46 protein-coding genes, 2 tRNA genes and 1 pseudogene (1 of these 49 cut by a window edge) are annotated in these 57,671 nt (G+C 71.7%); 20 read left to right on the top strand and 29 right to left on the bottom strand.

Annotated elements, in window-relative coordinates:
* The 3 genes from aroA to ACIQM0_RS05605 all read left to right on the top strand — a co-directional run.
* Window positions 1-1,134, top strand: partial view of a 3-phosphoshikimate 1-carboxyvinyltransferase gene (aroA, locus tag ACIQM0_RS05615; RefSeq protein WP_401283786.1) — the 3' portion only. It extends 207 nt beyond the left edge of the window; 1,134 of the gene's 1,341 nt are visible here — the last part of the coding sequence; the start codon falls outside the window, past its left edge; its stop codon occupies window positions 1,132-1,134.
* Between the two features lie 3 nt (window positions 1,135-1,137).
* Window positions 1,138-2,154 carry a ribosome small subunit-dependent GTPase A gene (rsgA, locus tag ACIQM0_RS05610; RefSeq protein WP_363025776.1) on the top strand — a complete coding sequence of 339 codons (1,017 nt, stop codon included), beginning with the start codon at window positions 1,138-1,140 and terminating at the stop codon, window positions 2,152-2,154.
* A 98-nt stretch (window positions 2,155-2,252) separates the two neighbouring features.
* Complete coding sequence (locus ACIQM0_RS05605; protein ID WP_362957358.1) at window positions 2,253-2,576, top strand: multidrug efflux SMR transporter; 324 nt, start codon at window positions 2,253-2,255, stop codon at window positions 2,574-2,576.
* Between the two features lie 11 nt (window positions 2,577-2,587).
* Here ACIQM0_RS05605 and ACIQM0_RS05600 read toward each other — a convergent pair whose 3' ends face one another.
* Window positions 2,588-3,208, bottom strand: a complete 621-nt coding sequence (locus ACIQM0_RS05600) for a TetR/AcrR family transcriptional regulator (protein WP_401283784.1) — start codon at window positions 3,206-3,208, stop codon at window positions 2,588-2,590.
* Between the two features lie 136 nt (window positions 3,209-3,344).
* Between ACIQM0_RS05600 and hisN the strand changes: the two genes are divergently transcribed.
* Window positions 3,345-4,145: a histidinol-phosphatase gene (gene hisN / locus ACIQM0_RS05595; RefSeq protein WP_401283782.1), complete on the top strand. Its 801-nt coding sequence runs from the start codon at window positions 3,345-3,347 to the stop codon at window positions 4,143-4,145.
* Between the two features lie 263 nt (window positions 4,146-4,408).
* On the top strand, window positions 4,409-4,810 hold the full coding sequence (locus ACIQM0_RS05590; protein WP_401283780.1) for a cyclic nucleotide-binding/CBS domain-containing protein: 402 nt from the start codon (window positions 4,409-4,411) through the stop codon (window positions 4,808-4,810).
* Between the two features lie 62 nt (window positions 4,811-4,872).
* Here ACIQM0_RS05590 and ACIQM0_RS05585 read toward each other — a convergent pair whose 3' ends face one another.
* Window positions 4,873-6,342: a catalase gene (locus ACIQM0_RS05585; RefSeq protein ID WP_362957369.1), complete on the bottom strand. Its 1,470-nt coding sequence runs from the start codon at window positions 6,340-6,342 to the stop codon at window positions 4,873-4,875.
* Window positions 6,343-6,493: 151 nt separating this feature from the next.
* Here ACIQM0_RS05585 and ACIQM0_RS05580 point away from each other — a divergent pair, with 151 nt between their 5' ends.
* From ACIQM0_RS05580 to ACIQM0_RS05565, 4 genes are all read left to right on the top strand, one after another.
* Window positions 6,494-6,913, top strand: coding sequence for a Fur family transcriptional regulator (locus ACIQM0_RS05580; protein WP_363025767.1), 420 nt, complete (start codon window positions 6,494-6,496; stop codon window positions 6,911-6,913).
* 197 nt (window positions 6,914-7,110) lie between these two features.
* Window positions 7,111-7,935 (top strand): ABC transporter ATP-binding protein, encoded by an 825-nt coding sequence (locus ACIQM0_RS05575; RefSeq protein WP_401283778.1) that lies wholly within the window; start codon window positions 7,111-7,113, stop codon window positions 7,933-7,935.
* Window positions 7,932-8,801, top strand: a complete 870-nt coding sequence (locus ACIQM0_RS05570; protein WP_401283776.1) for an ABC transporter permease — start codon at window positions 7,932-7,934, stop codon at window positions 8,799-8,801. Before ACIQM0_RS05575 ends, ACIQM0_RS05570 begins: the two co-directional genes overlap by 4 nt.
* A 32-nt stretch (window positions 8,802-8,833) precedes the next feature.
* Entirely contained in the window at window positions 8,834-9,979 is a 1,146-nt protein-coding gene (locus ACIQM0_RS05565) for an ABC transporter substrate-binding protein (protein ID WP_401283775.1), read from the top strand.
* Between the two features lie 88 nt (window positions 9,980-10,067).
* Here the strand turns inward: ACIQM0_RS05565 and ACIQM0_RS05560 are convergent.
* The 4 genes from ACIQM0_RS05560 to ACIQM0_RS05545 all read right to left on the bottom strand — a co-directional run bounded on the left by ACIQM0_RS05560 (window position 10,068) and on the right by ACIQM0_RS05545 (window position 15,689).
* A tRNA-Met gene (locus ACIQM0_RS05560) sits at window positions 10,068-10,141 on the bottom strand.
* A gap of 223 nt (window positions 10,142-10,364) precedes the next feature.
* Window positions 10,365-12,419: a sel1 repeat family protein gene (locus ACIQM0_RS05555; RefSeq protein WP_401283773.1), complete on the bottom strand. Its 2,055-nt coding sequence runs from the start codon at window positions 12,417-12,419 to the stop codon at window positions 10,365-10,367.
* 213 nt (window positions 12,420-12,632) lie between these two features.
* A tRNA-Met gene (locus ACIQM0_RS05550) sits at window positions 12,633-12,706 on the bottom strand.
* Between the two features lie 52 nt (window positions 12,707-12,758).
* Complete coding sequence (locus tag ACIQM0_RS05545) at window positions 12,759-15,689, bottom strand: UPF0182 family protein (RefSeq protein ID WP_401284163.1); 2,931 nt, start codon at window positions 15,687-15,689, stop codon at window positions 12,759-12,761.
* A 127-nt stretch (window positions 15,690-15,816) separates the two neighbouring features.
* Between ACIQM0_RS05545 and ACIQM0_RS05540 the strand changes: the two genes are divergently transcribed.
* A complete protein-coding gene (locus ACIQM0_RS05540; protein WP_363025760.1) occupies window positions 15,817-16,386 on the top strand; it encodes a PPA1309 family protein in 570 nt (189 codons plus the stop codon).
* Between the two features lie 22 nt (window positions 16,387-16,408).
* Here the strand turns inward: ACIQM0_RS05540 and ACIQM0_RS05535 are convergent, their stop codons facing one another.
* The 4 genes from ACIQM0_RS05535 to ACIQM0_RS05520 all read right to left on the bottom strand — a co-directional run bounded on the left by ACIQM0_RS05535 (window position 16,409) and on the right by ACIQM0_RS05520 (window position 19,700).
* Window positions 16,409-17,497, bottom strand: a complete 1,089-nt coding sequence (locus tag ACIQM0_RS05535) for a PDZ domain-containing protein (RefSeq protein ID WP_401283771.1) — start codon at window positions 17,495-17,497, stop codon at window positions 16,409-16,411.
* 145 nt (window positions 17,498-17,642) lie between these two features.
* Window positions 17,643-17,831 carry a hypothetical protein gene (locus tag ACIQM0_RS05530; RefSeq protein WP_362957393.1) on the bottom strand — a complete coding sequence of 63 codons (189 nt, stop codon included), beginning with the start codon at window positions 17,829-17,831 and terminating at the stop codon, window positions 17,643-17,645.
* Between the two features lie 128 nt (window positions 17,832-17,959).
* On the bottom strand, window positions 17,960-18,421 hold the full coding sequence (locus ACIQM0_RS05525) for a molybdenum cofactor biosynthesis protein MoaE (RefSeq protein ID WP_385025315.1): 462 nt from the start codon (window positions 18,419-18,421) through the stop codon (window positions 17,960-17,962).
* Window positions 18,422-18,509: 88 nt separating this feature from the next.
* Window positions 18,510-19,700, bottom strand: coding sequence for an SDR family oxidoreductase (locus ACIQM0_RS05520; RefSeq protein WP_401283769.1), 1,191 nt, complete (start codon window positions 19,698-19,700; stop codon window positions 18,510-18,512).
* 190 nt (window positions 19,701-19,890) lie between these two features.
* On the opposite strand from ACIQM0_RS05520, the gene ACIQM0_RS05515 reads away from it, so the two are divergent.
* Both ACIQM0_RS05515 and ACIQM0_RS05510 read left to right on the top strand, forming a co-directional pair.
* Complete coding sequence (locus ACIQM0_RS05515; protein ID WP_401283768.1) at window positions 19,891-21,396, top strand: zinc-dependent metalloprotease; 1,506 nt, start codon at window positions 19,891-19,893, stop codon at window positions 21,394-21,396.
* A complete protein-coding gene (locus ACIQM0_RS05510; RefSeq protein ID WP_401283766.1) occupies window positions 21,393-21,941 on the top strand; it encodes an NUDIX hydrolase in 549 nt (182 codons plus the stop codon). The genes ACIQM0_RS05515 and ACIQM0_RS05510 overlap by 4 nt, the downstream gene beginning before the upstream one ends.
* 66 nt (window positions 21,942-22,007) lie before the next feature.
* Here ACIQM0_RS05510 and ACIQM0_RS05505 read toward each other — a convergent pair whose 3' ends face one another.
* From ACIQM0_RS05505 to ACIQM0_RS05490, 4 genes are all read right to left on the bottom strand, one after another.
* On the bottom strand, window positions 22,008-22,763 hold the full coding sequence (locus ACIQM0_RS05505) for an AIM24 family protein (protein ID WP_363025750.1): 756 nt from the start codon (window positions 22,761-22,763) through the stop codon (window positions 22,008-22,010).
* A 19-nt stretch (window positions 22,764-22,782) separates the two neighbouring features.
* Window positions 22,783-23,463, bottom strand: a complete 681-nt coding sequence (locus tag ACIQM0_RS05500; RefSeq protein ID WP_401283764.1) for an AIM24 family protein — start codon at window positions 23,461-23,463, stop codon at window positions 22,783-22,785.
* Window positions 23,464-23,474: 11 nt separating this feature from the next.
* The gene (locus ACIQM0_RS05495; RefSeq protein WP_401283763.1) at window positions 23,475-25,097 is read right to left on the bottom strand and encodes a TerD family protein; all 1,623 of its coding nucleotides are present in this window, start codon (window positions 25,095-25,097) and stop codon (window positions 23,475-23,477) included.
* A 107-nt stretch (window positions 25,098-25,204) separates the two neighbouring features.
* Window positions 25,205-25,828, bottom strand: coding sequence for a M48 family metallopeptidase (locus ACIQM0_RS05490; RefSeq protein ID WP_401283761.1), 624 nt, complete (start codon window positions 25,826-25,828; stop codon window positions 25,205-25,207).
* 187 nt (window positions 25,829-26,015) lie between these two features.
* Here ACIQM0_RS05490 and ACIQM0_RS05485 point away from each other — a divergent pair, with 187 nt between their 5' ends.
* Window positions 26,016-27,161 (top strand): ThiF family adenylyltransferase, encoded by a 1,146-nt coding sequence (locus ACIQM0_RS05485; RefSeq protein ID WP_401283759.1) that lies wholly within the window; start codon window positions 26,016-26,018, stop codon window positions 27,159-27,161.
* Window positions 27,162-27,202: 41 nt separating this feature from the next.
* On the top strand, window positions 27,203-28,723 hold the full coding sequence (locus ACIQM0_RS05480) for an ABC1 kinase family protein (protein WP_401283757.1): 1,521 nt from the start codon (window positions 27,203-27,205) through the stop codon (window positions 28,721-28,723).
* A gap of 12 nt (window positions 28,724-28,735) precedes the next feature.
* On the opposite strand, the gene ACIQM0_RS05475 is transcribed toward ACIQM0_RS05480, so the two are convergent.
* The 5 genes from ACIQM0_RS05475 to ACIQM0_RS05455 form a co-directional block, all read right to left on the bottom strand.
* Window positions 28,736-28,939, bottom strand: coding sequence for a hypothetical protein (locus ACIQM0_RS05475; RefSeq protein WP_401283755.1), 204 nt, complete (start codon window positions 28,937-28,939; stop codon window positions 28,736-28,738).
* 216 nt (window positions 28,940-29,155) lie between these two features.
* The gene (locus ACIQM0_RS05470) at window positions 29,156-29,479 is read right to left on the bottom strand and encodes a hypothetical protein (RefSeq protein ID WP_363025936.1); all 324 of its coding nucleotides are present in this window, start codon (window positions 29,477-29,479) and stop codon (window positions 29,156-29,158) included.
* A 32-nt stretch (window positions 29,480-29,511) separates the two neighbouring features.
* On the bottom strand, window positions 29,512-29,880 hold the full coding sequence (locus ACIQM0_RS05465; RefSeq protein ID WP_123461519.1) for a WhiB family transcriptional regulator: 369 nt from the start codon (window positions 29,878-29,880) through the stop codon (window positions 29,512-29,514).
* A 172-nt stretch (window positions 29,881-30,052) separates the two neighbouring features.
* Window positions 30,053-30,388, bottom strand: a complete 336-nt coding sequence (locus ACIQM0_RS05460) for a hypothetical protein (protein WP_401283753.1) — start codon at window positions 30,386-30,388, stop codon at window positions 30,053-30,055.
* Between the two features lie 167 nt (window positions 30,389-30,555).
* Window positions 30,556-32,745, bottom strand: coding sequence for an ATP-dependent DNA helicase UvrD2 (locus tag ACIQM0_RS05455; protein ID WP_401283751.1), 2,190 nt, complete (start codon window positions 32,743-32,745; stop codon window positions 30,556-30,558).
* A 242-nt stretch (window positions 32,746-32,987) separates the two neighbouring features.
* On the opposite strand from ACIQM0_RS05455, the gene ACIQM0_RS05450 reads away from it, so the two are divergent.
* Together ACIQM0_RS05450 and ACIQM0_RS05445 are read left to right on the top strand one after the other, a co-directional pair.
* Complete coding sequence (locus ACIQM0_RS05450) at window positions 32,988-33,245, top strand: mycoredoxin (protein ID WP_363025734.1); 258 nt, start codon at window positions 32,988-32,990, stop codon at window positions 33,243-33,245.
* A gap of 114 nt (window positions 33,246-33,359) precedes the next feature.
* Window positions 33,360-33,443 (top strand): annotated as a pseudogene (locus ACIQM0_RS05445) (aminoglycoside phosphotransferase family protein); the annotation flags it as partial.
* Window positions 33,444-33,547: 104 nt separating this feature from the next.
* Here the strand turns inward: ACIQM0_RS05445 and nudC are convergent.
* Genes nudC through ACIQM0_RS05430 form a run of 3 tightly spaced genes read right to left on the bottom strand, consistent with a single transcriptional unit; the run spans window position 33,548 to window position 39,415 of the window.
* Window positions 33,548-34,492 (bottom strand): NAD(+) diphosphatase, encoded by a 945-nt coding sequence (gene nudC / locus ACIQM0_RS05440; RefSeq protein WP_401283749.1) that lies wholly within the window; start codon window positions 34,490-34,492, stop codon window positions 33,548-33,550.
* Between the two features lie 44 nt (window positions 34,493-34,536).
* Window positions 34,537-35,931 carry a dipeptidase gene (locus ACIQM0_RS05435; RefSeq protein ID WP_401283747.1) on the bottom strand — a complete coding sequence of 465 codons (1,395 nt, stop codon included), beginning with the start codon at window positions 35,929-35,931 and terminating at the stop codon, window positions 34,537-34,539.
* A 10-nt stretch (window positions 35,932-35,941) separates the two neighbouring features.
* On the bottom strand, window positions 35,942-39,415 hold the full coding sequence (locus ACIQM0_RS05430; RefSeq protein WP_401283746.1) for a UvrD-helicase domain-containing protein: 3,474 nt from the start codon (window positions 39,413-39,415) through the stop codon (window positions 35,942-35,944).
* A gap of 153 nt (window positions 39,416-39,568) precedes the next feature.
* On the opposite strand from ACIQM0_RS05430, the gene ACIQM0_RS05425 reads away from it, so the two are divergent.
* On the top strand, window positions 39,569-40,528 hold the full coding sequence (locus ACIQM0_RS05425; RefSeq protein WP_401283744.1) for an SAM-dependent methyltransferase: 960 nt from the start codon (window positions 39,569-39,571) through the stop codon (window positions 40,526-40,528).
* 27 nt (window positions 40,529-40,555) lie between these two features.
* Here the strand turns inward: ACIQM0_RS05425 and ACIQM0_RS05420 are convergent, their stop codons facing one another.
* Both ACIQM0_RS05420 and ACIQM0_RS05415 read right to left on the bottom strand, forming a co-directional pair.
* A complete protein-coding gene (locus ACIQM0_RS05420) occupies window positions 40,556-44,008 on the bottom strand; it encodes an ATP-dependent helicase (RefSeq protein WP_401283742.1) in 3,453 nt (1,150 codons plus the stop codon).
* 263 nt (window positions 44,009-44,271) lie between these two features.
* Window positions 44,272-44,667: an MGMT family protein gene (locus ACIQM0_RS05415; protein ID WP_401283740.1), complete on the bottom strand. Its 396-nt coding sequence runs from the start codon at window positions 44,665-44,667 to the stop codon at window positions 44,272-44,274.
* A gap of 221 nt (window positions 44,668-44,888) precedes the next feature.
* Between ACIQM0_RS05415 and ACIQM0_RS05410 the strand changes: the two genes are divergently transcribed.
* From ACIQM0_RS05410 to ACIQM0_RS05400, 3 genes are all read left to right on the top strand, one after another.
* Complete coding sequence (locus ACIQM0_RS05410) at window positions 44,889-47,618, top strand: lysylphosphatidylglycerol synthase domain-containing protein (protein WP_401283738.1); 2,730 nt, start codon at window positions 44,889-44,891, stop codon at window positions 47,616-47,618.
* A gap of 85 nt (window positions 47,619-47,703) precedes the next feature.
* Window positions 47,704-49,308 (top strand): alpha/beta hydrolase, encoded by a 1,605-nt coding sequence (locus tag ACIQM0_RS05405; protein WP_401283736.1) that lies wholly within the window; start codon window positions 47,704-47,706, stop codon window positions 49,306-49,308.
* 70 nt (window positions 49,309-49,378) lie between these two features.
* Window positions 49,379-50,950, top strand: a complete 1,572-nt coding sequence (locus ACIQM0_RS05400) for an alpha/beta hydrolase (RefSeq protein ID WP_401283734.1) — start codon at window positions 49,379-49,381, stop codon at window positions 50,948-50,950.
* Window positions 50,951-51,020: 70 nt separating this feature from the next.
* Here ACIQM0_RS05400 and moeZ read toward each other — a convergent pair whose 3' ends face one another.
* From moeZ to ACIQM0_RS05375, 5 genes are all read right to left on the bottom strand, one after another.
* Complete coding sequence (gene moeZ, locus ACIQM0_RS05395; RefSeq protein WP_363031061.1) at window positions 51,021-52,199, bottom strand: adenylyltransferase/sulfurtransferase MoeZ; 1,179 nt, start codon at window positions 52,197-52,199, stop codon at window positions 51,021-51,023.
* 85 nt (window positions 52,200-52,284) lie between these two features.
* Window positions 52,285-53,127, bottom strand: a complete 843-nt coding sequence (locus ACIQM0_RS05390; RefSeq protein ID WP_401283732.1) for a spherulation-specific family 4 protein — start codon at window positions 53,125-53,127, stop codon at window positions 52,285-52,287.
* Window positions 53,115-54,080, bottom strand: coding sequence for an NAD-dependent epimerase/dehydratase family protein (locus ACIQM0_RS05385; RefSeq protein ID WP_363031063.1), 966 nt, complete (start codon window positions 54,078-54,080; stop codon window positions 53,115-53,117). Before ACIQM0_RS05385 ends, ACIQM0_RS05390 begins: the two co-directional genes overlap by 13 nt.
* Window positions 54,081-54,216: 136 nt before the next feature.
* On the bottom strand, window positions 54,217-55,566 hold the full coding sequence (locus ACIQM0_RS05380; RefSeq protein WP_401283730.1) for a hypothetical protein: 1,350 nt from the start codon (window positions 55,564-55,566) through the stop codon (window positions 54,217-54,219).
* 82 nt (window positions 55,567-55,648) lie between these two features.
* Complete coding sequence (locus ACIQM0_RS05375) at window positions 55,649-57,478, bottom strand: glycosyltransferase (RefSeq protein WP_401284161.1); 1,830 nt, start codon at window positions 57,476-57,478, stop codon at window positions 55,649-55,651.
* Window positions 57,479-57,671 lie beyond the last annotated feature (193 nt).

The raw sequence follows: 57,671 nt of genomic DNA, 5'->3' as shown, positions 1-57,671 counted from the left end.
GTCGGCATCGAGGAGACGGTGTCCTCCAGCTCCTCGGTCGCGGGCGGCCCGGACGGCTCCGGCGAGGCCTGGCGGGTCATCCCGGCCGGTCTGCACGGTCCGGTCACCATCGACGTCGGCAACGCCGGCACGGTCATGCGCTTCCTGCCCCCGGTGGCGACGCTCGCCGACGGCCCGGTCCACTTCGACGGCGACCCGCGCTCCTACGAGCGCCCGCTGACCGGGGTGATCGACGCCCTGCGGGTGCTCGGCGCCCGGATCGACGACGACGGCCGCGGCTCGCTGCCGACGACCGTGCACGGCGTCGGCGCGCTGGACGGCGGCCCGGTCGCGATCGACGCGTCCTCGTCCTCCCAGTTCGTCTCGGCGCTGCTGCTGTCGGCGCCGCGCTTCAACCAGGGCGTGGAGGTGCGTCACACCGGCACCCGGCTCCCGTCCATGCCGCACATCCGGATGACCGTCGACATGCTGCGGGCCGTCGGCGCCCAGGTCGACGAGCCGGAGACGGGCGGCGAACCGAACGTCTGGCGGGTCTCCCCCTCGGCACTGCTCGGCCGGGACCTGACCATCGAACCGGACCTCTCCAACGCCCAGCCGTTCCTGGCCGCGGCGCTGGTCACCGGCGGCCGGGTCACCGTGCCGGACTGGCCGCTGCACACCACTCAGCCGGGTGACGCGCTGCGCGACATCTTCACCGCCATGGGCGGCAGCTGCGAGCTGACCGAGCACGGGCTCACCTTCACCGGCTCCGGCCGGATCCACGGCATCGACGTCGACCTCGGCGAGGTGGGCGAGCTGACCCCGGGCATCGCGGCGGTCGCGGCCCTGGCCGACTCCCCCTCCACCCTGAGCGGCGTGGCCCATCTGCGGCTGCACGAGACGGACCGGCTGGCCGCACTCACCAAGGAGATCAACGAGCTGGGCGGCGAGGTCACCGAGACCGCCGACGGTCTCCACATCCGGCCTCGACCGCTGCACGGCGGTACCTTCCATACATACGACGACCACCGGATGGCCACCGCCGGGTCCGTCATCGGCCTTGCCGTCCCCGGAGTGGAGATCGAGAACGTGGCGACCACCGCCAAGACCCTGCCTGACTTCCCGCAGATGTGGACCCGAATGCTCGGGGCCTGAGACATGCGCCGCTACGGCAAGAACCCCGACGAGGACGACATCCGGGTCCGCCCCAACCGCAAGGGCAACCGGCCTCGTACGCATACCCGCCCCAAGCACGAGGACGCCGAGGACGGCATGGTCCTCACCGTGGACCGCGGCCGCCTCACCTGTCTCGTCGAGGGCCGCACGGTCGTCGCGATGAAGGCCCGTGAGCTGGGCCGCAAGGCCGCGGTGGTGGGCGACACCGTCTCCATCGTCGGTGACCTGTCCGGCGACAAGGACACCCTCGCCCGGATCGTCCGGATCGGTGAACGCCGCTCGGTACTGCGCCGGACGGCGGACGACGACGATCCGTTCGAGCGGGTGGTCGTCGCCAACGCCGACCAGCTCGCGATCGTCACCGCACTGGCCGATCCGGAACCCCGTCCGCGCATGATCGACCGCTGTCTGGTCGCCGCGTACGACGGCGGGCTCTCGCCCCTCCTGGTGCTGACCAAGTCGGATCTGGCGTCCCCGGACAAACTCCTGGAGGCGTACATCCCGCTGGGCGTGCCCTACATCGTCACCAACCGCGAGGAGCTGGAGAACGGCGACGCGGCGGAGCGGGTCCGCGAGCAGCTGCACGACCGGGTCACGGCCTTCGTCGGGCACTCCGGCGTCGGGAAGACCACGCTGGTCAACGCGCTGGTGCCGAAGGACCGGCGGCGTACGACCGGAGTGGTCAACGCGGTCACCGGACGCGGCCGCCACACCACCACGTCGGCCCTGGCGCTCCCGCTGCCGGACTACCGGGGCTGGGTGATCGACACCCCCGGCATCCGCTCCTTCGGCCTGCACCACATCGACCCGTCCCGGGTCATCAACGCCTTCCCCGACCTCCAGCCCGGCACCGAGGGCTGCCCGCGCGGCTGCACCCACGACAGCCGGCAACCGGAATGCGCGCTGGACGCCTGGGTGGCGGAGGGCCACGCCGATCCGGCCCGGCTGGACTCACTGCGCCGGCTGCTCTCCACGCGGGAGCGACGCGAAGGCGACTGACCCGGGCACGTTTGCGATCACTCGCCACCGGTAAGTGCATAATCACGAATCAAGCCCAGCGGTACGAGGCGGTCACCGATGCGGGAGGGGCACTGACGATGGCGTGGCTGCTGGTCGTGGTCGCGGGACTGCTGGAGACGGGCTTCGCCGTCTGTCTGAAGCTCTCGCACGGCTTCTCCCGGCTCTGGCCGACCATCGCGTTCTGCGTCTTCGCACTCGGCAGCTTCGGCCTCCTGACCATGTCGCTGAAGAAGCTCGACGTCGGTCCGGCCTACGCGGTGTGGACCGGCATCGGCGCGGCGGGCACCGCCATCTACGGCATGATCTTCCTCGACGACGTGGTCTCCACGCTCAAGCTGATCTCGATCTCGCTGGTGATCCTCGGCGTGATCGGGCTCCAGCTCTCGGGCTCCTCGCACTGAGACCGGCCGGCTCACGTCACGGAGTCCGGCGCCCGCTCGGCCACGACCCGCACCAGCGGCGCCCCGTCCCCCGCCACCTGGGGGTGCGGGGGCACCAGTGCGTACGACAGGGCGAGCCGCAGCGCGAGTTCGCAGGTCACGGCCAGGGCCGCCGGGTCGCGCGGCGGGCGTCCCCCGTCCAGGGCGGCCACCGCACGGTCCCTGACCTGGCCGAGCAGTTCGGCGGGCGTCGGCGCTCCGGCATCGGCCCGGCGCTGCGCCGGTACGAGCGAGCCGGGCGGCCGGACCGGGTGGGCGGGGTGCGGTAACCGGTCCTCCCAGCAACCGGTGAGCAGCCCTCTGACCAGTGCGTTCGTCCGGGTGGAGCGGACCGTCCAGGCGGCGGTGGCAGCCAGCCTGTCGCCGGTGCCGCCGGCCGTTCCCAGCGCCTGTTCGACGCCGGCCAGATAGCCGTCGGCGGCCCGCCGGACCAGGGCGCGGGCCAGTCCGTCCTTGCTGCCGAACTCGTTGTAGAGGGTCTGCCGGGAGATCCCGGCGGCGGCTGCCACATCGACCATCCGCACGGTCGGCCAGGGCCGGGTGGTGAGGGCCGCGTGGGCGGCGTCCAGCAGTGCTTCTCGCGCTGTCGGCATCGTTGCCTCCCACGCCGGGGCCTGCGTTTCAGAGTTGACGCGCTCCCCCGCACTGTCAAGGGTTCGAACGGGCGGGAGTTCAGCGGCGTCCGGGGCCATGTGGCTCTGTTCACCGGCGGTCGATACTGTGACGGTCATGCCCGATTACCACGATGATCTGCGCCTCGCCCACGTGCTGGCGGACGCCGCCGACGCGACGACGATGGACCGGTTCAAGGCTCTGGACCTCAAGGTCGAGACGAAGCCGGACATGACGCCGGTGACCGAGGCCGACAAGGCCGCCGAGGAGCTGATCCGCGGCCACCTCCATCGGGCCCGCCCGCGCGACGCGATCCTGGGCGAGGAGTTCGGGATCGAGGGGACCGGCCCCCGCCGCTGGGTGATCGACCCGATCGACGGGACCAAGAACTACGTACGCGGTGTGCCGGTCTGGGCGACGCTGATCTCGCTGATGGAGGCCGGTGAGGACGGTTTCCGGCCGGTCGTCGGACTGGTGTCCGCGCCCGCGCTGAATCGGCGCTGGTGGGCGGCGAAGGGCGCGGGCGCGTTCTCCGGCCGCAGCCTGACCTCGGCGTCCCGGCTGCACGTGTCGAAGGTGGAGCGGATCGCCGACGCGTCGCTCGCGTACTCCTCCCTGACCGGCTGGGAGGAGCAGGGCCGGCTCGACGGCTTCATGGATCTGACCCGGGCCTGCTGGCGTACCCGCGGGTACGGGGACTTCTGGCCGTACATGATGGTCGCCGAGGGGTCGGTCGACATCTGCGCCGAGCCGGAGCTCTCGCTCTGGGACATGGCGGCGAACGCGATCATCGTGGAGGAGGCGGGCGGCCGCTTCACCAGCCTGGACGGGGTCTCCGGACCGGGCGGCGGCAACGCGGCGGCCTCGAACGGGACCCTCCACCACGAGCTGCTGGGATATCTGAATCAGCGCTACTGACGCAGGCTGGAGCGCGCCCCGGACACCACCCGTCTGAGGGGACCCCGCCGATACCGGGCCCCGCCCGGACGGCGACAGCCGTGCCGGATGCTTCAGAGGGCGTACGGAAACCACGAGGGGCGTGCCGCACCACCGCACGCCCCTCGAACGATCTTCACCACCCCTTGTTGGGGCTCCCCAACAGTGCGACTCTGAGAGTGCCCTCACTTGTGAACTTGTGAATCGGCTCACGCGGTCGCTTCACGTAGGAGGTGACTCCCTTCATGCTCGTCCGTGACGCCATGAGCACGGTGGTCCTCACCATCGGCCCGACCCACACCCTCCGCCAGGCAGCCCGGCTGATGTCGGCCCGCCGTATCGGAGCAGCCGTCGTCCACGACCCGGACATCTGCGGTCTCGGGATTCTCACCGAGCGCGACATCCTCAACGCGGTCGGATCGGGCCAGAACCCCGACCTCGAGACCGCCGCCGCCCACACCACCACCGACGTGGTCTTCGCCGCGCCGGCCTGGACCCTGGAGGAGGCGGCCGAGGCCATGACGCACGGCGGCTTCCGGCATCTGATCGTGCTGGACGGCCACGGCCCGGTCGGCGTCGTGTCGGTGCGCGACATCATCCGCTGCTGGTCACCGGCCGGACGTCATCCCGCGGAGCTGGTCGGCTGACCGGCCCACGAAAGGCCGGCCGGCCCCACACGTGGGACCGGCCGGCCGGGCAGAGCGAACCGTCAGCCGCGCAGGGCCTGGACCGCCGCTTCCAGCCGCTTGCCGAAGTCGCCGTCGGCCTGGCGGAAGTTGTTGATCGCGCGCTCGGCTATGTCGTCGCGCGAGACCTTCGAGATGAACCCGGCGAGGTTGTCGATCAGCCGGGCCTTCTCGTCCTCTGAGTAGAGCCGGTAGAGGTTGCCGGCCTGGACGAAGTCGTTGTCCTCGGCGTGCGAAGCGGCCTCGTGGGTGCCGGTGTCGCCGGTGACCGGGACGGGCTGCCACAGCGGCCTGTCCGTCTGCACCGGACCGCCGAAGCTGTTCGGCTCGTAGTTCTTCGCACCCTTGTGACGGCCGTCGTACAGGTAGCCGTCCCGGCCGTGCGTCCGCGCCTCGGCGGCGTGCGGGCGGTTCACCGGCAGGTGGTCGGCGTTGATGCCGACGCGGTAGCGGTGCGCGTCGCCGTACGCGAAGAGGCGGCCCTGGAGCATCTTGTCCGGGGACGGGCCGATGCCGGGCACGAAGTGCGCGGGGCTGAAGATCGACTGCTCGGTCTCCGCGAAGACGTTCTCCGGGTTCCGGTTGAGCTCCAGCCTGCCGATCTCGACCGGCGGGTAGTCCTCGTGCGGCCACACCTTGGTGAGGTCGAACGGGTTGAAGCGGTACGTGGCCGCCTCGGCCGCCGGCATGATCTGGACCTGCACGGTCCAGGACGGGAACTCGCCGCGCTCGATGGACTCGCGCAGATCGCGCTGGTGGCTGTCCGGGTCCTCTCCGGCGAGCTTGTTGGCGTCGTCCTGGGTGAGGTTCTTGATGCCCTGGTCGGTCTTGAAGTGGTACTTGACCCAGAAGACCTCGCCGGCCTCGTTGTTCCACTGGTAGGTGTGCGAGCCGTAGCCGTTCATGTGGCGCAGCGTGGCCGGGATGCCGCGGTCACCGAAGAGCCAGGTCACCTGGTGGGTGGACTCGGGCGACAGACCCCAGAAGTCCCAGACGTTGTCCGCCTCCTGCGAGCCGGTGTACGGGTCGCGCTTCTGGGTGTGGATGAAGTCGGGGAACTTGATGGCGTCCTTGATGAAGAACACCGGGGTGTTGTTGCCGACGAGGTCGTAGTTGCCGTCCTCGGTGTAGAACTTCAGCGCGAAGCCGCGGGGGTCACGCACCGCGTCGGCGGAGCCGAGGTTGCCCGCGACGGTCGAGAAGCGCAGGAAGGTCTCGGTCTGCTTGCCGACCTCCGAGAGGAACTTCGCACGCGTCCACTGCGATACATCGCGGGTCAGCGTGAACGTGCCGTACGCACCGGCGCCCCGGGCGTGCACGATGCGCTCCGGAATGCGCTCGCGGTTGAAGTGCGCGAGCTTCTCCATCAGCGACTGGTCCTGCACCAGCACCGGACCGCCGACGCCAGCGGTCTGGCTGTTCTGGTTGTCGGCGACCGGTGCTCCGGCCTCCGTGGTGAGCGGTCCCTGCGTCACGTGCGCCTCCTGCGTCATTCCTGCGTCTTCGTCATGTCGTCCCGGCGTGCACAGCCTGTCCCTCGGCCTACGCCGTTCCCGATCCTACAATGGACTTAGTCCAAGTCAAGCAGCCATCCAAAGTCACACGAGTTCGGAACAGGGCCCCTCCACTGTTAGGCTTGCCCTCATGAGTGACCTGCTGGAACGACTCCGTGGACGCGGCTGGCGCATGACTGCGCAGCGGCGCGTCGTGGCCGAGGTGCTCGACGGGGAGCACGTGCACCTGACGGCCGACGAGGTCCACGCGCGGGCCGTCGCCAAGCTGCCCGAGATCTCCCGCGCCACCGTCTACAACACGCTGGGCGAGATGGTGACGCTCGGCGAGGTCATCGAGGTCTCCACCGACCGCCGGGCCAAGCGGTACGACCCGAACGCGCACCACCCCCACCACCACCTGGTCTGCGCGAACTGCGGCGCCATCCGCGACGTGCACCCGGCGGGCGACCCGCTGGCGGACCTGCCGGCCGGCGAGCGCTTCGGCTTCATGATCTCCGGCGTCGAGATGACCTACCGCGGCATCTGCCCGAACTGCGCCGCGGCCGCCTGACCCCGCTTCCCCGAGAGGCTGTCGGCCGACCCCTGAGCCCCGCACCGGAGATTCCCGACGCGGGGCCTCTTCGTGCCGTGCCGGGCACTGACCCCCGCGCACCCCCTTCCCGAATCTGACGGGTCGTCATATCGTCATCGGCGATCACCGCCGCCCCGCGGCGGCTCCGCACCTCGATTGCGTACGAGGAGAGACCCGTGGGAGATCCGCACCCGAACCCACCCCCCGCACCACCGGCACCGCTGTCCACCGACGCCCCCAAACTCCGCGCCCGCTCCCTCGCCCGCTCCTTCGGACGGGGAGCCAAGGCCCTGGCCGCCCTCGGGCCGGTCGATCTCGACATCGTGCCGGGCGAGTTCGCCTGCATCGTGGGCCCCTCCGGCTGCGGCAAGTCCACCCTGCTCAGGATCGCGGCCGGACTGCTGCGCCCCAGCGCCGGCGAGCTGTCCATCCGTACGTCAGCGGCCCGGCCCGCCGCGATGATCTTCCAGGACTACGGGATCTACGACTGGAAGACCGTCCTCGCCAATGTCCGCTTCGGCCTCGACATCCAGCGCGTGCCGCGCGGGGAGGCCGACGCGCGGGCGCACGACTGGCTGTCCCGGATCGGGCTCGCCGAATTCGCCGGGGCCTACCCCGCCGCCCTGTCGGGCGGGATGCGCCAGCGGGTGGCGATCGCCCGCGCACTGGCCGTCGAACCCGAGATCCTGCTGATGGACGAGCCGTTCGCGGCGCTCGACGCCCAGTTGCGCACGATCCTCCAGGACGAGCTGCTGGAGCTCACCCAGACCACCCGCACCACCACACTCTTCATCACCCACAGCCTGGAGGAGGCGATCGTGCTCGGGGACCGGGTCCTCGTGATGTCCGCCCGCCCCGGCCGGATCATCGCCGAACACCGCCCTCCGTTCGAGCGCCCGCGCACCGGTGACATCCGTTCGACGCCGGAGTTCACCGCGCTGAAGAGCGAGTTGTGGGATCTGCTGCGCGGCGAGGTCCGCGGAGAGGCGGCCCTGGCATGAGCACCGCCGTGAAGTCCGTGAGCCGCGACGAGCAGGTACTGGTCCGCAGGCCGGGCCCGCAGGAACTGCATCCCGTACGCACCCACCGCAGACGCCGCACCCTCGAAATCGCCCTCGCCGTCGCCGTACCACTGCTCCTGGTGCTGCTCTGGCAGCTCGCCGCGGCCAGGTCCTGGATCGACGACCGCGTCTACCCCGCGCCCTCCACGATCTTCGCGGACGGCTGGGACCGGGCCGCCGACGGCGAGCTGTGGCCGGACGTGTGGGCGACGCTCAAACGGGTCCTCGGCGGCTACGCGATCGGCACGGTCGCGGGCTACGCGCTCGGCCTGCTGATGGGTTCGCTCGCCCTGGTGCGGGCAGCGCTGGAACCACTGCTCGACGCCCTGTACGTCGTACCGAAACTGGCCCTGCTGCCGGTCTTCCTCAATATGTTCGGCCTCGGCGAGGGGCCGCAGATCGCCCTGGTCGCCGCCACCGTCTTCTTCTTCGTCTGGATCTCGACCATGGCGGCCGTACTCGCCGTGCCGGTCGGCCACCGCGACGCGGGGCAGGTCTTCGGCGCCTCGCCCTGGCAGATGTTCCGGCACGTGCTCCTGCCGGCCTCGCTGCCGGCGGTACTGGTCGGCGCGCGGATCGCGGCCGGAGTAGCGGTCCTGGTCATCGTCGCGTCGGAGCAGATCGCGGCGGCCGACGGACTGGGCCACCTCATCTTCGACTCCCGGGCCCTGTTCCAGAACGATGTGATGTTCGTCGGCATCGTCTGTGTGGCGGTGCTCGGTGTCGTCTTCTCCGAGGTGGTGCGGATCGCCGGCCGGCTGCTCACCCCCTGGGCCCCGCGCGACCGCGGCCGCAGCCAGTCGTGAACGGCCCACCTCGCTCTTCGTACGGAGGCACTGTGCGCACACGTACCCCCTTCACCCGCACCGTCGTACTGGTGGCGGTATCCCTGCTCGGTGCGGCGGGCTGCGCCGGGAACGACACCTCGGACGGCGGCGGCGCCGACGCCGCGCCCCGCACCGTCAAACCCGTCGCGGGCTGCGGCACCGGAAGCTGGACCGACCCCGCGGACCTGGCGCCCGCCCGCAAGCCCGCCCGCTGCGACAAAGGGGCGCCCGCCGCCCGGCCACTGGCCAAGAAGCGGAAGATCATCCTGGCCACCGGCACCCTGAGCGCGGAGTACGTCGCACCGCTCCAGGTCGCCGTGGCCAAGGGCGAGTTCGCGAAGGAGGGCCTGGACGTCCAGCTGAAGGTGCTCCCCACCCCGGACGCCCTGCCCCTGCTCGCCAAGGGGGACGTCGACGCCCAGTGGGCGGCGCCGGAGGTCGCGGTGATGAACGGCATCAACGGCGGCTTCGACATCAAATGGGTCGCGGGCAACTTCTCTCCCGACCCGACCTCCAAGAGCGGCCTGTGGGTGCGCCTCAAGGACGGCGAGAGCGCCGACCACGTCGACATGGCCGGCCGGAAACTCGGCACGATGATCGGCAAGGGCTCGGTGATCGCCTATCCGATGGACACCTCGCTGAAGAAGCACGGCGGCGGCCTCGACAAGATCAGCTTCCAGCAGCTCGGGTCGGCAGACGTACTGACCGCCCTGCAGAACGGGGGCGTGGACTCCGCCTGGCTGCTCGACCCGATCTGGCGCAAGGTGGACGGCGACAAGAAGTACGCGTTCCTCGGCGGCCAGCCGCTCGGCGAACCGCTCGGCGGGCTTTTGTTCGGTCCGACGCTGCTGAACAAGGACCCGGACGCGGGCGTCGCCTTCCTCCGGGCCTACATCCGTACGGTGAACACCTACTTCGCCGGCGACTACAAGTCCGACCCCGCCTTCGTCACCGAACTGGCCGGGCTGATGAAGACCGACGAGGCCACCCTGCGGTCGACGCCGTCGATGCGGATGGACTGGGAGATCCGGAAGGGCACCACGGACCGGGTGCAGAAGGCGTACGCCGACTCGGGCGTCTCCTCGGGTACGCCGGTACCGGAGGAGAAGGCCGTGGACCGCGCGATGTACGGCGAAGCCGTGGGCCACAAACCCTGAACCGGACAGCCGCGTGACGGGCATGCACACTTGTGACAGGCATGCACAGAGGGCCGGATCCTTGAAGGATCCGGCCCTCTGTCTTAAGTAGCGGGGACAGGATTTGAACCTGCGACCTCTGGGTTATGAGCCCAGCGAGCTACCGAGCTGCTCCACCCCGCGTCGTTGTGATCCCCACACTACGTCACCCCTCCGGACCAGCGCAAATCACTTCCCAGCCCGCCTCCGGGGACGTCAGCCACCGCATCAGGCCCGTCGGCGACCGAGGACGGGAGCCACTTCGGGACGAGCAGCCGCATCAAGCCCGTCCGGCGATTGAGGGCGAGGCGGGGCCGAGGGCTCCGCGCCCCCGAACACCCGCCCCGGCATCGACCCCCGCACCCGCCTACGCGGTCAGCTCCTGGTGCAGCGCCTCGCGCAGCCGCGCGGCCCGCTCCGAGACCTCCGCCGGCCCCAGCTCGACCGCCCGCGCACACCACCGCTGCCCCTCGGTGAGCTCACCGCGGCGCGCGGCCAGCAGGGCGAGGCGCAGGGCCGCCCGCCCGTGCCCGTCGTTCGCGGCGCGGCTCCACCACAGCGCGGCCTCGCGCTCACTGCCCTCGCGGGCGAGCAGCAGACCGAGGTTGAAGGCCCCGTTGCGGCTGCCCGCCTCGGCCGCCTCCCGGTACCAACGGCCGGCGCTCTCCACGTCGCCCCGGGCCGCGGCGAGCATCCCGACGCGCACCTGGGCCCGGCGGTGGCCCTGCTCGGCCGCACGCTCGTACCACTCCTCGCACTCGGTCTTCTCCGGCATCGGCTCGCCCAGGGCGGGCGGTCCCGGCGGCGGCTGCCGCGAGTCCAGCACCCCCGCCAGCCGGAAGGCCGCTTCCGCGCTGCCCCCACCGGCGGCGCAGCGCAGGTGCCGCTCGGCCTCCCGCTCCTCGCCGTGGTGCAGCAGCGCCATGCCGACCTGGAGCGCGGCCTCGGTGTGGCCGGCCGCCGCGGCGCGCTCGTACCAGAGCAGGGCGGCCCGGTCCTCGTCGCGCCCGGCGTGCAGGATGCCGAGGTTGAACGCGGCGTCGACGCTGCCCGCCTCGGCCGCCTTGGAGAACCAGGGCTCCGCACCGGTCGCGTCGCCCGCCTGGAGCAGGAGCACGGCCAGTGCGTTGGCGGCCTCCCGGTGGCCGGCGTACGCGGCGCGCCGGTACCACTGCTCGGCCTGGGCCGTACGGTCCTGGGCCGCGCAGAGCAGCCCCAGGTTGTACGCGCCGTTGACGTCACCGGCGTCCATGGCCGCGCGGTACCAGCGCTCGGCGGTCTGCTGCTCGCCGCGGGCCGCGTGCAGCGCGCCGAGGGCGTTGGCGGCGTTGCCGTCGCCGTCTTGGGCGGCGCGCAGCCACCACACGGCCGCGCTCTCCCGGTCGCCCGCGTCGCGGAGCAGGAAGCCGAGCGCGCACGCGGCCCGCGCCTCGCCCGCCTTGGCCGAGATGAGGTACCAGCGGCCGGCCTCCTTCAGCTCGCCGCGCTGTTCCAGAATGGCGCCGAGATGCAGGGCGGCGCGCCGGTGGCCGCGCGCGGCGGCCTGCCGGTACCACTGCTCGGCCTCGCCGACCCGGCCCGCCTCGGGTCCGGCGACCGGGCTGTCGTCCTTGCGGGCGGCCACCCGGCGCCGGCCGGTGCCGGTCGCGCCGCCCGTTCCGGTGCGGGGGCCGAGTCCGGGGCGGCCGAACGCGTCGTGCGCGTCGTCCGCCGCGTTGCGCTCCACCAGGCGCGCCAGCCGGTACGCGGCCTCGCGGTGCCCCTGCTCGGCCGCGGCGCGCAGCCAGCGCTCCGCGCCGACGTCGCTGCGGTGTTCCAGCAGTTCGGCGAGGGCGTACGCGCCCAGCGCGTGGCCCTGCTCGGCGGACTGGCGCAGCCAGTACTCGGCGCCGGGCTCGTCGCCGCGCTCGCGGTAGTGGCGCCCGAGGGCGTGCGCGGCCGCGGCGGAGCCGGCGACGGCCGCGATCCGCCACCAGTCGGCGGCCTCGTCCGGGTACCCGCGCTGGTGCAGCAGCACCCCGAGGTTGTTAGCCGCGGCACGGTCGCCCTCAGCGGTCGCCGCACGCAGGTAGGTCTCGGCGCCGGCCAGGTCGCCCCGGCGCAGCAACAGCGCGCCGAGTACGCTCATCGACGCCGTGTCTCCGGCGTCGGCGGCACGACGGTGACGCGCCTCGCTCTCGGCGTTGTCCGCACTCTCTGCGGTCTCCGCGCCCTCGGCGTTCTCCACGCCGTCCGCGGACTCTGCGGTCTCTGCACTTTCGACGGTCGCGGCACACTCCGCAGTCTCGGCGGTCTCGATGTAGTCGTTGTACCGTGCGGCGGCGGCAAATGCCACATCCATCACGTTTTCCGCCGGATGGGCGTGACGCTGAACAAACCGCCCTGTCTCCAACAGAGTTGCCCTGTCCCCCATAAATACCATCGTCGCACCACCTGTAACCCGCGTACACCTGGTATATCGCGGACAGTGAGGTCACTTCAGCGTTTTGTCGACTTGCCCACAGAGAGACAAGTCAAGCATGTCTCTACTCAACTGGTGCCCCATGAACCGCACTTCACGCTCACTGCACAGAAAAGTCACGGCGGCACGGCGAAGGCCCGGATCCTCGAAAGGATCCGGGCCTTCGTCTTTCAGTAGCGGGGACAGGATTTGAACCTGCGACCTCTGGGTTATGAGCCCAGCGAGCTACCGAGCTGCTCCACCCCGCGCCGTTGTGTTCAAACCGTACCACGGCGCGAAGGTGAAGCTTTACCGAGTCACTCAGCCACCGCTGTCGGAACTCGCGGAGCTGTCCTGCTTATCGCCCTTGTCAGGCTTGCCGGTGCTGCCGGACTTGGGCTGGGCGGCCGCCGCCCGCTGCAAGGCGTCCTGCAGATCCGTCTGAGCCTTGCCGTAGGCGGTCCAGTCCTGCTTCTTCAGGGCTGCCTCGCCTTCCGTATAGGCCTTCTGCGCATCGGCGATCGCCTTCTTGAGCGCGGCGTCGCCGGTGGCCGGCGGCTCCGTGGTGTCACCCGGTGGCGTGGTCTCCGCCGGTGGTCTGCTCGTATCGGATTCGTCCACCCCGAAGACCGCGTTGAGCGCCTCTCCGAGACTGTTCTCGAAGACGATCTTCGACCCGTACGAGGCGGCGACCTTGCGCAGCAGCGGATAGTTCTGCGTGCCACCGCGCGTGTACACCGGCTCGATGTAGAGGAAGCCCCCTTCGAGTGGCACCGTCAGCAGGTTGCCGTACTCGATGTCGGAGTCGGTGCCCTTGAGGTTTCTCACGAACTCGGCGACGTCGTCGTTGCCGTTGAGCTCACTCTGTACCTGGCCGGGACCCTTCACCGTGGTGGTGACTCTCAGCAGTCTTATCGTGCCGTAGTCCTTGCTGGACGCATCGGCGTCCACCGCCATGAACGCCCCCAGGTCGGGCCGCCCCTTGGGAGTGAACGTCGTCGTCAGCGAGAACTTCTGAGCCGTCTGGTCCGGCATCTTTATGCTCAGGTAGTACGGCGGGACGGCACCGGACTCCTTGTTGGTCGGGTCGTCCGGGACCTGCCACGCGTCACTGCCGCTGTAGAACTGGGCGGGGTTCTCCACGTGGTAGCGGGTCAGCAGCTCGCGCTGCACCTTGAACAGGTCCTGCGGATACCGCAGGTGGTCCATGAGCTCCTGCGGGATGTCCGTCCTGGGCTGGACGGTGCCGGGGAAGGCCTTGCGCCAGGTCTTGAGGATCGGGTCCTCGGTGTCCCACTCGTACAGCTTGACCTTGCCGTCGTACGCGTCGACGGTGGCCTTCACCGAGTTGCGGATGTAGTTGACCTGGTTCTGCTGGGCGACGACCGCGCGCTGGTTGGTGGTCAGCGAGTCGGCCGTGGTGTCACCCAGCGTCGTGCGCGAGGCGTACGGGTAGCCGTTGGTCGTGGTGTACGCGTCGACGACCCACTGGATGCGGCCATTGACCACGGCCGGGTAGGCGTCGCCGTCGATGGTCAGCCAGGGAGCGACCGCCTCGACCCGCTCCTTGGGGGTGCGGTTGTACAGGATCCGCGAGCCGTCACCGATGGCTCCCGAGTACAGGATCTGCGGTTCGCTGAACGCCACCGCGTAGGCGGCGCGGTTGAACGCGCTGGAGAGACTGACCCCGCTCTTGCCCTTGTAGCTGGTGGTCTTCTCGCCGTCCTCCTCGTAGTCGAGCTCCTTCTGGGGCCCGCCGACGATGGAGTACTGCTCGGTCTTCTCGCCGTAGTAGATCTCTTGCTGGTACGAGCCCAGCTCACCGGTGGTCGGCAGTCCTGACTCGGTGAAGTCGGGAGACCCCTTCGGGTTCTTGCCGGTCGTGGTGCCCCGGGCGGCGATCGCACCGTAGCCGTGGGTGTAGGTGAAGTGGTCGTTGATCCAGTTGCGCTTGGGGATGCCGTCCAGGTTGAGCTCGCGCAGACCGATGACCGTGTCCTGCTCCTTGCCGGACTCGTCCTTGTAGCGGTCGACATCCAGCGTCTTGGGGAACTGGTAGTAGTTCCTCTTCTGCTGGAGCTGCTGGAAGGCCGGGGAGACGACGTTCGGGTCCATCACCCGGTAGCTGGCCGCCGCGTCCGCGCCGGCGCGGAGCTTCGTCTCGTCGTCCGTGGTGCTCTTGCCCGCGTAGTCGTCGACCTGGGCGTTGTCGATGTCGTACGCGTCGCGCGTGGCCTCGATGTTCTTCCGGATGAACGGGGCTTCCTTGGCCTGCTCGTTCGGCTGGACCTGGAACTTCTGCACGATGGCGGGGTAGAGCCCGCCGATCAGGATCGCGGAGAGGACCATCAGCCCGAATCCGATCACCGGAAGCTGCCAGGTGCGGCGCCAGAGCGTCGCGAAGAACAACACGGCACAGATCGCGGCGATGCAGAACAGGATGGTCTTCGCCGGGAGGTAGGCGTTGGCGTCGACGTACCGCAGGCCCGTCCAGTTGTCCGTGGCCTTGAAGTCACTGGACTTCACGGCGAGCCCGTAGCGGTCGAGCCAGTACGCCACGGCCTTCAGCGCGACGAAGATGCCGAGCAGCACCGAGAGGTGACCGGTGGCCGCCCCCGTCGCCCGCGCGCCGGGGCTGGTGATGCGCAGCCCGCCGTACAGGTAGTGGGTCAGCGCGGCGGCGACCAGCGAGAGCACCGTGGCCGCGAAGCCGAAGCCCAGCAGGAAGCGGTACCAGGGCAGGTCGAAGGCGAAGAAGGACACGTCCAGATGGAACTGGGGGTCCTTCTGCCCGAACGACACGCCGTTCACGTACATCAGCCAGGTACGCCACTGGCCGGAGGAGGACGCTCCGGCGATCAGACCGACGAGCGCGGTGATCGCGAGCAGCACCCACTTCTTGTACGGGGCGAGACTCATCCGGTAGCGGTCCAGGCTCTGCTGCTCCAGCGACATCGCGCTCAGCGGCGGCCGGAGCCGGTGCGCGAGCCAGATGTTCACCCCGACAGCGATGGCCATCAGGAGTCCGAAGACGAGGAACAGCCCGATCTTGGTCCACAGGGTCGTGGTGAAGACGGATGAATACGCGACCGACCTGTACCAGAGCCAGTCCGTCCAGAACCCCGCGAACATGACGAACGCCATGGCGAGAATCGCCAGGACGCCCAGTGTCATCAGCAGGGTTCGGGCGCGCCGGGACGGGCGGCCGACTCTGATCCGTGGCCCTGTCGGGCCTCCGCCGCGGTCCGGCATCTGGAAAGCCAACGTGCGCACCTCAAAGTTCGCGGTCGTGTTGAAGGGGCCCCGCGATCGTAGAGCCCACCTATGCAACTTACTGAGGCTTTACCTAGTTCCCGTTCCCGGGGCGGAAGGAGGCAGGATGTTGTCCATGTCCAACGTTTCCCCCTCAGGCCCTCCGATGGCCGCGAGCCCGCTCACCGTCGCGGTGCTCGAAATCGACGAATACATCTCCGGTCTCGGCTGGGATCAGCCAGCCCGGCTGTTCGCCCTCGTCGACACCGCCCGGCTGCGGGTCCAGGAGCCGGGCCTCGCCGCCCAGCTCGGTCTCGACGGCGACGGCTCGAAGGCCGCCGCACTCACCCCTATTGAGCAGGAGGAGCTTCCCGCAGGTACCGCGCTGGATGAGTTCCTCGCGACGATCGCCTGGCCCGACGCGGTGGTCGGGTGCGCGATGACGGTGGAGCGGCTGATGCTGCCGCCGTCCGCCGAGGCCTCCGTACCGGACGGTCTCGACGACACCCAGCTGACCCAGTGGGTCGCCAAGCACCCCGACCGCCAGGAGGTGCGGATGACCGTGGCCGTCCTGCGGGACGGTGCGCGGGAGTCGGCCGTGCGGCTGCGGGAGAAGGACTCGCCGAACGACGTGCTGACCGGGGCCGGTCTGGTGCCGGGGCTGGCCGAGGCACTGGCCGCGACCTTCGAGTCCTGACCCCGCCGCCGCGGGGACGCGGTCAGCCCGTCGAGCAGCTCGGCAGGCCGGCCGTGTCCCCCGAGCGGATCCTGTCCAGGGACTTCTTCGCGTCGCTGATCGTCTTCACCCGCACCAGGGTGAGTCCGTCGGGGGTGTCGGAGGCGGCCGACTTGCAGTTCTCGGTCGGGGTCAGGAAGTAGCGGGCGCCTGCGTTGCGCGCGCCGACCAGCTTCATGTTGATGCCGCCGATCGGGCCGACCTTGCCCTTGTCGTCGATCGTCCCGGTGCCCGCGACGAACTTGCCGCCGGTCAGCTGTCCCGGGGTGAGCTTGTCGACGATGCCGAGGGAGAACATCAGACCGGCGCTCGGGCCGCCCACGTCGGCGAGCTTGATGTCGATCTCGAACGGGAAGGTGTGGTCCGTTCCCGCCTGGATGCCGACGATCGCGCGGTTCTCCTTGGGGGCCTTCTCGGTGGTGAGGGTGATCTTCTCGGTGCCCTCGGGCTCCTTGCCGGCCTTCTCGGCCGCCGCCGCGGTCTTGGCCGGGATGACCGTGAAGGTGACGTCCTGGCCGGGCTTGTGCCGGGTGACGAGCTTCGCGACGTCCTCTGGCTGCTTGACCGCGGTGCCGTCGACGGCCTTGATCACGTCACCGGCGTGCAGCTTGCCCTGCGAGGGGCTGTCCTTGATGACCGTGGAGACGACGACCCGTGACGACACCGGAATGCCCAGTTCGGTGAGGGCCGCGACCTTGGCGCTCTCCTGGGACTGGCTGAACTCCTCGGCGTTCTCCTGCGTCGACTGCTGCTCGGTCTTGCCGTCCGGGTAGAGCGTGTCGTGCGGTACGACGAGACTGTCGTGCCCCAGCCACCCGTAGACGGCCTCGACGAGGTTCATGTTGTAGTCGGCGCCCGTCACCCTGACCGTCGTCATGTTGAGATGCCCGGACGTCTTGTACGTCTTGCGCCCCTTGATCTGCAGGACGGGCTCGCCGTCGACCTCACCGAGCGTGTTCACGGTCGGCCCGGGGGACATCTCCGAGTACGGAACCTTGATCAGCACACCTGCGCAGAGCAGCGCGATCAGAACCAGGGTGGAGGCGAGCATCGTCGCGGTGCGGCGTGGCATGGAACGACAGTACGGGAAGGGTCTGTCTGTGCACCGCCGGGGCCGGTCCGTACGGGGCCCGGGGCGGGGCGCGAGGGGTGCGCCGGGAAGCCTCGGTGGGCGGTGCGGTGGGGCTGATTGGCAACCGCGTACGTTCGGCGCGGCGTCAGACGTTCGATATCTGCTCGACCGGCTCCGAACCGGAGTGCGACTTCTCCATCGCTTCGCGGAACCGGGCGTACCCGGCGAGTTCGGTGACATCGCCGGTCGTGCGATTACGGGCGGCCCAGCTTCCCCATATCGCAGCACCGAGCGCAGCGAAAAGCGGAATCAACAACCAGGCGAGTGCTGCCATGACGACCTCCCTGCCTCATGAGCAACCGCAACTGACCTATCAGCAGATTAACCATCTGCAAGGCCAACGCTCACGGCAGGGGTGCGGTTACGCAAATCGGGGCGGAAGCCCGCCCGGCCGGTTTGCGCTCAGCAGGCGCCGACCCACTCCTCCGTCCCGTCCGAAAAGCGCTGGTGCTTCCAGATCGGGACCTCGTGCTTGAGGTCGTCGATGAGCTTGCGGCAGGCCTCGAAGGCCTCTGCGCGGTGCGGGCAGGAGACGGCCACGACCACGGCGAGATCGCCCACCTCCAGTTCACCCACCCGGTGGACAGCGGCCAGCGCCCGGACCGGGAACCCGGCGACGACCTTCTCCGCCACCCGGCGCATCTCGTCCTGCGCCGAGGGGTGGCACGAGTAGCCGAGCGCTCCCACGTCCTGGCCGCCGTCATGGTTGCGCACGGTACCGACGAAGAGCGCGGTGCCGCCGGCGGCGTCGTCGCCGACGGCACGGAAGATCTCGTCCACCGACAACGGTGTGTCGCGGATCTCCAGCAGCCGGATCGGGTCCTGTGCCGTCTGCTCGCCGGGGTGGTCGTGCGTGGGTGCCATGCACGCCATCGTGCCGCACCGCGGCGGCATCACGGAATAGCGGTTTCCGCCGGTGGGCCGCCGTCCCCCTTGGAGCCTCCTACAGGCCCTAGATACGGCGGCGCGCCTTGCGGGCCCGTCGTACCAGGGCAGCGGTACCGAGCAGGGCCACGGTCGCGCCGGCGGCACCGGCCGCGGTGGCGTCCTTGCGGCCGAGCCTGCGGCCCGCGACGGTGTGCCGTCCCTCCACCTCTTCGAGGAGGGCGGCGAGCACCTCCTCGTTGGTCCAGCTCGGGCGCCAGCCCGCGTCGTGCAGCCGGCTCACGCTCACCACCCAGGGATGCATCGTGTACGCCAGATCCCCCGCCGGGGACGGCGTGAGGCCGATGCGGTGCAGCCGGGCGGCGGCGCCGAGCGCCACGGCGGAGGGCAGCTCCATCCGGCGGACGCCGCTGATCTCCTCGACCTCCTCCTGTTCGAGCCAGCCGTCGCAGCCGACCGCGAACTCCCCGTCGATCTTCTCCAGCGCGGCGTACTCCAGCGCCGTGACCAGGTCGTCGACGTGGCAGAACTGCCAGGTGGGGCGCGATCCGGCGACGACGAGGAGGCGCGGTGACTCGAAGTAACGGGTCAGTGCCGTGTCGGTACCGCCGACGAGCACCGTGGGTCGGACCACGGTGACGTGGAGTCCGGGGTGGGCGCGGGGCGCGCGGCGGCCGAGCCGTTCGATCTCCAGCAGGTCGCCGACGCCGGTCGCCTCCGCGGTGGCCCGCAGCTCGGCGTCCTCGGCCAACGGGATGTCGTTGTCGGGCAGCGCTCCGTAGACCATCGCTGAGGTGCACAGCACGACCCGGTGGACGCCGACGGCCGCGGCGGCGGTCAGCACGGTCTGGGTGCCGCGCACGTTGTAGGCGGTGCGGGCGGCGGCGTCGGTCTCCAGGTCGAGATCGAGCGCCAGGTGCACCACGACGTCCGCGCCCCGCAGCTTCTCCGCGATGGCCGGATCACGGACGTCGAGGATGTGCCAGGTCGCCTCGGAGACCTCCCCGCGGCGCTCGTCGATGGCGATGACCTGCTTGATCTCCTCCGAGGCCGCGAGCCGGGCCGCGAGCAGCTCGCCGACACCCGTCGCGGCTCCGGTGATGGCCACGACGGGGCCGCGGCTCCTGGAGCGGCTCCGGACGGTCTTGTCCTCTGGCTTGCTGTCGGGCTTGTTCTCGGCCGTGTTCTCGGTCTTCTTCTCGGACAGCGGGTCGGCCAGGTTTCGCGCTGCGCGAACCTGCGGATCTGGGGAACTCACCGGGCGTCTCCAGCGGTTGTCTTCAGTACGTACCCGAATGACGCGTACGTACCAGGTGGCGTCCATCCTGCCGCAGGCCGGGAGCCGACGGAGCACTGAGGCCCTGAGCGGACTTGGTGTCTACGCTGGATGGTGATGTCGGGCAGTCGCCGTCGGTTCGATCCGGCGGCCCTACGAGCCGAGGAAACCCGTGAGTGACACCCCATTCGGATTCGGCCTTCCGCCGGAGGAGCCGGACGACGGCGACCATGGCAAGAAGAAGGACCCCACCGGAGGTGGGCAGGGTTCGGGCGGTCCGGCGAACCCGCTCGGCTTCGGCCCCGGCGCGGGCGGTGACAACCCCTTCGCCGCGATGTTCGGGGCGATGAACCCGAACGACCTGGGCGCGGCCTTCCAGCAGCTCGGCCAGATGCTGAGCTACGAGGGCGGTCCCGTGAACTGGGACATGGCGAAGCAGATCGCCCGCCAGACCGTCTCGCAGGGCACCGCGGACGGCACCAAGGACGCGAGCGTCGGCCCGTCCGAGCGTGCCGCGGTCGACGAGGCGCTGCGGCTGGCGGACATCTGGCTGGACGGGGCGACGTCGCTGCCGTCCGGTTCGGTCTCCACCGTGGCCTGGAGCCGCGCGGAGTGGGTCGAGGCGTCCCTCCCCGCCTGGCAGAAGCTGGTCGACCCGGTGGCCGAGCGTGTCGGCCTCGCCATGGGCGATGTGCTGCCCGAGGAGATGCAGGCGATGGCGGGCCCGCTGATCGGCATGATGCGGTCGATGGGCGGCGCGATGTTCGGTCAGCAGATCGGGCAGGCCGTCGGCGTGCTGGCGGGCGAGGTGGTCGGCTCGACCGATATCGGGCTGCCGCTGGGCCCGGCCGGCAAGGCCGCGCTGCTGCCGCTGAACGTCGAGCGGTTCGGCAAGGACCTGAGCGTGCCGCAGGACGAGGTGCGGCTGTATCTGGCGCTGCGCGAGGCCGCTCACCAGCGGCTCTTCGCCCATGTGCCGTGGCTGCGCTCGCATCTGTTCGGTGCCGTGGAGGGCTATGCGCGCGGCATCAAGGTCGACACCAGCAAGCTGGAGGACGTGGTCGGCCAGTTCGACCCGTCGCAGCCCGAGCAGCTGCAGGAAGCTCTTCAGCAGGGCATGTTCCAGCCGGAGGACACCCCGGAGCAGAAGGCCGCCCTGGCCCGGCTGGAGACGGCGCTCGCGCTGGTCGAGGGCTGGGTGGACGCCGTGGTGCACGAGGCCGCGAAGTCCCGGCTGACCTCGGCGGACGCGCTGCGCGAGACGATGCGCAGGCGCCGCGCCTCCGGTGGTCCCGCCGAGCAGACGTTCGCCACGCTGATCGGTCTCCAGCTGCGTCCGCGGCGGCTGCGTGACGCCTCGCGGCTGTGGGCCTCGCTCACGGACGCCCGGGGTCTCGACGGACGTGACGCGCTGTGGGAGCACCCCGACATGCTGCCGACCGCTCACGACCTGGACGACCCGGACGGGTTCGTGCACCACCAGCAGCTGGACTTCTCCGAGCTGGACAAGATGCTCGGCGAGGCCGCGAACGGGCCGCAGAAGCCCGCGACCGGCACCGAGGGCGAGACCGGGCCCGCCCCGGAGGACGCCGACGGCAAGGGCGGCAGCGGCACGGACGGCGACGACACCGGCGGCAGCGGTACCGGCGGCGACAGCAAGGACGACACCGAAAAGTGAGCCTGCACGACGACGCCGTTCTCGTACTGAAGGGCTACGGGGGCGGTGCGGACGCCGCCCAGGAGGAGCTGCGCCTGGCTTACCTGGACCATCTGTCGCGGCATCCCGACGGCATGTGGAAGGCCTGCGGGGCCGGGCACCTGACGGCCAGCGCCCTGGTCGTGGACCCTGAGCACGGCCGGGTGCTGCTCACGCTGCACCGGAAGCTGCGGATGTGGCTGCAGATGGGCGGTCACTGCGAGCCGGGGGACGCCACGCTTGCCGGTGCGGCGCTGCGCGAGGCCACGGAGGAGTCCGGCATCGCCGGTCTGACGTTGCTGGCAGGCGGCCCGGTCACCCTGGACCGCCACCCGATCCCGGCGCCCTGCAACTGGCATCTGGACGTCCAGTACGCGGCACTGGCACCGTCGGGTTCGACGGAGCGGATCAGCGACGAATCGCTGGACCTGCGCTGGTTCGCCTACGACGAGGTCGCCGGGGTCGCCGACTCCTCGGTGGTGCGTCTGGTGGAACGTACGCGGGCGGCGCTGGACGGCGTCGGGTAGCGGGCACGACGACAGCACGGGTAAGGGGCGGCCTCTTTGGAGGCCGCCCCTTACCGATCGGGTGGCTCAGTTCCAGGCGTTGTTCTGGTTCTGCGCGTGGATCCCCTGCTGGCCCATGCCGAACTGGGCAGCCATCCCCTGGCCGATCTGGGCGTTCTGCGGTGGCAGCACCTCGCTCGGCTGGACCAGGGCGAAGCCCTGCCCGAGGAAGCTGAGCTCCCAGCCCTCTCCGGTACTGCCGCGTCGGCGCATGACGCCCGACGAGTGCGTCTGGGCCTGCATCTGCACACGCAGGGAGCTGGACCAGGCGACGACGGCGTCCGCGTCGGCGTTGACGTACTTGTCGGGCGTGACCTGCATCATCAGGGGCTGGCCGGAGGTCATCAGGGCGACCTTGCCGCTGCCGGAGATGTTGAGCTGGTACTTGCCGGTGCCCGAGATGCCGTACTGGCTGTCCACCGCGATGACCTCGGTGTGGAGCGACGAGTCGAGCGCCAGGACGTAGGCGCTGTCGACCGTCATGCCGTCGCGGTCGACATCCACCACGTGGACGTACTGCGCCAGGTTGGCGAGATAGACGGTGCCCTGCCCGGAGCAGCGCATCAGGTCGAGGCCCTCACCGGTGGTCGCGCGGGCCCGGCGCTGTCCGTGCGACTGGTACTCGCCGTCGAACTCCATGAGCCCCTGGTACGCGACCATGGCCCCCTTGCGGGCGAGGACGTCGTCGTGGCCGGTCAGCGAGACCCGCAGGAGCTGCGGGTTCTGAACCGCGTACCGGTCCTGGGACTGCTGTTCCGTGTAGCTGAAAAGCGGACTCTGCATGGTGTGTTCTCCCTCCCCGTCAGTTCCGGACCCGCATGCGGTCGGTGCTGTCCTCGCTCGGCTGGACGACGACGATCCCCTGGCCGGAGAAGGCCATCTGGAACGCCTCTCCGCTGCCCCGCCCGATGAGCGAGGAGGCCTTGAAGCTGCGCTTGCCCTTCACCTTGAGGTTCGGGGACCACGCCACCAGGGCGTCCGGGTCGACGTACGTCTCGTCCTCGCCACTCCCGCAGTCGACGACGATCGGCGTGCCGCGCGAGGTGATGGCGACCCAGCCGGTGCCGGAGATACAGACGTTCCACAGGCCCTGGCCGGCGAATTTGGCCAGCCCCTTGACCCGTTCGACGCCCCAGGTGAGATGGCCGTCGAAGGCGAGGACGTTGGTGCCGTTGACCGAGAGGGAGTCGTTGTTGAGGTTGATGACGACGACGTCCGCGCCGTAGTCGGCGAGGTAGAGCAGGCCGTCACCGGCGCACTTCATCAGGGGGGTGCCCTCGCCGGTGATCCACTGCGAGGCGATCTGGCGGACGGCGGGCGGATTGGGCTCGTACTGGATGAAGCCCTCGTACGCCACCATCGAACCGGTGCGCGCGTAGAGGTCCTGGCCGGTGGCCATGGCGACCTTCAGCATCGAATGGCCGTGGTTCTCCATCCGGGCCATGACCGGGGTCGGGGCGTAGCCCGCGAGTTGCTGATTCATGACGGGCTCCCTCAGACCTCGTAGGGCTGGACGACGATGAAGTTGCCGGGCGCGCCCCGGAACTGGAGGTTCACGGTCTCCCCGCTGTGTCCGGGGTAGGCGTTGCGGCGCAGCCGGACCTGGCTGGAGACAATCACCTGGGACGCCGCCGACCACGCCACGACGGCATTGCAGTCGGCGAAGGTGGTCGGGGTGACCGGCAGGACGACCGGCACACCGTGGGTCTTGACGACGACGGTGCCGGTGCCCTGGAACTGCATGGTGAACAGGGCGCCTCCGGGGATGCCGTGGCCCTCGATCCTGCGGACCTCGTGCTGCAGCGACTCGTCGAAGGCGAGGACGTTCTCCGCGGAGACGCAGATGCCGTCGCCCTGGAGTTCGACGGCGTGCAGGTGCGAGCCGTCCTCGGCGAGGAAGACCTGTCCGCGGCCGGTACAGCGCATCAGCTGCATTTCCTGGCCGGTGGCGTTGCCGACGATCCGGCCGGCGAAACCTGCGCCCTTGTAGCCGAAGTCGACCTTGCCCTGGTACATCACCATGCTGCCCTGCCTGGCCAGCACTCCCCCACCGCCGTTGGTGAGGTCGACGCGCATGAGCTGCTGGTTCTGCGCGGTCCAGCGCTGACCGGTGGCCGTCTCCTTGTACGGCTGGAGCGCGGCCAGGAGACCCGCCCCGGTCTGCGGCGCCCCTTGCGGCACGCCCTGCGGCATACCGGGAGGCTGCTGTCCGTACGGGGCCGGAGCCGGCTGCCCGTACGGCGCGGGTGCCTGCTGCCCGTAGGGGGCGGGGGCCTGTCCCGGGACCTGCCCGAACTGCGGCTGCTGGGGCGGCTGCCCCGGCTGTCCGAACGGAGCGGGCGGGGGCGCGGGCGGCGGGGGAACACTTCCGCCCTGCGGGGCCAGCGGCGCCACGATGGTGGGCGCGGCATGCATCTGCTGCTGCGGAGTGGGCGCCGGTGCGGGCGCGGACGGTCCGCCGAAGGACGGTGCGGGCTGCGGGACCTGCGGTGCGGCCGGGGCGCCGAACGACGGGGCGGGCGCCGGCGCCTGGGCGGGCGGGGCGAACGACGGGACGGCGGACTGCGGCTGCGGAGCGGCGGGCTCCTCCTCGGCGACCTCGCCTCCGAAGTTCTTCAGCAGCGCGTCGAGGCCGCCGTCGAACCCCTGGCCGACAGCGGCGAACCGCCAGACGTCCTTGAGGTAGAAGTCACCCAGCATCACCGCGCGTTCGGTGGTGAACTCCGAGCCGGTGAAGGCGTACCTGACGACTTCCTCGCCACCCGCGACGATCCGGATGTACCCGGGACCGACCTGCGCCATCTGTCCGGCGCCGTCCAGCGTCGCGGTGAACGACAGCTTGTGGATGCTCGCCGGAACACGGTCCAGAGTCACGCGGAACGACTCGGTGTCACCGGCCTGGGCGCCGAGGAGCTGAATGGACTCCTCGGGCGATTTCGGCTGGTTGAAGAAGATGAAATACCGGTCGTCGGAGAGCTGCTCATTGGCATCGAGGCCGAAGCAGCTGATGTCAAAGGTCAGTCCCGGGCCGGCGATCTGCACACCTACGTACAGGTCCGTCCCCGGCGTGAGATCGCTGATCTTGGCCTTGTGGCCGCGTTGGAATTCCCTGGCCATGCGTAACGACCGTCCCCCATCCGGAAGCTAAATGCGTCGCGTCAGGCTAACCGCAAAGTCCGGCCCCGGGCCAAGCCGGTACAGACCCGGTACAGAGTCACCGAACGTCACTCGCCGCGTGCGGCGGGCAGGTGCGGCAGCCGGTCGGCCGCCACCACCCCTTCGAGATAGCCGCGCGCCCGCTCGGTACGGGGGTAGGCGTCCAGGAGCCGCCAGAACCGCGGTCCGTGTCCGGGCACCAGGAGATGAGCCAGCTCGTGGACGAGCACGTAGTCGACGACGTACTCGGGCATCCCCTGCAGCCGGTGCGACAGGCGGATGCTTCCCTCGGCCGGGGTGCAGGAGCCCCACCGGGTGTTCTGATTGGTCACCCACCGCACCGAGACGGGTCTGGCACGGCCCTCGAAGTACTGCGCGGACAAGCGCTCCGCCCGCTCGGCGAGTTCGCTGTCGCCGGGAACACGTCTGCTCTCCTGGGCGGCCAGCTTGTCGAGCATCACGCTCACCCAGCGCTGCTCCTCGGCCTCCGACATCCGGGCGGGGATCAGCACGATCGTGCGGTCCCCCTCCCGGTACGCGGAGACCGTTCTGCTGCGGCGGGAGCTCCTGCGCACCTCGACCGCGCTCGTCACCGAGCCGCGGGGCGGGTGGTCTTCCGCGCTGCGCTGGTGGATTCCGGCGCTGCGCGCGGGGGTCTCCCCGGCAAAACCGGGTGACGGGTCGGCGGGCACGGCACGACGTTACCCGCTGTCAGTGGGGGAAGTCCCGTCTCCCGAACGGTTCACACATGATCCACCCCATGCCCTGCACCATTTGAACGACTAATACCCCCTGCCTGTGGATAACTTTGCACCCGCTTCCGCGGCCCGTTGCATTCTGGCCATGGATCTCACGCAGCCACACAGACCGGGGGAAGCCGTGCATCCGATGTTGAAGCCCGCACTGCGCCGCGCATGGCGCGGCCGCGGCACCGTCCAATTCGGTGTGACGCCCGCACACGCGGTGAAGGTCGGCCCGATGGATATCGCGACGGGCTGTTTCCTGGAGCTCCTCGACGGAACGCGCGGGATGCCGCTGTTGCGCGAAGAGGCCAGGGCGCTGGATCTCACGGAACACCAAGTGGACACCCTCGTCATGCGGTTGTCGGATGCCGGGCTCATCGACGACGTGCGGGCGGGCGGACCGGAGGCCGACGCGTTACGGAACCGGGCGGACACGATGGAGCGTCACCGGCCGGACCTGGCGTCACTCTCCGTCGTGCATCCCGAGCCCGGCGGTGGGATGCGCCGGCTGGCCGCCCGCCGCTCCATGCGCGTCCAGGTACGGGGAGCCGGCCGGGTGGGCGCGGCCGTCGCCGCGGTGCTTTCCGGATCCGGGGTGGGGCACGTCGAGGTGCTGGACGGGGGATGCGCCGAGCCGGGCGACGTCTCGCCCGGAGGGCTGCCGTCCTCGGCGGCCGGAGAGCGCCGGGACAGTGCGGCGCGGCAGCTGGTCCGGCGCTCGGCCCCCGGTCCGGCCGTGCGGGCGACACTGTCGTCGGGCGGGCCCGTGAGCGGCGAGCCGGGTCTGTCCCTGATCGTGGTCGCTCCTCGCGAGAGCCTCTCCGCCTACGTTCCCGATCCGCGCACCGCCGAGCCGTGGATCGCCTCGGGCACACCGCACCTCTACGCCGGGGTGATCGAGGCCACGGGATTCGTCGGGCCCCTGGTGCTGCCGGGAGGTACGGCGTGCGCGGGCTGCCTGGATCTGGACCGGCGCGACCGGGACCCGCAGTGGCCGCGGATGCTGGCTCAGTGGCAGTCCGGGCGGCGCACCGCCGTGCAGGCCTGTGACCTGGGCCTGGCGACCGCGGTGGCCGGTCTGGCGGCCGCCCACGCGCTGGCCTTCCTCGACGGGGAGCTGCCCGCCTGCACCGGGGCCCGGTGGGAAGCCGCGCTGCCGCTGTTGGACTGGCGGTCGGAGCAGATCCGGGCACACCTCGACTGTTCCTGTGGAGCGGGTGGGCACACTGAGGGGGTGCGCACCTCCGGGGCCGGCACGGCGCACGACACAATGGCCGGGTAACCGCCGCACGCAGCGCGGCAGTCTGGGATTTGGAGGGGCATATGTCTGATCTTCCCCGGAAGGCGGTCACCCGAACCGCCAAGCTGGCCGCGCTGCCGTTGGGGTTCGCGGGCCGGGCCACCTGGGGCCTGGGAAAGCGCATCGGCGGCAAGTCCGCGGAGGTGGTCGCCCGCGAGGTACAGCAGCGCACCGCCGACCAGCTCTTCAAGGTCCTGGGCGAGCTGAAGGGCGGGGCGATGAAGCTCGGACAGGCCCTGTCCGTCTTCGAGTCCGCCCTGCCCGAGGAGGTCGCCGGCCCCTACCGCGCGGCCCTCACCAAACTCCAGGAGGCCGCTCCTCCGATGCCGGAGGGCCGGGTCCACGCGGTGCTGGCCGAGCGGCTCGGTGAGGACTGGCGGGAGCTGTTCCTGACGTTCGACGACAAGCCGTCGGCCGCCGCCTCGATCGGGCAGGTGCACCGGGCGGTGTGGCACGACGGGCGCGACGTCGCGGTGAAGGTGCAGTACCCGGGTGCCGGGGACGCGCTGCTTTCGGACCTGACCCAGCTCAGCCGGTTCGCCCGGCTGCTCGGCCCGCTGATTCCTGGCATGGACATCAAGCCGCTGATCGCGGAGCTGCGCGACCGGGTGTCGGAAGAGCTGGACTACGAGCAGGAGGCGCAGTCGCAGCGGGAGCACGCCGAGGAGTTCGCGGGCGATCCCGATGTCGTGGTCCCTGGCGTGGTCCACCAGTCCGATCAGGTGCTGGTCACGGAGTGGATCGACGGTGTGCCGCTGGCCGAGGTGATCGCCGGCGGAACCACGGAGCAGCGGGACCGGGCCGGACAGCTGCTGGCCCGCTTCCTGTTCTCCGGCCCCGCGCGCACCGGACTGCTCCACGCCGACCCGCACCCGGGCAACTTCCGGCTGCTGCCACCGGACCCGGCCGGCCCGGCGGACACCGACGAGACCGACCGCGCGGCGGAAGCCGACGACACGGGGGTGGCTCAGTGGCGGCTCGGTGTCCTCGACTTCGGGACGGTGGACCGGCTGCCCGGCGGGCTGCCGCAGACCATCGGGGACTCGTTGCGGCTGACGCTCCAGGGCGACGCGGACGCCGTGTACGAGAAGCTGCGCGAGGAGGGCTTCGTCAAGGACTCGATCGACCTCGCCCCGGACGCGGTGCTCGACTACCTCCGGCCGATCATCGAACCGGCACTGGTGGAGGAGTTCGCCTTCAGCCGGAGCTGGATGCGCAATCAGGCCGCCCGGATAGCTGATCCGCGCTCTCCCGCCCACCAGCTGGGCAAACAGCTGAATCTGCCGCCCGCCTATCTGCTGATACACCGTGTGACGTTGAGCACGATAGGGGTGCTGTGTCAGCTTGGCGCGACGGTCCGGCTGCGTGAGGAACTCGAAGCCTGGCTGCCGGGGTTCCTGCCGCTGGAAGAGGAGGAGCGGGCCGGGGAGGAGTGGCCCGAGGAAGCTCCGGCCGAGTTCGAGGCCGTGGAAGAGGCGACGGACGAGTTCGAGACTGTGGCCGAGCCCGTGGAGGGTGCGGCGGCCGGCGCGGAGGCCAAGTAGCGGCCGGTCAGGTCACCACCAGGCGGAGTCGAGCCGGCTCTCGATGGCCCTGAGGTGGCTGCGCGCGCAAGTGTCACAGAAGTAGCGGCGGCTGCCGCTCTCCACGGAACAGATCCAGGTCGGCGGTGCGTCGCCGCTCCCGGCTGCGGTACCGCACAGGGCACATACGACGCCCTCGGTGCCCGCCGCTTCTGGGCGCTGCGTCTCCTCGTCCACGTTGTGACGATAACTCCGCCACCGCGGTCCGGCACGGGACGGCACCACGCAGCACGGCCTCGGGGCCGGTCCGAGTGGACCGGCCCCGAGGCAGGGGTGGTGATGTGGGTGCTGAGCACTGCTTGCTGCGGGTCAGAGAGCGGCTGCCCCGCAGCGGTCCTACTGGCGATCGGTCCTGCTGGTGTTCGAGCCTGCTGGTGTTCGAGCCTGATCGGCTCAGTGCATGACCGCCATGGCCAGCGCACGCCGGGCACGCATCGAGGCGCGCTCGGCCCGGCGCTGCATCCGCCGCGCGTGGATCAGGCGCACGGCCTGACGTTCCGCTTCGGCTTCCCGCAGGCGGTCGTGCATATGAGCACGAGCCAGGGCTTCTGGGATGAGTTGCATCTCACGGGTCCTGTTCTGACGCGAGTCGTTCGCGCCGATGATGGTGACGTCCGGTGTCGCGGAGCCGACGGGCTCCCTCGTGGGGATGGTCATTGGTTCCTGGTTTCGGGGATCGTGGGTCTGGGGACGGTCGATGGTTCCGATGCGCTTCATGGGTTTGGGGGCCGCGACCCCCAGGTCGGCGATCACGCCGCGACCGGGTTCTTGCGAGGACGGCCACGCGGCCGCTTGCGAGCAACGACGACGCCCTGGATGAAGAGCTCGCCACCCCAGACACCCCACGGCTCGCGGCGCTCCTTGGCGCCGGCGAGGCAGGCCTCGACGAGCGGGCAGGTGCGGCAGAGGGACTTGGCGTGCTCGACGTCGGCCGGGGACTCGGCGAAGAAGACCTCGGGGTCGTAGGAGCGGCAGGGGACGGGCACGCCGAGGTTCTCGATGGCGTCGTCGAGCGCGGTGAGCGCAGTGAGCGGGGTCAAGGTGGAGTCCTCCGTGAGGCCGGGCGGGGGGATCGTTTCGGAAGGCGGTACTGACGGGGCGTGCGCTTCGAGTTGCACGGTGGTGGTGTCCTCGTCTGGTCGTTTCCGGCCTGTTGGCCGGGGGGCGGCTGGTACCGGGTGTTGCTTTCCCGAGGCTCCTTCGTGCTGTTCCGTCCGTTCGGACAAAACAAAAGGGCCGCGGATCCCGAGTGGGGTTCCGCGGCCCTGAAGGCGCCGGCCTGATCGTCGATCAGGCTGGATCTCTCCAGGGTTCAGGCCCACGGAAGGCCCACATCGTGTGGTGCTGCGTCGTCTGCTTCTTGGCTCCGGCTTCCGCTCCCGCACCGACGGCCGCAAAGGCGTAGGCCTGGGCCTGTCCCTTCGCTACTGCTGCTGCCGGTGCCTGGGTCGGTCGCTCATTACGCTCCCGCTCGGGAAGGCTCACCGGGGACAGCGGGCTGACGGCAGAGATGCCGGACACACCGGTGCCACGCAGGGAAGACGTCGAAGAGCAGGCGAGGCCGAGCGAGTAGGCGGAGACGACCGAGAGATCGGTCATTTTGTTGGTCTCGATGATGCTGATCACTTCAATCGCCTCCTCTCGGCGTCTCGGGCGGACCGACCAAGCCGGTCCTACGTATTCGGAATAAGTACAGCACAGGATCAGGGCTTCAGAGAAGTCGCTGTTCCCGTGGTTAAGAACCTATGGTGACGACTGGGGCGGGCGCAAACTATTTTTTCGACGAGTTTTTCTCACATCTCCTCGTCGGCCTCCGCGGACTCCTCCGCCCCGTCCCCACCTGCGCAGATGTCCAGCACCGCGGTGCCGAAACGGCCCAGCTTCCGCGCGCCGACCCCGGGGATCCCGGCCAGTTCGCCCTCGCTGCCGGGCACCGCCTCCGCGATGGCCATCAGCGTCTTGTCGGTGAACACGCAGTAGGCGGGCTGGCTGATCTCCTGAGCCCGCGCCGCGCGCCAGTCGCGCAGCCGCTCGTACAACGCCTCGTCCATGTCGGACGGGCAGTCGTCACAGCGCATCAGCTTCATCTCGCCGGCGTCGGTGAGGGTCCTGCCGCACACCCTGCACAGCGCGGGCCCACGCCGCTTGCGCCGGGCCGCCACCGGGCGCTCGATGCCGCCGCTGCCGCCCGCCGCGCTCCTGGAGCCCGGTGCCGCCGAGCCGGGGCGCAGCCCGTTCAGGAAGCGGCTCGGGCGGCGCCCGGCCCGGCCGCCGGGCGAGCGGGCCAGCGACCACGACAGCGAGAGGTGGAAACGAGCCCGGGTGACTCCGACGTACAGCAGCCGGCGCTCCTCCTCGATCTGCTCGTCCGTCTTGGCGTAGGTGATCGGCATCATGCCCTCGGTCAGTCCGACCAGGAACACGGCATCCCACTCCAGGCCCTTCGCCGAGTGCAGCGAGGCGAGGGTGACGCCCTGGACCGTGGGGGCGTGCTGGGCCGCGGCCCGCTCGTCCAGCTCGGCGACCAGGTCGGAGAGGGTCGCGCCCGGCTTGGCCTCTTCGAAGTCCTCGGCGAGCCTGACCAGTGCGGCCAGGGACTCCCAGCGGTCGCGCACCGCCCCGGACCCGGCGGGCGGCTCGCTCCGCCAGCCCTTGGTGGAGAGCACCGCGCGGACCTCGGCGGGCAGCCCCTGCGCATCGTCCAGCAGGGAGTCGTTGCCCCCGGCCCTGGCGGCGCCGCGCAGGGCGACGCCCGCTTCCCGTACCTCCGCGCGCTCGAAGAAGCGCTCGGCGCCCCGCAGCTGGTACGGCACTCCCGCGTCGGCCAGGGCCTGCTCGTAGACCTCGGACTGGGAGTTGACCCGGTAGAGCACGGCGATCTGGCCCGCCGGGACGCCCGCGGCGATCAGGTCGCGGATGCGCCGAGCGGTGCCCTCGGCCTCGGCGGGCTCGTCCGCGTACTCCGTGTAGGCGGGCTCGGGGCCGCGCTCGCGCTGCGAGACCAGTTCGAGCCGGTGCTCGGCGGCCCTGCCGCGGGCCTGGCCGAGCAGCCCGTTGGCCAGGTGGACCACCTGGGGCGTGGAGCGGTAGTCCCGGACGAGCTTGACGACGGTGGCCCGGGGGTGGCGGGTGCGGAAGTTCAGCAGGTGGTCGGGGGTGGCTCCGGTGAAGGAGTAGATCGTCTGGCTGGCGTCACCGACGACGCAGAGGTTGTCCCGGTCGCCGAGCCAGAGATCGAGCAGCCGCTGCTGGAGCGGGCTGACGTCCTGGTACTCGTCGACGACGAAGTACTGGTACTGACGGCGGACGTGGTCGGCGATGTCGTGCCGGTCCTGGAGGATGCCGACGGTCAGGAGCAGCACATCCTCGAAGTCGATCACCGTGCGGTCCCGCTTCAGCTGCTCGTACATCGCGTAGACCTGCGAGATCTCGGCGGGATCGCGCGGGGCGTCCCGCTGGGACTTGGCGACCACGGCCGGGTAGTCGGCGGGCACGGTCTGGGTGACCTTGGCCCACTCGATCTCGCTCGTGACATCGCGCAGCTCGTTGCGGTCGAGCCGGACACCGCAGCGGGCCGCCGCCTCCGCCACCAGCTGGACCTTGCGCTCCAGCAGCCGGGGCAGCTCGCCACCGACTGCTTTCGGCCAGAAGTACTGGAGCTGGCGCAGGGCCGCGGAGTGGAAGGTCCGCGCCTGCACCCCGCCGGCTCCGAGCTGGCGCAGCCGTCCCCGCATCTCGCCCGCGGCCCGGTTGGTGAACGTCACGGCAAGCACACTCGTCGGCTGGATTATCCCGGCGCGCACCCCGTAGGCGATGCGGTGCGTGATGGCCCGCGTCTTGCCCGTACCGGCTCCGGCCAGCACGCACACCGGGCCCTGCAGGGCCAGGGCGACCTCGCGCTGCTCGGGGTCGAGTCCGTCGAGGACGGCGTCGGCGGAGTCGGGGACCTGTGGGAAGAGGGTGGAATGCGTTGCTGATGTCACCCCGCCATGCTGCCAGGTCGAAAGGGGCGGACGTGGAAGTTGTCCACAGGGGTGCCCTGTCCGTCGTACTAATCAGGAACGGCCTTCGTGCTGATCGGGAACGGCCCCGGGAATGGTGGCCAGGTCACGTACGTTCTCCTCTCGTGCGGCAACGCGCGTCCCGGCTTCTCCGTGTGACGGAAGAGACCGACACGGGATGTGGCGGGATTGCCGAGACCGATGAGACAGAGGAGCGCGAAGACATGCCGGGCACTGTGACGATGTACAGCACCACGTGGTGCGGATACTGCCGTCGGCTCAAGGGCCAGATGGACCGCGAGGGCATCGCGTACACCGAGATCAACATCGAGCACGACCCGGACTCCGCCGCCTTCGTGGAGAAGGCGAATGGCGGGAACCAGACGGTCCCGACGGTTCTCGTGGCTCCCGACGGCGGTGGTGAGGACGTCGTCATGACGAACCCGAGCCTGGCCCAGGTGAAGCAGGCGCTGGGCGTCTGACCCACCCGGCACCGGGCCTCAGGCCCACCCGCCGCACCCGACCCCCGACCGGCCCGGCGCCGGTTCGGGGGTCTTCGCATGTCCGCCTGCACGACGCCCACTCGGCGGTAGCGTCGGCTGACCTTCATCCCTGGCGACGTGGCTCTGCCACCGTTCCCTCGCTGGGTGATGACGACCGCCGCACTCGAATCGGTGGGGGGTCATGGGGCCGACGCCGCCCGGGACCGGGGTGATCAGAGGCGAAGCCGGGGAGGAGCGGGGGCCTGCGGCCGTGCTCCCCCGCTCGCGTCCGTGCTCCGGTGTCAGCCGGCGCTGCGCGGCCTCGGGAGGGGCTTCCCGTACCAGATCTCGATCAGCCGGGCCGCGATCGAGATGCCGAACGGGGGCAGGATCTCGCCCGACTCGAAGGCGGCGGTCAGCTCCTCGCGGGAGAACCAGCGCGCCTCCTCGATCTCCTCGCCGTCGACGTTGATCTCGTACGTCGTGGCCCGTGCCATGAAGCCGAGCATCAGACTGGACGGGAAGGGCCAGGGCTGGCTGGCGATGTACTCCACCTCGCCGACCGTGATGCCCGCTTCCTCGAACACCTCGCGCGCCACGGACTGCTCGATCGATTCGCCCGGCTCGACGAAACCGGCCAGGGTGGAGAAGCGGCCCTCTGGCCAGTGGACCTGGCGGCCCAGCAGGGCGCGGTCCTGGTCGTCGGTGACCAGCATGATGACCGCGGGGTCGGTACGCGGGTAGTGCTCCGCGCCGCAGGCCTGGCAGCGGCGGATGTGTCCGGCCGCCGCGATCACCGTGCGTTCGCCGCAGCGCGAGCAGAAGCGGTGCAGCCGCTGCCAGTTCTCCAGCGCCACCGCGTGCACCATCAGACCGGCGTCGCGGGCGCCGAGGAGCAGGCCCGCCTCGCGCAGCCCGGCGGGACGGGCCGACTGGTCCATGCGGCCGGGCAGCGAGTCCTTCTGGAGGGCGAAGTAGCTGACGCCCGTCTCGTCGGTGCCCAGGAAGTAGCGGTGGGTCTCGGTGACGGGCGCCTCGAAGGCGGGGGTCATCACGAGTTCGGTGCCGTCGGCGGTGTCGTCGATCAGCACCTGCCCGCCGGAGACGACGAAGACCCGGGTCGTCGGGTGGCTCCACGCGGCGGCCAGCCAGGCCTCGTCGAGGCGGTGGTGCGCGGCGCGGTCGATGCCGCTGGGCGCGGTCAGGCCGATCGGCCGGCCCGCGGTGGCGTTGTCGAAGGTGCTCACAGGTGCTTCCTACTCCCCCGGGATGGATCGGGTGTTCAGAGGATTCAGCGGAGTGCGGCCGCCAGTTCGCCCCAGAGATGGGCGGTGGTCTCCACGCCTTTGAGCAGCAGGTCGAGTTCGACCTTCTCATTGGGGGCGTGCCAGCCGTCGGACGGTACGGAGATGCCCAGGAAGAGGACGGGGGCGCCGAGGACGTCCTGCAGGTCGGCGGCGGGTCCCGAGCCTCCTTCACGGGTGAAGAGGATCTTCTGGCCGAAGGCCCGTCCCATGGCGCGGGCCACGGCCTGCAGCGCGGGGTGGTCCAGCGGGGTGAGGCAGGGGCGGGTGGCGGGGAGGAAGGTGATGCGGTGCCGGATTCCGGCCGGGATCCGGGCCTCGGCCCAGGTCTGCACGGCCTGTTGGACGCGGTCCGGGTCCTGGCCCGCGACCAGGCGGAAGCTGAGCTTCACCCGGGCGGAGGCCGGGATGATCGTCTTGCTTCCGGCGCCCTGGTAGCCGCCGCCGATGCCGTTGACCTCAGCGGTCGGGCGGGCCCAGATGCGTTCCAGCGTGGAGTAGCCCGCCTCGCCGGACGCGGACTGCGACCTGGCGGTACGCAGCCAGGTGGCCTCGTCGAACGGCAGCTCGGCGAAGAGGGCGCGCTCGGTCGCGGTGAGTTCGGCCACGCCGTCGTAGAAACCGGGCACCGCGACCCGGCCGTCCGCGTCGTGGAGCGCCGCGACGAGCCGGGCGATCTCGGTCGCGGGGTTGGGGACCGCTCCGCCGAACGATCCGGAGTGGATGTCCTGGCCGGGGCCCTGCAGCTCGATCTCGCACTCGGCGAGACCGCGCATTCCGGTGCAGACGGTCGGGGTCGTCTCGTCCCACATGCCGGTGTCGGAGACGATCACGGCGTCGGCGGCCAGGCGGGCGGACTGCCGCTCGACCAGGGCGCGGAAGTGCGGGGAACCGGACTCCTCCTCGCCCTCGACGAGGAGCTTGAGGTGCACGGCGGGGCTGGTGCGGCCAGTGGTGGCCAGGTGGGCCCGGACCCCGAGGGTGTGGAAGAACACCTGCCCCTTGTCGTCGGCCGCGCCGCGCCCGTACATCCGGCCGTCCCGGATCACCGGCTCGAACGGGTCGGTGTCCCAGCCGTCCTCGCGGGCGGCGGGCTGCACGTCGTGGTGCCCGTACACGAGGACCGTCGGGGCGTCCGGGTCGTCGGACGGCCACTCGGCGAAGACGGCGGGCGCCCCGTCCGTCTCCCAGATCTCGGCGACCGGGAAGCCGGTCTCCGTCAGCTTGGCGGACAGCCACTCGGCGCTGCGCCGTACGTCCCCGTCGTGCTCCGGCTGAGCGGATACGGAGGGGATGCGCAGCCACTCGGCGAGGTCGTCGAGGAAGGCTGTGCGGTGCTGCTCGGTGTACGTGCGGACGGCGCTGTCCGGGGTGTCGCTCATGACCTTCAGCCTATCCGCCCACGGGAGGTGGCTCGTCCAGGAGGATGCGCTCCAGCTCCGGACGGCCCGGCAGGCGGGCCGGGCGGACGCTCTCGCCGCTCCGCACGAAGAGGAAGGTGGCCGTGACATCGGTGAGCGGCAGACCGTGCAGCTCGGCCCAGGCGAGCCGGTAGACGGCGAGCTGGAGGGGGTCCGCGGTGTTGGTGCGGCTGGTCTTCCAGTCGACGATCTCGTACGTGTCCCCGGTGCGGTACACCGCGTCGATACGGCCCCGGATCACCCGGCCGGCCAGGGTGATCTGGAACGGCGTCTCGACGCGGTAGGGGGTGCGGCGGGCGTACGGGGTGCGCTCGAAGGCCTCCTTCAGCTCGGCGAGATCGCGTTCGTCGGCGATGTCCGTGTCGCTCTCGTCACCGCCGGGCAGCTCGTCGGGGCCGAGCATGGGCAGCGGCAGCTCCTCGAAGCGGGACTCCACCCAGGCGTGGAAGCGGGTGCCCCGGCGGGCGGCCGGCTGCGGGGGGCGGGGCATCGGACGGGCCAGCTCCTGGGCGAAGCCGTCGGGGTCGTCGGCCAGGCGCAGCAGCTGGGTGGCGGAGAGCGAGGCCGGTACGAGGACCTCGCGCACGCCGGCGCGGGCCCGGCGCAGCTCCCCGGCGAGGGCGTCGAGGTCGCGGTCCCAGGAGGCGAGGGTGCGGGACTCCTCGGGGGTGAGGCGCGGGGGGACGCTCTCGGGCGCGCGGGCCGAGGGGACGTGTGGGGCTGCTGAGGGGACTTGTGGGGCCGAGGGGACGGGTGGGGCTGAAGGGACGTGCGGGGCCGGAGAGAGCCCGTCCTCAGGGAACGGCTCCTCGTCCGGGAACGGTGCCTCGTCCCGGAAGGGGTCGTCGTCGGGGAACGGTGCGTCGTCGGGGGGCGGCTCGTCCTCGGCGAGCGGCGCGTCGTGCTCGCCGGCTACCGGGCCCGCCTCGGCCAGCGCCTTCAGGTGGGCCATCACCGTGTCCGCGGCGGCCCTGCGGCGGGCCAGCGCGGTGTCGTCCAGGGGCAGCGGCCAGGCGTGGTCGGCCGCCGACTCGGCCAGGGCGGGGTTCTCCTCGTCCTCGGCCGGCTCGTCCGCCCACGCCTCGATCTCGCCGTGTCCGGCCGCGCAGTGCTCGTACAGCGCGTGCAGGAAGGCGGACGGGCCGCGCGGCTTCTTCTGGCTGGGGCCCCACCAGTGACCGGAGCCGAGCAGCAGGGTGCGGGGCCGGGTGAAGGTGACGTACCCGAGGCGCAGCTCCTCGGTGTGCTGGTGCTCCTTCATCTCCTCCTTGAAGCCCTTGAGGCCCTTGGCGTCGAAGGAGTGGATGACGGGCAGGGTGGCCGTGTCGCCGCGCAGGGCGTGCGGGAGGACCTTGGACTGGGAGGTCCAGGCGTCACGGGACTGGCCGCTGGGGAACTGGCCGGTGACCAGGCCGGGCACGGCGACGACGTCCCATTCCAGGCCCTTGGACTTGTGGGCGGTGAGGACCTTGACGGTGTTCTCGCCGCCGGGCAGCGCGTTGTCCAGGCCCTTCTCGTACTGCGCGGCTGTGCGCAGGAAGCCGAGGAAGGCGAGGAGCGTGGCCTCCCCGTCGACGGCGGCGAAGCGGGCCGCGACGTCGAGGAAGTTGGCGAGGGTCTCGCGGCGGCGCGCTGCCAGGGCCTGCGGGGACGCGGAGAGCTCGACTTCGAGTCCGGTGGTGCCGAGGACCCGGTGCAGTACGTCCATCAGGGGGTCGGCGAGCGAGCGGCGCAGGTCGCGCAGCTCGGTGGCGAGCCGGGCGAAGCGGATGCGGGCCTCGGTGGAGAACGGCAGGCGGTCGTCCTGCTCACCGCCGGAGTCGAGGAAGGTGTCCAGCGCGTCGGCGAGCGAGATCACCTCGGCCGGGTCGATGCCCTCGACGGCTTCGGCGAGCCGGCGGTCGGGGTCGAAGTCGTCGTCGTCCCCGTGGGCCGCGCGGTGGACGAGGAGGCGGGCCCGGCGGCCGAGCAGCGCCAGGTCACGGGGGCCGATCCGCCAGCGGGGGCCGGTGAGCAGCCGGACCAGGGACGCGTTGGCCCCCGGGTCCTGGAGGACCTCGCAGACCGCGACGAGGTCCGCGACCTCGGGGAGGTGGAGCAGCCCGGAGAGACCGACGACCTCGACCGGGATGTCCCGGGCCACCAGGGCGGCCTGGATCTCCGGGAAGTCGCCCGCGGTGCGGCACAGGACGGCGATCTCACCGGGTGCCTTGCCGGTCCGCACGAGGTGGGCGATCGAGTCGGCGAGCCAGTCGATCTCCTCGCTGTGGGTACGCAGCAGGGCGCAGCGCACGAGGCCGTCGCGCTCGGCGCCGGGGGCGGGGCGCAGGGCCTCGACGCCCTCGTGCATGGCGCGCAGGGGTTCGGCCAGGCCGTTGGCGAGGTGGAGGAGGCGGCCGCCGCTGCGGCGGTTCTCGCTGAGGGAGTAGCGGGTCGCGGGGGCGCCGTCGGCCTGCGGGAAGTGGCTCGGGAAGTCGTCGAGGTTGGCCACGGAGGCGCCGCGCCAGCCGTAGATGGCCTGGCAGGGGTCGCCGACCGCGGTGACCGCGTGCCCGGACGCGATGCCGTCGGGGCCGCTGCCGAAGAGGGCGGAGAGCAGGAGCCGCTGGGCGACGGAGGTGTCCTGGTACTCGTCGAGCAGGACGACCCGGTACTCCTCGCGCAGGATCGCGCCGACCTCGGGGCGGGTGAGGGCTAGCTGCGCGGAGAGCGCGATCTGGTCGCCGAAGTCGAGGAGGTCGCGGCTCCGCTTCGCCTCGCGGTAGCGCCGGGTCAGGGAGAGCAGCTCGCGGCGGGCCTCCGCGGTCTCGGGGATCTTGCGCAGTTCGGCGTTGCTGAGCTTGGCGCTCTCCAGCGTGCGGAGCAGCTCGGTGTCGTACTCCGCGAGCTCTTCGGGGCGTACGAGGTGTTCGGCCAGCTCGGCGTCGAGCGCCAGCAGATCGCTGACCAGGGTGGGGAACGACCTGGTCAGGGCGGGGTACGGGCCGGGGGCCTCGCGCAGTACGCGGGCGGCGAGCTGGAAGCGGGTGGCGTCGGCGAGGAGGCGGGTGGTGGGTTCGAGCCCGATCCGCAGCCCGTGCTCGGTCAGGAGCCGGCCGGCGAACGCGTGGTAGGTGGAGATGCTGGGCTCGCCCGGCGGGTGGTCCGGGTCGATGGCGTCCGGATCGGTGACGCCGGCCGCGACCAGGGCCTTGCGGACGCGCTCCGCCAGCTCGCCGGCCGCCTTGTTGGTGAAGGTCAGGCCGAGGACCTGCTCGGGGGCGACCTGTCCGGTCCCGACGAGCCACACCACGCGGGCCGCCATCACCGTGGTCTTCCCCGACCCGGCTCCGGCGACGATCACCTGCGGGGCGGGCGGCGCGGTGATGCACGCCGTCTGCTCCGGGGTGAAGGGGATCCCCAGGAGCTCCTTGAGCTGCTCGGGATCGGTGAGGTGCGAGGACACTCCACAGAGGCTAACCGGCCGCGCCGACAACCCACGAAGCCGTGAGCGGGCGGGCGCCGGCGCCCGCCCGCTCTGCCGGCTGGCGGGGTACAGGCCGCAGGGAACCGTCTAGATTGACGCCAGTCGCATCAACAGCCTGACGAGGACGGTCACATGAGCGCCGACACCCCTGCCCCCGCAACCGCGCCCGGCCCCGCAACCGGCTCCGGCTCCGGCTCCGGAGCGCAGGACGCCACCGCCGAGCTCAGGAAGCGAATAGACACCACGAAGGCGCACCCGGCCCGCGTCTACGACGTCTTCCTCGGCGGCAAGGACAACTACCCGGCCGACCGTGAGGCCGCGGCGATGGCGCTGGCCGCCAATCCGCGCGGGTACCTCACCGTGCGGCACAACCGGGACTTCATGCGGCGCGCGGTGACCCTCGCCGCCCACGACGGCATCCGGCAGTTCCTGGATGTCGGCACGGGGCTGCCGACCCAGCAGAACGTCCACCAGATCGTGCAGGCCATCGCTCCCGACGCGCGGGTCGTCTACGTGGACAACGATCCGGTCGTCCTCGTACACGCGCAGGCCCTGCTCACCAGCGGCCCGCAGGGCAGCACCGACTACATCGAGGCGGACCTGCGCGACCCCGGCAAGATCCTCGAAGCCGCTCGCCGCACCCTGGACTTCGACCGTCCCGTCGCCCTCGTCCTCGCCGCCGTCCTCCACTTCATCGAGGACGACGCCGCCTATCCCATCGTGCGGCAGCTCATCGACGCGTTGCCGGCGGGCAGCTGTCTCGTGCTGAGCAACGTCAGCTCGGATCTCAACCCCGAGCAGGTCGGCCAGGTGACGAAGGCTTTCAAGGAGCGCGGCTTCGCCATGGTCCGCCGCTCGCACGCCCAGGTGGAGCGTTTCGTGACCGACAACGGTCTGGAGATGCTCGAACCCGGCGTCGTCCCGGTGCACCGCTGGCGGCCCGAGCGGGTCACCGATCTGCCCGAGGCCGCCGACCCCGACCGGGAGTTCGTGGCGAGCCTGGACGAGCTGGACAGGACGCGCTACCGGGACATCAACGACGTGACGGACGCGGACGTCAGTGTGTACGGAGTGATGGCCCGCAAACCGTGACGGCCCGAGAACCCCGGCACCCGGAGCTCACTCCAGGACGTGCCGGCCCTCCGGCTGGGCGCTGCACGAGGCCCTGAAGGTGCAGTGGGTGCAGTGCTGGCCGGTCGTCGGGGTGAACCGTTCGTCCAGGACGCGGCCCGCGGCGGTCGCCAGGAGGTCGGAGACCCACTCGGTGTCGGGGGGCTGCTGCGCCTGCACCCGGGGGACGGCGTCGCCGCCCTCCTTCTTCGGGGCGGGCTGGCGCAGCTGTACGAGTTCGGCGCCGCCGGACTCGGGGCGCCGGCCGTCGAAGACCTCGTCGACCGCCCCTTCCCGGACGGCCAGCTGGTACACGGCGAGCTGGGGGTGGCGGGCGACCTCCTCCTTCGTCGGGGACTGCTTGCCGGTCTTGAAGTCGACGACGTAGGCGCGGCCCTCGGCGTCCCGCTCCACCCGGTCCATGGAACCGCGGATGCGCACCTCGTACTCGCCCGCCTCCAGCGTCACGTCGAAGTCGTGCTCGCTGGCGGCCGGGGTGCGGCCGGTGCGGTCCATGACGTGCCAGCGCAGGAAGCGTTCGAGGGCCACGCGCGCCTGTTCCTTCTCCTGCTGCGACTTCCAGGGGGCGTCGAAGACCAGCCCGTCCCAGACCGAGTCGAGCCGCTCCATGAGGACGGCCAGGTCGGCGGGCGTACGGCCGGAGGCCACCTCGTCGGCGAGTACGTGGACGACGTTGCCGAAGCCCTGGGCGGCGGTCGCCGGGGCGTCGGCCTTCACCTCGCGACCGAGGAACCACTGGAGCGCGCAGGTGTTGGCGAGCTGGTCGAGCGCGCTGCCGGAGAGGGCGACGGGCTGGTCCCGGTCGCGCAGCGGGACGGCCGAGCGGGTCGGCTCGTACAGGCCCCACCAGCGGTAGGGGTGGGCCGACGGTACGAGCGGCTGTCCCTCGTCGTCGGCGAGCGCGGCGAGCCGGGCGAGGCGGTGGGCCGCCTCCTCGCGCAGGGTGGCGGACGCGTCGGGGTCGACGGTGGTGGCGCGCAGTTCGGCGACGAGGGCGGCGACGGCGAGGGGGCGGCGAGGACGGCCGGTGACGTCGCGGGGTTCGACGCCGAGTTCGGTGAGGAAGCGGGACGGCTGGTCGCCGTCGTCCGCGGGTGCCTTGACGGCGGTGACGACGAGGCGTTCGCGGGCGCGGGTGGCGGCGACGTAGAAGAGCCGGCGCTCCTCGGCGAGGAGGGCGCCGGGGGTGAGGGGTTCGGCGAGACCGTCGCGGCCGATCCGGTCCGCTTCGAGCAGCGAGCCGCGACGGCGCAGGTCGGGCCAGAGGCCTTCCTGTACCCCGGCGACGACGACCATGCGCCACTCCAGGCCCTTGGACCGGTGCGCGGTCATCAGCCGTACGGCCTCGGGCCGGGCGGAGCGCCGGGAGAGGGTGTCGGCGGCGATGTCCTGGGCGTCGACCTCCTCCAGGAAGTTGAGCGCGCCCCGGCCGCCGGTGCGCTCCTCGGCGCGGGCCGCGGTGTCGAACAGGGCGCAGACCGCGTCGAGGTCGCGGTCGGCGTTGCGGCCGCCCGCGCCACCGCGCAGCGCGGCGCGCTCCAGCCTGCCCGGCCAGGGGGTGCCGGACCACAGCTCCCACAGGGCCTCCTCCGCGGTGCCGCCGCCCTCCAGGAGTTCGCGCGCCTTGCGCAGCAGGGCGCCGAGGCGCTGGGCGCCGCGGGCGTACGCCGGATCGTGCGCCACGAGCCGCTCCGGCTCGGCCAGGGCGCGGGCCAGCAGATCGCCGGAGGGCGCGGGCACCCGGTTCCCGGCGGCGCGTTCCTCGTCGCGCAGGGCCCGGCCCAGACGGCGCAGATCGGCGGCGTCCATGGAGCCGAGGGGGGAGGCGAGGAGGGTCAGCGCGGTCTCCGTGCCGAGCCACGCTCGCGGCCCGGCGGGAACGGCGTCCGGGGCCCCGTCCTGGGCTTCATCCTGGACCTCTTCCGGGGCTTCGTCGTCCGGGGCCTCTTCCCGGGCGTCGTCGTCCGGCGCCCCTTCCGGATCCGCGGGGCCGGCATCGGTACCCGCGGCGCCCCGGTTCAGTGCCGCCGTCGCCACCGTGCGCAGGGCGGTCAGGAGCGGGGCCACCGCGGGCTCGTGGCGCAGGGGCAGATCGTCGCCGTCGACCTCCAGCGGAACGCCCGCCGAGGTCAGGGCCCGCCGCACCGCGGGGATGGTGCGGCCGCCGGCCCGGACCAGCACCGCCATCTCGTGCCACGGCACCCCGTCCTCCAGATGCGCCCGGCGCAGCAGGTCCGCGATGTTGTCGAGCTCGGTGGAGGCGGTCGGATAGGTGTACGTCTCGACGGTGCCGCCCTCGCGGACCGCGCCGAGCTCGCGGTGGGCGCGGACCTTCGCCGAGGGCAGCCGGGTCAGCGGCATCCGCCGGGTGAGCAGCCGGGTGGCCTCCAGCAGCCGGTCGCCGGAGCGGCGCGAGGTGGTGAGGACGCCGACCGGGGCCGGGCCGCCGTCCGCCCGCCGGAACACCTCGGGGAAGTCGAGGATGCCGTTCACGTCGGCGCCCCGGAAGGCGTAGATCGACTGGTCCGGGTCGCCGAACGCGATCAGGTTCCGGCCACCGCCGCCGCCCGGGGTGCTCCCCCGGTTCCCGGCGAGCGCGTGCAGCAGCCGCACCTGCGCCGGGTCGGTGTCCTGGTACTCGTCGACGAACACCAGGTCGTACTGGCCGGCCAGCAGCGCCGACACCTCGGGGCGCTCCGCGAGCAGCACCGCGCGGTGGACCAGCTCCGCGTAGTCCAGCACCCCCTGGGCGTCCAGCACGTCGAGGTACTCGGCGAGGAACTCGGCGGCGGCGCTCCAGTCGGGGCGGCCGGTGCGCCGGGCGAAGTCGGCGAGGGCGTCAGGGCCGAGCCCCAGCTCACGGCTGCGGGCGAGCACCGCGCGTACCTCGTCGGCGAAGCCGCGCGTGGTCAGGCAGGCCCGCAGCTCGTCGGGCCAGCGAATGTGGGCGTGGCCCTGCTTCTCCAGATCGAGCTGGCCGGCCAGCAGGTCGCGGACCGTGACGTCCTGCTCGGGCCCGGAGAGCAGCCGCAGCGGGTCGGCGAAGAGATCGGCGTCCTGATGGGCGCGGACCAGGGCGTAGCAGAAGGAGTGGAACGTGGTGGCCTGCGGGCCCCGGACGGCGCCGAGCCGGGCGGCCATCCGGTCGCGGAGTTCGACGGCGGCCTTGCGGCTGAAGGTGAGGACCAGGATGCGGGCCGGGTCGGTGCCCTGTGCGACGCGCGCCGCCACGGACTCGACGAGCGTGGTGGTCTTGCCGGTGCCCGGTCCGGCGAGGACCAGCAGTGGCCCGCCGGGGTGGTCAACCACCGCGCGCTGCGCCGCGTCCAGGAGAGGGGGATCCACGGAGCCCGGCAGGGTACGCACCAGCCGGTACGCGCCCGTGGTCCCCCGCCGTGCCTGACGGTGCGGACTGTGCCGGGTGGTGGAGGAGGAGCTCACGTGGGTCGCCGGTCCTGGTGGGTGTGCTGATGGTGAGGGCGCGGCTCCTGCCGCGAACTGACGACGCTACTCCGGCGACGGGCCCGATCGCGGCGGTACGGCTGCGGGGATCGTCACGTTCCGCGCGGACGGCGAACGCCCGGGGGACGGCACGGACGGCGGACGGGGTGGTGGCAGCGGGCCCCGTCCGGTCCGCGCGTCACGCTTGCTGTACGCCGTACGGGCCCGGCTCCGCCCGATGCGCCGCCGGATGGCCGAAGCTGTCAGGTGTGAGCACCCCCGCCGCCGTCCGCTCCCGGACCGCCCGCCGCCGCACCGGCGGCGCCGTCCCACCGCGCGCGTCTCATGTCCAGGCGCGGAACGTGGCCGTCCGCACTGCTCGGGGCCTCGCGCAGCGGGGTGCCCTCCTCGCGGTAGTGATGCAGCGCACGCAGCTCGTGGCCGGGCAGCAGCGCCCCGTCGGCGCGCACCACGCGCCACCACGGCACCGCTCCCCCGTACAGCGCCATGGCCCGGCCGACCTGACGCGGGCCGCCGTCCCCCAGCCACTCCGCGATGTCGCCGTACGTCATGACGCGGCCGGGCGGGATCAGCTCGGCGACATCGAGCACGCGCTCCGCGTACTCCGGCAGCGCGTCGCCCGTCGGGTTTTCGCTCATCCGGCCCATCCTGCCCCACGGCACCGACAGCGCGCCGATTCCATGTCCGGACGGACACGGAGCGTGCGCACGGCGGGAAAGGGGCGTATCTTGCGCTTCCCAGCGCCCCTGCATCGCACCCTGATGCCCTCCTCCGTCCGCGAGCCGTGCCACCATCATCCGGGCGGTGACCGGTGATACGAGAACACGAAGACCAATCAGAGGCGACGAAGGAGCAGGGCGTGCAGCCACCGAAGGCGGCCGACGCCTCTGATGCCGAGCCGCACCCGGAAGGACCCCGCCCGGACGCGGACACCGGTCCGGAGAACCCTTCCGGGGGCCTGAACGGCTCGACCCTCTCCACCGCGGAAGAGGAGCTGTCCGAACGCGTCTCGGGGGACGAACCCCTGCTCGCCGCCCGGGTGCACCGTCCCTCCGACCTGCTGCGGCTCCTCATCGGCGTCCTGGCGATCGCCGTGCTGTTCTCCGTCGCCGCGTTCGCCCACGGCACCACCACCGGTCTCGAAGCGGACATCAACAAGGGCACCGGCCAGGCGCCCGACGTGCTCATCAAGATCGCCGGTCTGGTCTCCAGCATCGCCGTCCTGCTCGTCCCGGTCGCCTTCGCCATCGAGCGGCTGATCAAACGCGACGGGCTGCGCATCGCGGACGGTGTGCTGGCCGCCGTGCTGGCGCACGGGGTGACGCTCGCCGCCGACCTGTGGGTCGCCAAGACCGCCTCCGGGACCATCCAGGACGCCCTGACGCAGCCGGCACCCGGTGACGCGCTCACCGATCCCGTGCACGGCTATCTCGCCCCCGTGATCGCCTATATGACGGCGGTCGGGATGGCGAGACGGCCGCGCTGGCGGGTCGTGCTGTGGGTGGTGCTGCTGCTCGACGCCTTCGCCATGCTGGTCGGCGGCTACACGACACCGCTCTCGATCATCCTCACGGTACTGATCGGCTGGACGGTGGCGTACGGCACGCTGTACGCGGTCGGCTCGCCGAACGTCCGGCCGACCGGCCAGCACCTGATGGCCGGTCTGCGCCATGTCGGCTTCCGCCCCGTCACCGCGATGCGGGCCGACGACGCCCCCGACTCCGGCGACCAGAACGACCGCGGACGCCGCTATCTGGTCTCCCTGGAGGACGGCCCACCGCTCGATGTGACGGTCGTCGACCGGGAACAGCAGGCCCAGGGCTTCTTCTACCGGGTGTGGCGCAGGCTCACCCTGCGCGGGATCACCCAGCGGCGTTCCATCCAGTCGCTGCGCCAGGCGCTGGAGCAGGAGGCGCTGCTCGCGTACGCGGCCATCGCCGCGGGGGCCAACGCCCCCAAGCTGATCGCCACCTCCGAGCTGGGCCCCGACGCCGTGATGCTGGTGTACGAGCACATCGGCGGCCGCTCGCTGGACGCCCTGGAGGACGCCGAGATCACGGACGACCTGGTGCGCGGCGCCTGGCGCCAGGTGCAGGCGCTCCAGTCACGGCGGATCGCGCACCGCAGGCTCACCGGCGACGCCCTGCTGGTGGATCGTTCCGGCAAGGTGTTCGTCACGGATCTGCGGGGCGGCGAGATCGCGGCGGGCGATCTGGTCCTGCGGATGGACGTCGCCCAGCTGCTCACCACGACCGGTCTGCGGGTGGGCCCGGAGCGGGCGGTGGCCGCGGCGCTCGCGGTGGTCGGCCCGGACACCGTCGCGGACTCGCTGCCGCTGCTCCAGCCGATCGCGCTCAGCCGCTCCACCCGGGCGCATCTGCGCAGACTCGCCCGGGAGCGGTCGCAGCGGGAGCGCGAGGCCGTGCTCGACGCGTCGGACGCGGCGAAGCGGGCCCGTACCCATGGTGCGGAGCTCCCCGAGGACGCGGACCGCAAGGCCGTCCGCAAGTCGGTGCGTACCGAGAAGCAGGCCGAGAAGCGGGCCCTCGACGACGCGCTGGACGAGGCCCGCGAGGAGGATCTGCTCTCCCAGATCCGCCGGGAGGTGCTGCTGATCCGGCCGCAGGCGCCGGTCGAGCCGGTCCGTCTGGAGCGCATCAAGCCGCGCACCCTGCTCAGCTTCATCGCGGGCGCCATCGCCGCGTACTTCCTGATCTCGCAGTTCACCCAGGCCGACTTCGGTGCGGTGGTCGAGCAGGCGGAGTGGGGCTGGGTGGCGGCCGCGGTCGGCTTCTCGGCGCTCAGCTACGTCGCGGCCGCGATGAGCCTGCTGGGCTTCGTGCCCGAGCGGGTGCCGTTCGGCAAGACGGTGCTGGCGCAGATCGCCGGATCGTTCGTGAAGATCGTGGCGCCGGCCGCGGTGGGCGGTGTCGCCCTGAACACGCGGTTCCTGCAACGCTCCGGCGTACGCCCGGGGCTGGCGGTCGCGAGCGTGGGCGCCTCGCAGCTGTTCGGTCTCGGCTGCCACATCCTGCTGCTGGGCGCCTTCGGCTATCTGACCGGCACCGAGAAGACCCCGTCCTCGCTCACCCCGTCCAGGACCGTGATCGCGGGGCTGCTGACGGTCGCCGTACTGGTGCTGGTGGTGACGGCGATCCCGTTCCTGCGGAAGTTCGTGGTGACCCGGGTGCGGTCGCTGTTCGCCGGAGTCGTACCGCGCATGCTCGACGTCGTGCAGCGTCCGCAGAAGCTGCTCACCGGCATCGGCGGGATGCTGCTGCTGACCGGCCTGTTCGTGATGTGCCTGGACGCCTCGGTCCGGGCGTTCAGCGGTCCGGACACGCCGCACCTCAGTTACGCGAGCATCGCGGTGGTCTTCCTCGCCGGCAACGCGCTGGGCTCTGCGGCGCCGACCCCGGGCGGTATGGGCGCGGTCGAGACGGCGCTGACGCTGGGTCTGATCGCGGTCGGCCTGCCGAAGGAGGTCGCGGCCCCGGCGGTGCTGCTGTTCCGCCTGATGACACTGTGGCTGCCGGTCCTTCCCGGCTGGATCTGCTTCAACCACCTGACGCGCAAGGGCGAGCTTTAGGGCCTTCCTGGAGGCTCCGGGGCGCCGCCACCCGCTTGGACCGGCGCCCCGTGCGCGCTCCCGGCCCCCGCCGCACGATGGAGCGATGAGGACCTCCCCTGCCCTGCGCGCCGCGGCCCTCGCCGCCACCGTGACCGTGCTGCTCCCGCTCACCGGCTGTTCGGACGGCGGTGGCGAGGACGCACCGGACCGGTCGGAGGGTTCGCCGCACGCGGCGAACACCGCCACGAGCTCCGGTCCGTCCGCTCTCGCCGCCCAGAAGCTGACGTGGAAGCGCTGCCCCGCCCCGTCCCAGGCGGAGGGCGGCGGCGCCGCACCGACCCCACTGCCCGGCGGGGCCGTCTGGGAGTGCTCCGTGATGAAGGTCCCGCTCGACCACGCCAAGCCCGCCGGCGACACGATCGAGCTGGCGCTCGTCCGCGCGAAGGCCATGGACCGGAAGAACCGGATCGGTTCGCTCATCTTCAACTTCGGCGGCCCCGGCGCCTCCGGCGTCGCCACCCTGCCCGCCTTCGGCACCGCGTACGACAAGCTGCGCACCCGCTACGACCTGGTGAGCTTCGACCCGCGCGGGGTCGGCCGCAGCGACGGGGTGAGGTGCGAGAACGACAAGCAGCTGGACGCGCGGTACCAGGCCGACGGGACGCCGGACGACGCCGCGGAGGAGAAGGCGTTCACCGACGACACGAACACGTACGCGGCGGCCTGCCAGAAGCACTCCGGCAAGGAACTGCCCTTCGTCGGGACGACGAACGCCGCCCGCGACATGGACCTGATGCGTCAGGTGCTCGGCGATGACCGGCTGCACTACTTCGGCATCTCGTACGGCACGGAACTGGGCGGTGTCTACGCGCACCTGTTCCCGGAGAAGGTCGGCAGGTCGGTGCTGGACGCGGTGGTGGACCCGACCGAGGACGCCGAGCAGTCCTCCCTGGGCCAGGCCAAGGGGTTCCAGCTCGCGCTGGACAACTTCGCCAAGGACTGCGCGGACCGGGGCGACGCCTGCAAGCTGCCGGGTTCCAACGCGGAAGAGGTCGAGCAAGGGGTGTCCGATCTCCTCGGCCGCCTGGAGAAGAAGCCCGTGTCCGGGCTCGGTTCACGCAAGCTGACGCAGACGCAGGCCACCACCGGCATCGCCTCGGCCCTGTACTCCAAGGAGACCTGGCCGCTGCTGGAACAGGGCCTGGACGAGGCGGACGGCGGCAACGGCGGACTGCTGCTGGCCCTCGCCGACTCCCTCAACGGCCGCTCGGAGAACGGCCACTACGACAATTCCGCCGCGGCCAACACGGCCATCAGCTGCGCCGACTCCAAGGAACGGTTCACCCTGGAACAGGCCAAGGCGAGGCTCCCCCGGTTCCGCGACGCCTCACCGGTCTTCGGTGACTACCTGGGCTGGGGCCTGATGGCCTGCACCGGCTGGCCGGTGCAGGGCACCTGGGAGCACCCCGATGTCAGCGCCCCGGGCTCGGCCCCCCAGCTGGTCATCGGCAACACCGGTGACCCGGCGACCCCGTACAAGGGCGCGCGGGCGATGGCCGACGAGCTGGGCAAGGGCGTCGGCGTGGAGATGACGTACAAGGGCGAGGGGCACGGCGCGTACAACAGCGGCAACGCCTGTGTGCAGAAGGCGGTGGGCGGCTATCTGCTGGACGGCAGGGTGCCGGCCGCCGGAACGGTCTGCGGGTAGGGCTGTCCGGACCCCGACCTACCATGGGCGAACTGCCGACCGGGCAGGCACAACGGGGAGGGACGCACACGTGGTCTCATACGCACGGGCCGGGGCGCTGGCAGCCGCCGCGCTGCTGCTGACGGGGGTGCTCGCGGGCTGCGAGGACGGTACCGACGACAAGCCCGCCGAGCGCGCGGACGTCTCACCGTCCGCCGCGGCCTCGTACACCGCGAGCGGGAAGCCTGTGCCGCTCCCGGCACTGCCCGCCTCGCTCACCTCGCAGAAGCCGGACTGGAACACCTGCGACGCCCCCGAGGGCGAGGCCTCCCCCGGTCCGGACTGGCGGTGTGCGACGGTCCGCGTCCCGCTGGACTACGCCAAGCCGGACGGTGCCACGATCGGGATCGCGCTGATCCGCAAGCAGGCCGGCGACGCGGGCCGTCGGCTGGGCTCGATGCTGTTCAACTTCGGCGGCCCCGGCGGTTCGGGGGTCTCCATCCTGCCGCGCGCCGCCGGTTCGTACGAGAAGCTCAACACCCGCTACGACCTGGTCGGCTTCGATCCGCGCGGGGTGGCCGGGAGCGCCGGGGTGCGGTGCCGCTCCGACCAGGAGCAGGAGGACGCCGCCCGGAAGGTCGACATGACTCCGGACACGGCGGCGGAGGAGGCGGCGTTCATGAAGGACGGCGCGGACTTCGGCGCCGGCTGCGAGCGCCGCTCGGGCAAGGTCCTGCCGTTCGTCGGCACGACCAACGCCGCCCGGGACCTGGACCTGATCCGTGAGGTGCTCGGCGACCGGAAGCTGACCTACTTCGGCATGTCGTACGGCACGGAGCTGGGCGGCACCTACGCGCACCTCTTCCCGTCGCACGTCGGGCGCACCGTCCTGGACGCCGTCGTCGACCCCACGGCGGACAGCGTCGGGCACGCCCGCAACCAGGCGACCGGCTTCCAGCGGGCGCTGGACAACTACCTCAAGGACCGCGGCCAGGACCCGGCGGCGGGCACCCGGCGCATCGCCCGGCTGCTGGCACGGATCGACAGGAAGCCGCTGCCGACCGGTACGTCCCGCGAGCTCAACGAGTCGCTGGCCATCACGGGCATCGTGATGCCGCTCTACTCCAAGGACAACTGGCCGTCCCTGACCCAGGCCCTGGACGAGGCGGAGGGCGGCCGGGGCAGCATGCTGCTGCAGCTGGCCGACTCGTACAACGGCCGCGACGGGAAGGGGCATTACGACACCGAGAGCCACTCCCAGCGGGCCATCTCCTGCGCGGACAGCAAGGCCCGGCCGACGGCGGCAGAGGCGAAGGCGCTGCTGCCCGAGTTCGAGAAGCTGTCCCCGGTCTTCGGCGCGTTCCTGGCCTGGGACACGGCGGGCTGGTGCTCCGACTGGCCGGTGAAGGGTGAGCACGACACCCCGGAGGCGAGCGCTCCGGGCGCCGGTCCGATCCTGGTCGTGGGGACGACGGGCGACCCCGCGACACCGTACGAGGGTGCGCGGAAGATGGCGGACGAGCTGGGCAGGGGCGTCGGCATCCTGCTCACCAACAAGGGCGAGGGGCACGGCGCCTACGGCGGGAACACCTGCGTGACGTCGGCGGTGGACACGTACTTCCTGGACGGGAAGGTCCCGGCGGACGGCAAGACCTGCTCGTAGGGCAGCACGGCGGACACGCCGAAGGGGCCGGCTCGCATGATGTGATGCGGACCGGCCCCTTCGAAACGTTCTAGTACACCGGCTTTTCGGGCTCGATCTGGTTGACCCAGCCGATCACGCCGCCGCCGACGTGCACCGCGTCGGCGAAGCCCGCCGACTTGAGGACCGCGAGGACCTCGGCGCTGCGCACACCGGTCTTGCAGTGCAGGACGATGCGCTTGTCCTGCGGGAGGTCCTGGAGGGCGTTGCCCATCAGGAACTCGTTCTTCGGGATCAGCTTCGCGCCGGGGATCGAGACGATCTCGTACTCGTTCGGCTCGCGGACATCGATGATCTCGATCTTCTCGTCCGCGTCGATCCACTCCTTGAGCTGCTTGGGAGTGATCGTGGAGCCGAGCGCCGCCTCCTGGGCCTCCTCGGACACGACGCCGCAGAAGGCCTCGTAGTCGATGAGCTCGGTGACGGTCGGGTTCTCGCCGCAGACCGCGCAGTCGGGGTCCTTGCGGACCTTGACCTGGCGGTACTGCATCTCCAGGGCGTCGTAGATCATCAGCCGGCCGACGAGCGGGTCGCCGATGCCGGCGAGCAGCTTGATGGCCTCGTTGACCTGGATGGAGCCGATGGACGCGCAGAGCACGCCCAGCACGCCGCCCTCGGCGCAGGACGGAACCATGCCGGGGGGCGGCGGCTCCGGGTAGAGGCAGCGGTAGCAGGGACCGTGCTCGGACCAGAAGACGGACGCCTGGCCGTCGAACCGGTAGATCGAGCCCCAGACGTACGGCTTGTTCAGCAGCACCGCGGCGTCGTTGACGAGATAGCGGGTGGCGAAGTTGTCCGTGCCGTCCACGATCAGGTCGTACTGGGCGAAGATGTCCATCACGTTCTCGGCTTCGAGCCGTTCCTCGTGAAGGACCACGTTCACCAGCGGGTTGATGCCGAGCACCGAGTCCTTGGCGGACTGGGCCTTGGACCGGCCGATGTCGGCCTGGCTGTGGATGATCTGGCGCTGCAGGTTCGACTCGTCGACCTCGTCGAACTCCACGATGCCGAGCGTTCCGACACCGGCGGCGGCCAGGTACATCAGAGCCGGCGAGCCGAGACCGCCGGCGCCCACACAGAGCACCTTCGCGTTCTTCAGCCGCTTCTGCCCGTCCATCCCGACATCGGGGATGATCAGGTGGCGGGAGTACCTGCGGACCTCGTCGACGGTGAGCTCAGCAGCTGGCTCGACCAGGGGTGGCAGCGACACAGGAACCTCAACAATGCAGGTGGTCGGTTTCTACGTACTTCGGCTACGTACGGTTGTTCTTGCGGTAACACTGCCACGCCCCCTCTCATTCCGAGATACCAGGTCCGATCCGCGAGACGATTTCGTCCCAGTACCTGGGCAGCGTCGCGAATGGATCGGTTTGTCCGCACCTGTTCACCGGATCCGTCTCTCCGGTGCGGTCCGTGAAGAAGATCGTCCCGGCGCCCTGCCAGCGCGCGATGCGCATCGCCTCCTCCAGATGGCTGCGCGGGACGCCGTGCACGAAGTGCGCGAACCGGCCGGGCGGGTAGGCGGCGGTCCACTCCGCCACCTGCGACCAGCGGTAGTCCGTCCACGGGCCGCGGAAGGTGACGAGCTGGTCGGCGGCCTCGGCGTAGCCGGGATACGGATGGGTGTCGTGGCCGAGCACCAGGTGTCCGCCGTTCCGCGCGCTGTCGCTGTCCGCCAGGAGCGCGGCGAGCGTGCTGGTGAGCCGCCGGACCGCCGGGAGGTCGGGGCGCCCGGCCGGGCACCGGTCCACGTAGAAGCCGTCGACCCGGTACCAGTCCAGGTACGACCGGGCGTCGGTGATCAGCTCGCCGAAGGGCCGGTCACCGAAGGCCAGATCGAGCCGGCCGAGCAGCCGGCCGGCCGAGGCCCGTACGGGGTCCAGCGCCTCCTCGCCGTGCACGGCCCGTTCGCGGGCGTTGCGGAGCCGGCCCGCGGCCTCCAGGCAGTGCGGGTCGGGGCGGGATCCGGGGCCGTTGTCGATGTTGAGGACGGCCCAGTGCAGCGGGGTGCCGGGGCGGGCGAGCTCGGCCCATTCGGCGGGCGCGAGCAAGGGGTGCGCGCAGCCGGGGACGCCGAAGCCGAGCCGTTCCGCTCCGCTGGTCCTGCGGGCCGTGCCGGTACTGGTCAGATACGGCACGCCGCCTCCATCCAGATGTCGGCGAGCGACTCCTCCAGATTGATCCGGGGACGCCAGCCGAGCCGGTCCCTGGCCGTGCGGACATCCGCCTGCTGCCAGGCACCGCAGCCGTCCGGGTAGGGCGACGGGGTGGCCGAGAGGTGTTCGATGACCGATTCGGTGGAGGTGCGGGGGGCGCCGATGGGCAGTCGGGCGGGGGGTGTGTCCAGCTCGTGGAGTGCGCCGGCGTATCCGGCGACCTTGGCGAGCACGGCGGCGGCGTCACGGAGCCGTACGGCCCGGCCGGTGCCGATGTTGACGACCCCCTGGGCGGCGGAGAGCGAGGCGGCGTGCACGGCGCGCGCCACGTCGCGCACATCGACGAAGTCGCGCTGCACGCCGAGGCCGCTGAGCTTCAGCTCACCGTCGCCGGACTGCATGGCGCGGCGCATCGCCTCGGCGAGCCGGCCCAGCGGCGAACCGGCCGGGGTGCCGGGACCGACCGGCGAGAAGACCCGCAGCACGACCGCGTCGAGGCCGGAGCCGAGGACGAGTTCGGTGGCGGCGAGCTTGCTGACGCCGTACGGGCCGCCGGGGCGGGGGATGGCGTCCTCCGCGGTGGACGAGCCCGGCTGGGACGGGCCGTACTCCGAGGAACAGCCGACCTGGACCAGCCGGGCGGTGCAGCCGCTGCGCCGCATCGCCTCGCAGACGGTGGCGACGGCGACGGTGTTGTGGCGGGTCAGGTCGCGCGCCCCGCCGCGGGTGGCGCCCGCGCAGTTGACGACAACTCCGGGGTGGACGGCGTCCAGGAAGCGGGTGAGCGCTCCCGGGCTGCCGCTGGCGAGGTCGAACCGTACGTCGGCGTCGTCGCCGCGGCCGAGCGCCGTGAGGTGGACGGCGGGGTCGGCGAGCAGCCGGTCGGCGACGAACCGGCCGAGGAATCCGTTGGCTCCGAGCAGCAGCACCCTCATCGCGTGCCCCCTGGGTGCCGACGGCGGGCTGCCGGTGCGAGGTATTGGGGGGTCATGTCCGGTGTCTCCTTGAGGCAGTTGCGTACGGTGCGGGAAAGGACCCGCGGCGTCGGCTCCGCGGGGGGCTGTGGGTGTGTCAGGCGGCGGTGTGGGCGGATGCTCGGGAGAGAGCGACGGTGGCGGTGGTCAGCAGGCCGAGCGCGGCCGCGCCGCAGGCCACGGCGGACACGGCTCCGGTGCCCCCCGCCGCCACGAGGGCGTCGACGGGACGGGCGAGGGTGTGGAGGCCGGGCAGCCGCCCGGACAGGACCAGGGCGGGGGCCGCCGCCTCGACGGCGCAGGCGGCGGCGAGGCCGGTGGCGGCCGGTTCGGGGAAGCCGTGGACGGTGAGGAGCCGGGCCAGCAGGAGCAGTACCCCGAGGCCGGCGGCCCCGACCGGGACGCCGCCCCCGGTTCCGAGGCCGGCCAGGCAGAGCAGCCCGGTGACGGCACAGAGGAAGAACGCGACGGCGCCGAACAGCAGGGGGCGCACGCCTGCCGCGAACTCCTCCAGTGCGCGGCTGCCGTTGAGCTTGCGGTGTGCGTGCAGGGAGAAGAGGTGTGCGCACCAGGCCGCGGGGGCGACCGCCACGGCGAGCCCGAGCAGCGGCGCCGGGGTGAGCGCCCAGGGGCCTTCCGGGCCGCCGCTGAGGACCTGGTGGAGCAGGGCCTCGCCGTACAGGGCGTAGCCGAGCAGCCAGCAGCCGTACAGGGTGGCGGCTCCGGCGGGGCGGCCGCCGGTGGAGAGCGGGCCGGTGCGCAGGGCGAGGGCGAGTCCGAGGAGCGCGAGGAGCGTGCCGCCGCTGCCGAGGGCGAGCCGCGCCCCGCCGCCGAGCACCCCGTCGGTGAGCCGGAGCGAGCCGAGGGTCGCCAGGCAGGCGGCGCCCGGCAGCAGAGCCCGGAGCGACCATGCGGCGCGCGTCTGGATGTCGCGCGCCGGAGCGGAGACCGCTCCGACGGGCTCCCCCGCGACACCCGGTACCCGTGCGAAGAGTTCCTCGGCGAGCGAGAACACGTCGCGGTGCCGGTAGCGGGCCGCGGTGCGGTCGGTGACGCCGTGGGCCTCTAGCCCGGCGGCGATCTCCAGCGGGTCGACGGCGCGCTCGCAGAGTTCGCGGTGCCGGTGCATGAGCGACTTCACGGGGTCGGCGGGACCGCGCCGCCCGGTGCTGAGTCCGCGCGCCGCAGCGGCGGGCGCGATCTCGGGCGCGCGGGAGGAGGGGTGCGTTCCGCGCACCGGGGTGTCCTGTGGTGCCGTCCGCGCGGGGGTGTCCTCCGCCGCGACGGGCACGTTCACAGCGTCCGCCGGCACGTCCTGCGGGGCGGCCTGCCCCCAGGACGGTGCGGAGACGTCGACGGCCGGCGAATCGGAGACCAGCGCCCGCGCACCCGGGTCCCAGCCGGTGCCGGTCGCCGGTGTGCCGGGCACCTCGGTCGGGCGGCCCATCGTCGTTCCTCCGTGTTCCTCCGCGGGGGCGCCGGACGGCCCTGACCGGTCGGTACGGCGGCCGGGCCCGGCCGCTTCCTGGTCACGCATCGCCGTCCCCCGCTCCGCCGAGCGCCCCCGCGCAGACTCCGCGCCCCGCCCAGCTGGGTGTGCGCTCGGCCGGTTCCGGGGCGAGGATCCCGTCGGGCTCCGGCCACAGGTCGAGGACGTGGGCCTCCGGCGGGGTGGCGAAGGGGCGCGGTCCGCCGTCCGCGTCCGCCGTCACCGCGTTACGGCGCACCGGTGCCCGAGCGATCAGCTCCAGGTAAATGCCGCGAAATGCCGCGAGGTTCTGTTCCACCGTGAAGAGTTCGAGCGCGCGGGCGCGGGCCGCCGAGCCCAGGCGCGCACGGCGCTCGGGGTCGCGCAGCAGCGCCAGGCAGGCGTCCGCGAGCGCCCGGGGATTGCGCGGCGGCACCACGAGCCCCGTCCCGCCGATGACCTCGACGACCGCGCCGACATCCGTCGAGACCGTGGCCCGGCCGCAGAACATCGCCTCGACCAGGCTGATCGGGAAGCCCTCGACCACGCTGGAGAGCACCACGATCCCGCCGGCCGCGTACGCCTGGGCGAGGTCGGGGACCTCGGCCCCGCCGATGTCCTCGAAGGAGACGGGGTTGTCGTCGGCGGCGTGCGCGTCGGCGGCCTCGTCCGGGAACAGCTGGGCCGCGAGTGCCCGGCAGTGCGCGAGGTAGCCGGCGCCCTCCGCTCCCTGGGCCGGCGCACCGATGATCCGCAGCCGGGCGTCCGGCTCGGCCCCGCGCACTTCCGCGAAGGCGTGCAGCAGGGCGACCAGGTCCTTGGCGGGCTCGATCCGGCCGACCCACACCAGGGTGTCCGGGCCGCCGTCGCCCTCGTTCTCGCCCAGCGCCGCGAACCGGCCGGACTCCATGCCGGGGTAGACCGTGCGCACCTTGGCGGGTTCCGCGCCGCAGCGCTCCTGCCAGCGGCGGGCGTGCGTATTGCCGGGGGTGATGAGCGCGGCCTGGCGGTACACCTCTGCGGCGAGCCGGCCGTGGAAGTTCGCGAGCAGGGCGCGCACCGGCGCGCTGAGCGGCGTTCCGGCCGCCGCGAGGTAGTGCGACCGCAGTCGCACGGAGTGCTCGGTGACCAGCAGCGGCACGCCGAAGAAGCGTTTGGCCAGCAGGCCGGGCAGGGCGGCGGCGCCTCCCGAGGTGGCGTGGCAGAGGTCCACGGCACCGAGGCTCTCCTCGTCGTACCAGTCGAGGGAGAGCGGGCGGAGCACCCGGTCGAGCTCCGCCGCGAAGGCGAGGAGGTCGGGGACGGTGGCGGCCTGGACGGTGCGGCCGGTGCCGGGCGCACGGCAGGCCGCCTCCAGGATCCGTACCGCGGTCTCGGAGCGGAGCGCCGCGGGAAGTCCGCCGTGTTCGCAGGCCAGTTCGGCGAGACCGTAGAGGCCCTCGGTGAACCGTGTGTCCTCGGTGGCGGCGGCCCGGCCCCCGTCGCCGCGCTGCCCCCGACCGGCGGCTTCGCAGCCGTCGCCCCGCTCCGCGCCGGTCGCACCAGCGGTGCAGACCGCGGTCGCGAGGGCCGTGAAGTGGGTGGTGAAGCGCCGTCGTTCGCGCCGTCCGTAGGAGTGCGCGCCCCCGCCGGACAGCAGTCGCGACAGCAGCCCCCGGGGGACGTGCAGGCTCAGGGTGTCCTCGTCGGCGATCCACAGCGGCGCCGTCCTCACCCGGCTCACCTGGAGCGGGAGCTGGACCCAGCCGCGCGCCTCCTGTTCGGCGGTGCGGCTGAGCGCGAAGAGATCGAACTCGTGTTGCGCGAGCCCGCGCACCAGACGGTCGCACCAGAGTCTGGACTCACCGGTCGCATACGGATAACCACCGTCGGTGAGGAGTCCGATCCGCACGAGCACACCCCCGATCTCCCTTGTGGGCGGCCACCGTTGGATCGGCGACTCGCAGCGGGACGACCGTAAGCGGATAGGCCGGTGGTGGGGGGGGCGGGTGTGCGTGGGCCCCCCGCCCCGCGTGAACCCGCGGAACATTACCGCCCCCCCCCCCGTCCGGGGCGCGCGAGAGGTGGTGGGTTAACCCACGTCA

Source organism: Streptomyces sp. NPDC091387 (assembly GCF_044756945.1).
In the GTDB taxonomy this organism is placed as follows: domain Bacteria; phylum Actinomycetota; class Actinomycetes; order Streptomycetales; family Streptomycetaceae; genus Streptomyces.
Note: the sequence above shows the minus strand (reverse complement) of the source record. Positions and strands in the feature narration are given on the sequence as shown.

Coding starts and splice junctions, on each gene's coding strand:
- ACIQM0_RS05530 (WP_362957393.1), bottom strand. CDS start 17,831: ATGGCAGCACTCGCCTGGTTGTTGATTCCGCTTTTCGCTGCGCTCGGT.
- ACIQM0_RS05535 (WP_401283771.1), bottom strand. CDS start 17,497: ATGCCACGCCGCACCGCGACGATGCTCGCCTCCACCCTGGTTCTGATC.
- ACIQM0_RS05435 (WP_401283747.1), bottom strand. CDS start 35,931: ATGAGCGACACCCCGGACAGCGCCGTCCGCACGTACACCGAGCAGCAC.
- ACIQM0_RS05405 (WP_401283736.1), top strand. CDS start 47,704: ATGAGGACCTCCCCTGCCCTGCGCGCCGCGGCCCTCGCCGCCACCGTG.
- ACIQM0_RS05470 (WP_363025936.1), bottom strand. CDS start 29,479: ATGAAGCGCATCGGAACCATCGACCGTCCCCAGACCCACGATCCCCGA.
- ACIQM0_RS05385 (WP_363031063.1), bottom strand. CDS start 54,080: ATGAGGGTGCTGCTGCTCGGAGCCAACGGATTCCTCGGCCGGTTCGTC.
- ACIQM0_RS05425 (WP_401283744.1), top strand. CDS start 39,569: ATGAGCGCCGACACCCCTGCCCCCGCAACCGCGCCCGGCCCCGCAACC.
- ACIQM0_RS05580 (WP_363025767.1), top strand. CDS start 6,494: ATGAGTGACCTGCTGGAACGACTCCGTGGACGCGGCTGGCGCATGACT.
- ACIQM0_RS05505 (WP_363025750.1), bottom strand. CDS start 22,763: ATGCAGAGTCCGCTTTTCAGCTACACGGAACAGCAGTCCCAGGACCGG.
- hisN (WP_401283782.1), top strand. CDS start 3,345: ATGCCCGATTACCACGATGATCTGCGCCTCGCCCACGTGCTGGCGGAC.
- ACIQM0_RS05545 (WP_401284163.1), bottom strand. CDS start 15,689: ATGCCGGACCGCGGCGGAGGCCCGACAGGGCCACGGATCAGAGTCGGC.
- ACIQM0_RS05540 (WP_363025760.1), top strand. CDS start 15,817: ATGTTGTCCATGTCCAACGTTTCCCCCTCAGGCCCTCCGATGGCCGCG.
- ACIQM0_RS05380 (WP_401283730.1), bottom strand. CDS start 55,566: ATGGGCCGCCCGACCGAGGTGCCCGGCACACCGGCGACCGGCACCGGC.
- ACIQM0_RS05525 (WP_385025315.1), bottom strand. CDS start 18,421: ATGGCACCCACGCACGACCACCCCGGCGAGCAGACGGCACAGGACCCG.
- ACIQM0_RS05495 (WP_401283763.1), bottom strand. CDS start 25,097: ATGGCCAGGGAATTCCAACGCGGCCACAAGGCCAAGATCAGCGATCTC.
- ACIQM0_RS05585 (WP_362957369.1), bottom strand. CDS start 6,342: ATGACGCAGGAGGCGCACGTGACGCAGGGACCGCTCACCACGGAGGCC.
- ACIQM0_RS05590 (WP_401283780.1), top strand. CDS start 4,409: ATGCTCGTCCGTGACGCCATGAGCACGGTGGTCCTCACCATCGGCCCG.
- ACIQM0_RS05415 (WP_401283740.1), bottom strand. CDS start 44,667: ATGAGCGAAAACCCGACGGGCGACGCGCTGCCGGAGTACGCGGAGCGC.
- ACIQM0_RS05600 (WP_401283784.1), bottom strand. CDS start 3,208: ATGCCGACAGCGCGAGAAGCACTGCTGGACGCCGCCCACGCGGCCCTC.
- ACIQM0_RS05500 (WP_401283764.1), bottom strand. CDS start 23,463: ATGAATCAGCAACTCGCGGGCTACGCCCCGACCCCGGTCATGGCCCGG.
- rsgA (WP_363025776.1), top strand. CDS start 1,138: ATGCGCCGCTACGGCAAGAACCCCGACGAGGACGACATCCGGGTCCGC.
- ACIQM0_RS05480 (WP_401283757.1), top strand. CDS start 27,203: ATGTCTGATCTTCCCCGGAAGGCGGTCACCCGAACCGCCAAGCTGGCC.
- ACIQM0_RS05605 (WP_362957358.1), top strand. CDS start 2,253: ATGGCGTGGCTGCTGGTCGTGGTCGCGGGACTGCTGGAGACGGGCTTC.
- ACIQM0_RS05555 (WP_401283773.1), bottom strand. CDS start 12,419: ATGGTATTTATGGGGGACAGGGCAACTCTGTTGGAGACAGGGCGGTTT.
- ACIQM0_RS05450 (WP_363025734.1), top strand. CDS start 32,988: ATGCCGGGCACTGTGACGATGTACAGCACCACGTGGTGCGGATACTGC.
- ACIQM0_RS05570 (WP_401283776.1), top strand. CDS start 7,932: ATGAGCACCGCCGTGAAGTCCGTGAGCCGCGACGAGCAGGTACTGGTC.